Origin of the sequence: Parabacteroides sp. AF21-43, from assembly GCF_003635435.1 — a bacterium.
In the GTDB taxonomy this organism is placed as follows: Bacteria; Bacteroidota; Bacteroidia; order Bacteroidales; family Tannerellaceae; genus Parabacteroides; species Parabacteroides distasonis.
On sequence record NZ_QTMG01000017.1, the window covers coordinates 1 to 57,671 of the forward strand.

Here is a 57,671-nt window from a genome sequence, read left to right on the forward strand (position 1 = left end):
TATTTTATAATAGTGTTGCGGAATTAAGGTTTATATGAAGTTTGCGCTGCACACATCTACTGCCATAAGCTCGGTTCTAAAGGAGCCGGAGCATTTCTATGTAGATATTTATTATCTGATCATTTTAATCATCGTTACTTTTGCCCTACTTTTATTATCTTTTTTGCGTTATCACCTTTATAAGACAAAAAAGGAGAAAGAACTGAGAGAAATAGCGAGTCTTGTGGATAAAAATGAAATCTTGATACAACGTTATAGTCGTGAGATGTCGCACATCAAGGAGCAATTGGAAGCGAAGGAGAAATGCTTGATGGAATACCAGCATGCGGCTCAGTGGAAAGCGCATCGTGACGTGGAATCCTTGATCAAGGAAAAGGAACGTTTGGCGAAGTGTTTGCTGGAACAGTTGGATACGTTCAAGAAGTTGAAGATACTTTCTAAATCGGAAACGATATTGCCGGATTCGGATTGGAGAAACTTGATCGAGATCGTAAATACTCTTTATGATGATTTTATAAGTCGTTTACGTGTCGCTTATCCGGATTTGACGGAGGATGCCATTCGTTTTTGTTGCTTGATCAAATTGCGGCTAACCTCGGCGGAGCTGATGTCAGTCTTGAATGTGACGAAGGATGCTATCTATAAACGCAAATTTCGTTTGAAAAAAGAATTGATGCCAGATGATGATACTCGTTCCCTCGACGATTTCTTGGGAAGCTATTAGATCTGAACGAATAGTTTTCTTGTTAATAACTATGTTTTAGGGCATGATTTCGTTAAATCGAGTTAAGCGAATGAATTTTGCAAATAATTCAGTATGCTACATAACATAAAACCACCTATATTTGTACTGTGTTTTTCATGGTATTAGATTTAAGGTTAACAATTGAGATTGGCTGTCCGTGACGGATAGCCTTTTTTTGTATAGAGGCATGAATACACGAATTTTTGAGAACACTGCTTAAGCGCCCCTTTCCGAGGGTAACATCCATACTTTCAAAGTAAGCTAATTTCATCGGCAAAGTAAGTTAACTTGCTTTGGTATTTCAGCTAACTTACTTTGTCAATGAAGCTAATTGTATTTTTATGATCTTTTTCGGTTATTCTTTGTCTGTTTCGATTTTGTATACAATTGATGTGTTTTTGTACGCTTTTAGTTTAGTTATGCATTTAATAGTCAATTTTTTATTATATAATTTTGTCTTGTGTTTTTTTATGATTTCCTTGGTTAGCTGTTAGCACCAATTGATATATAAGGTTTGATGGCTAATAGAAGAGGGGGTAAGGAAAGAAAAATATCAAACGAATATACTTGGGACCTTAACGGACAGAACAAAATATAATATTATTCTGTTGATTGTTGTTGGAGGTAAGATTTCGTATTCCCTTAATTTATAAGAGTATATGCAAGAGAATAGGTATAATACATGTGATCGTTTTTTAGGCGGATTAGAAAAAGACTTTATTATTACGGAACAGATTGAAGATAGTCCATTGACTTCAGAGCCTTCTTTTTTGGATTACGGGATAATAGCAGTATGTAATAGAGGTAGTGCGATCATTCATTTGCTTGAAAATAAGCATGTATGGAATAAGAATGAATTGATTTTCTTATTTCCGAGACAGTTATGCTCAATGCGGAACGTGAGTGAGGACTTCTCGGCGAAGTTTATCATCATACCACATGTACTACATGGGGATGTATTAAGTTCCTTACGTCATTTTGATCCGGGATTTCATTTTTTCGTGAAGGATCATTTTTACTATAATATAGAGGATAATAATGGTATTGAGCGTTTTCAATCATTTTGCAAATTGATAGAGAATGAGCTTGAGCGGTATCGGGGTAATGGGCTTCTGAGGGAGCGGATTATATGTTACTTGGGGATTTTTTACATGGATGTTTACGACTATTATGTGAAAGTGCGTAAGAAAATCCCTTTCAGGACTAGTTTGAGAAAAGAGCAATTGATCTATGATTTCTGTAGTCTCGTGGCAGAGAATTTCAAGAATCACAAGAATGTCGGATTTTATGCGGATAAATTGAATATAACGACAACTTATTTAAGTGCGATCATGAATGAAAGGTGTGGCATTTCAGCCAAGGAGTTTTTATCTATCTATATAGTGTTAGAGGTAAAGTCGTTGCTACGTGACTCTCGATTAAATATACAGGAGATCGCTATATTGACTAATTTTCCGTCTCAATCGACATTGAATCGCTTTTTTCGTCAACGGACGGGAATGACTCTTTCTCAATATCGAAAACATATATTTTCAACATGATTATGTTTGATTTTCATATTATTTCTATAACTTTAAACTTCTGCTGCAATCGTTATTATCGTTCATTTGTTGTATAAATAACAGAGGAGATTGCTTGATTGATTTAAAGTTGGGAATTAGTGGTTATAATTTAATATGACGATGGGAAAATGTAATAAAATGCTAGAGGAAATGAGCTTTAATGCCCTATTCCAGAAATTACCTGTTGGAATTGAAGTTTATGACGGGAGGGGGCAGCTAGTGGATCTCAATAGGACGGACGAGAATTTGTTCGCTATAAGCCGGAAGGATATTATGGGAATAAATCTTTTCGAGAATCCTAATTTTCCAGAGGACAAGATCGCTCGTCTGAAACAGGGAGAAATGGTTGTGTTCGATTGTAATTATGAATTTGATAATATACAAACGAATGAGTACTATAACATAGACCCAAAAAAGGAAGGTACAAATTTACGTCTGTCTATTAAATGTGTGCCGTTGAAAGGAGAGGCTGAAGATATCTGTGGATATGTACTAATGTTTACGGATGAGACGGAAGAATATCAAAAGTCGGAGAAAGTAGAGGAACTGTTCACGAAGTTGAAAACGGTTATGCGTTGCAGTGATTCCTTGCTGTGGGAATATGATGTTAAAACCGATAAGATGCATATCGATCTGGACTTACGTGTTTTAGGTAATAAATCCAGATTGAGAGCAAGTAACTTGACAACGAAAAAAGATTTTTGTGAGATCGTACATCCGGAAGATCGGGAAAGGGTACTTGTACAAGGCTTTGAAAAGATTGTTACGGGTGAGATCGGTGAATATAGTATTCAATACCGACAGCTTTTTGAGGGGCAATATGTTTGGGTGAGAGCGTATGCGTACCCTTATAAATATGATGAGGCGGGAAGACCAGCGAAAATCCTTTATTACTTGATGGACATAACGGATGAGATCGCCATGCAAGATAAATTGCGCTGGGTGGAACGAGAGCGTCAACGGAAAGAATATGAGTTAGCTAAGGCTAAAGAGGCGAATCGGCTTAAGTCTATGTTCTTGGCGAATATGAGTCATGAGATCCGTACGCCTTTAAATGCTATTGTTGGTTTCGCGAATATACTGGCAGAGACCAAGGAGATAGAGGAGGAGGAACGAGAGTTTTATGTGGATATCATTGACAAGAATAGTGAATTGCTTCTGCAATTGATTGAGGATATCCTTGATTTCTCAAAGATTGAGGCGGGAACCTTTGACATTACGAAGAGAAATTTTGATTTTAAGGAGATCTGTGAGGAAACCTATGCGGTACATGCCTTGAAGATTCCGAAAAACGTTCGATTTGTTTTCGACCAGGGCTCACAACCCGTGACTGTTTTCTCAGATCCGAAACGAGTCGTACAGGTTATTTCTAATTTCTTGACAAATGCGATTAAGTTTACTTCGGAAGGTGAGATCAAATTAGCCTATAAGGTATCGAATGATGAAATACGAGTTTCGGTCTCGGATACGGGAATGGGAATCTCGGAGGAAGATTGTAGAACTATATTCGATCGTTTTGTTAAGTTGAACGCTTGCAAACAAGGTACCGGATTAGGATTGGCGATTTGCAAAAATATTATCGAGAACCTAGGGGGACGAATCGGGGTAGAATCTACATTGGGAGTAGGTTCCACTTTTTGGTTTACCTTGCCTTTGAAGGAGATTAAAGAGAATGAACCTAAGTTCTAAGGGGATATATATTATTTTACGGATATGTTTTAAAGCATGGTTTTGTTAAATCTGGTTAAGGAAATGAGATTTGCAAATAAAACATTATGCTACATAACATAAAACCTCTATATTTGCACTGTGTTTTTCATGGTATTAGATTTAAGGTTAACAATTGAGATTGGCTGTCCGTGATGGATAGCCTTTTTTGTTTCAAAAAATCATAACCATGAGATTTTAGGAGTGTAGCTGAAGGTTTTTTCGTAAATTTGCGCTCCGTTTGTAATACTAGATCCTGTATTTAAGTGTATGAAAAGAGTATTCTGTCCAAAATGTGATAATCAGTTGTCTTTTGATGAGACCAAATATCCGGAAGGGAAGGTATTAGCCTTCGTCTGTCCGCAGTGTGGAGCGCAATTTAAGATTAAATTGGGCCGAAAGGTGGTGAAGACGGCTACCGGTGAGGAAAAAGAGGTGAAGGAACCGGATTTCTCTTGCGGTTATATTACCATTATCGAGAATGGTTTTGCTTTTAAGCAAGATCTACCATTAGTGATGGGAGATAATGTGATTGGTCGCCGTAATAAGGATACGGAAGGTGTAGATGTCCCTATTATCACGAGCGATCCAAGTATGGGGCGTAAGCATTGTGTGATTAATGTAAAGAAAGACACTAATGGCAAGTTCGTTTATATGGTGCGTGACTTTCCTAGCTTGACCGGGACTTTTGTGAAAAATGTATTGGTCGGTAAAAAAGAACAAGTACGTATCGGGGAAGGTACGATCGTAACGATTGGCGCTACTACTTTTATCTTACATTCGGCGAACGAGGGAGAAGAAGAGGAATAAATATAAAAAACTTCAGAGGCTGTTCCCGTTTATGATCTCGATCTTTAACTTCGGGTCGGAATGATGGCAGATAAGGGATTTTGGCGTTTGTTTTGGGAGTGAGTTATAAGATATATGCTCATTCCGGGATACAGCTCTGAAGTATCACTGAGAAAACAAGGCTCATAGGTATTAAGATTAAGCCGATTAACATAAAGAAATGAAAAGAACCGAAAGAATAGTTGTATTAACTATGGTTAAAATAGGCTCTTAGGGTTTGTTTTTCTAGAAATTAGCTAACTTTTTGTGTGGTTTTTGAAATGTTAATGAGCACGAGGTTAAATAGAAATATGGACAGTCATGGAGCAGGTTTCTAAACAACAGCCGGTAAATAAAACAGCATTCCGGGTATTGGTGGCGTTAAGCGTTACGCATTGTTTGAATGATTCGTTGCAATCCGTTATCTCGGCGGTTTATCCACTTTTCAAGGATGATTTAGCGTTGAGCTTCGCCCAAATCGGGTTGATTACGCTTGTTTATCAATTATCCGCTTCTGTTTTCCAGCCTATAACCGGTTTGGTTTTTGATAAGCGTCCCGTGGCTTGGTCGTTACCTATTGGTATGAGTTTTACGTTGGTCGGCTTGTTGAATCTCGCTTTTTCCTCTACGCTCCATTGGGTCTTGATCTCCGTATTTTTGATAGGTATCGGGTCTTCGGTTTTGCATCCGGAAGCGTCCCGGATTACCTCGCTAGCGTCGGGAGGGCGTAGGGGATTGGCACAATCGCTTTTTCAAGTGGGTGGTAATTTGGGCGGATCGTTAGGTCCGCTACTGGTTGCTTTATTGGTGGCGCCTTATGGACGGACTCATATCGCTTTGTTTTCTATACTGGCATTCGTCGCTATTTTGGTGATGATTCCTATCTGCCGTTGGTATAAGGCGTATTTGAGTCGGGTGAAATGGCAGAAGAAGTCGGGTGAGACGCATGTGGAGATGCCTCTTTCTTTGGGAAAAACAGTCTTTTCGATCTCGATATTGCTGACCTTGATTTTCTCTAAATATATCTATATGGCTAGTTTGAATAGCTACTATACCTTTTACTTGATCCATAAATTCGGGGTGAGTGTACAGACTTCGCAGATCTGTTTGTTCGTCTTCCTGATCGCTACGGCCATAGGAACCTTGGCGGGTGGTCCTATCGGTGATAAGATAGGACGGAAATATGTGATTTGGGGATCGATTCTAGGGGCAGCCCCATTTAGCTTGTTGATGCCGCATGTGGGATTCGTTTGGACGATCGTGCTTAGTTTTTGCGTGGGGTTGGTCTTATCATCGGCGTTCCCGGCTATTTTGTTGTATGCGCAAGAGTTGCTTCCTTATAAATTAGGTCTTATCTCGGGACTTTTCTTTGGATTTGCTTTCGGTGTGGCGGGTATAGCCTCGGCCGTATTAGGAAATATGGCGGATCATTATGGAATAGAGGCTGTCTACAACGTATGTGGCTTCATGCCTCTTTTAGGACTGGTTACTTGGTTCCTTCCCAACTTGAAAAAGAAGTAAAAACAATCCTCCCTTTTTCGCTGTTATTACTCCAACTGAACGTCAATTACTAAATGAGTTTATGGTGAGTAATATAGTATCTTACAGTATTCTTTTGCTGTATCTTCTTCCATGCGCTTCATGGAGCCAAGGGAACGATGTGGATTTAAGCTTGGAACAATCTCTCGACCTGCTTCATAAGGAAAATAAAAGCTTGAAAATAGCCGGGAAAGAAGTGGAATGGGCTCGGAATGAGCATCAAAAGCTAAACGCTTTTTGGTATCCGTCGGTGAACGCCGCGGGTGCTTTCGTACATATGTCGAATCCGATAGAGGTACGGCAGTCGCTGAGTAAATATACGGAACCGGCGAAGGAGTTTGTCCATAATTATATCCCGGATAATGAGTTGATCATGTCGGTATTGGATAAGATCGGGCAAGGTACTTTCTCGCTTCCGCTGATCTCCCAAAACATCACTTCTATAGACGCTACGGTGACGTGGCCTGTTTTCACGGGAGGAAAACGTATCTATGCGAACAAGATCGGAAAGACAATGGTCTCTATAGCGGAGGTGAATAGGAGCCAAGTGGATGCTAACCAACAATCCTTATTGATCGAGGCTTATTTCGGGCTTCGTTTGGGACAAAGCGTGGTGGACGTAAAAACAGAAGTGTACAATTCTTTGAAAACCCATTATGACCAAGCCCTTAAATTAGAGCAAAACGGGATGATCAATCGGGCCGAGCGTCTGTTCGCTCAGGTGAGTATGGACGAGGCGAAACGAGAACTGGAATCGGCCCGTAAGGATTTAGCGGTCGCCCAACAGGCGTTTAAAAGCTTGATTAATATGGAGGAGGGGAGCGACGTACGTACCACGACTCCTTTATTTATTAATGAGGCGCTTCCTCCGGCCCAATACTTCAAGGATCTGGTTCCGATGAATAATTATATAGTCAATCAATTGAAATTGCAGCAGGTTGTAGCCGATAATCAACTAAAGATCGGCCGGTCCGCTTATGTCCCGAATATCGCTTTATTCGGCAAACAGACTTTGTACGCTGATGGACTGGATAAATATTTGTTGCCTCGTACGATGGTAGGAGTTGGTTTTACGTGGAATATTTTTGATGGCTTGAACCGGGAGAAAACCATCCGGCAGGCAAAGATCGCTAGTCAGTCGCTTCGTTTGGGTAAGGAGAAGGCGATTACGGATCTGGAGGTCGGTATCGATAAATTCTACAGCCAGCTACAAAATGCCTTGGACAATGTAAAAGCTTTGGATACGACGATCGAGATGAGCCGGGAACTGGTCCGGGTGCGGAAGAAATCTTTCCAAGAGGGAATGGCTACTTCTACGGAGGTAGTCGATGCTGAGGTTATGCTGGCGAAGGTGAAGACCGCTTTTCTTTTGGCTTATTATCAGTATGATGTAGCCTTGATTAATCTGCTGTCTGTCTGCGGTACGCCGGAGCAGTTCCACCAATACAAGATGGAGGGAAAGACCGAGGAGCTTTTGGGGAATTGAAAATTGAGAATTGAAAATTGAAAATTTAGGGGTTATGGATAAAACTAAGAGATATTTGAGTGTGGCCTTCGTCGCAGTCTTGGCGATTGTTATAGTTGTCTCGTTGATCGGGATGATCTTGTTGAAAAAGAAGCCGGTGATCTTGCAAGGGCAGATCGAGGCAACGGAAATACGTATCTCCGGTAAGTTACCGGGGCGTATCGATACCTTTCTGGTAAAAGAGGGACAGAATGTACGCCAAGGCGATACCTTGGTAGTCATCAATAGTCCGGAGGCGTTGGCTAAATATCAACAGGTGAACGCCATGGAGAACATCGCGAAGTATCAGCACCAGAAAGTGGATGAGGGTACACGAAAGCAAATCATCGCTTCCTTGCAACAATTGTGGAATAAATCCAAATCGGATTTACAATTGGCGAAGATTACCTATGATCGGGTGAATGCCTTGTATAAAGATAGCGTGGTAACCTCACAGCGTAAAGATGAGGTGGAGGCCATGTATAAAGCGGCCGAAGCCGCCGAACGTGCCACTTATAGCCAATATCAAATGGCGGTAGACGGGGCGCAGATACAAGATAAGGAGAGCGCCCGCTCGTTGGTGACGGCGGCACAAGGAACCGTGGAGGAGGTGGCGGCTCTCTTACAGGACGCTCGGTTGACGGCTCCGGAATCGGGACAAATCTCCGCTATCTTCCCGAAACGGGGAGAGTTGGTTGGGGCCGGGATGCCAATCATGAACTTAGTCGTATTAGATGACGTGCATGTGGTATTGAACGTACGTGAGGATCGTTTGCCTTTATTTAAGATGGGAGGAACGTTTGTCGCCGATGTACCGGCGATCGATAAGAAGGATATTGAGTTCAAGATCAATTATATCAGTCCGTTGGGCAGTTTCGCTACTTGGAAATCTACCAAGCAGACTGGTAGCTATGACTTGCGGACCTTCGAGATACATGCCTTACCGGTGGAGAAGGTGGAGGGATTGCGTCCCGGTATGTCCGTACTCTATCAACTCCCTTAATACTATCCATTTGTAGAGACGGGGCACGCCCCCGTCTCTACAACTAAATAATTTATTGTCGCTATGCTAAAGAAGAGTCCTTTCTATATGGTTTTACGTCGGGAACTGGATCGCATGGTTTCCCGGAGGTTATACTTCGGGGTGTGTATCGTGCTGCCTCTGTTCTGTATATTCTTCATGTCTACGATTTTCGGAAGCGGGCAGATGGAGAATATACCGATAGCGGTAGTGGACCAAGACAACACCTCCATGTCCCGGGAGATCATCCGGCAGGTAGAGGCGGTACCGACTTTCCGGGTAACCCGGCATTATACGGACCAAGAGACCGCTCGCCATGCTACCCAAGCAAAAGAAATCTACGGTTATCTAGTGATCCCCAATCAGTTTGAGGCGGATGCCACGGCGGGGCGTGACGCTACTTTATCGTATTATTACCACTATGCCTTGTTGAGCGTGGGCGGTGAGGTACGTGGGGCCTTCGAGACCCTGCTGCGTACGCTTTCCCTCGCCCCGGTGGTTGTGCAAGCTACGGCGATGGGGCTGGGGGAGAATCAGATAACCACCTTCCTATTACCGGTACGATCCAGTAGCCACCCGCTGTTCAACCCGGATCTGGATTATTCCGTTTATCTGAGCAATCCTTTTTTCTTTGTCTTTTTCCAAGTGATCATTTTGCTGGTTACGGTGTACGCTATCGGTAGCGAGATCAAGTTCCGGACAGGCGATGAGTGGCTGGAGGCGGCACGGATGAACATGTTCGTGGCGGTGGTGGGCAAACTGCTCCCTTATACGATTATCTTTTGTATCATGAGCGTCTTCGCTAACTATATCATGTTCGGGGTCATGCATATTCCTTTCGCTTGCGGTTTCTGGCCATTGAACTTGACGGCGATCTTATTCGTGGTCGCTACGCAAGCGTTGGCGGTATTCCTGTTCTCGTTGTTTCCCGCTATAGCGATCGTGATTAGTGTGGTGTCGATGGTCGGTTCGCTGGGGGCTACTTTATGCGGCGTTACTTTCCCGGTCGATTCCATGTACGCTCCCGTACATTACGCCTCGTACCTGTTTCCAGTACGGCATTTCGTGGAGATCAACCAGAACTTATTGTATGGCGATTACGGATTCCCTTATACATGGGTAAACGTAAGTTCGTTGTTTGCGTTTATGTTATTGGCATTGGTGCTGTTGCCACATTTGAAAACCGCTATTTTAAGTCATAAATATGAGAACATCCGATAATATGAAAGGAACCTTGGCGGATATCGCTTCCTTGGTCAAGGACGAGTTTAAGACGATCTCCACGAGCTACGCTATCTTGCTCGTCTTGGTAGGAGGTATATTTCTCTATGGCCTGCTGTATAATTATATGTATGCCCCGGATCTGGTGCGTAACGCCCCGGTGGTAGTCGTCGATGACTCAAAGACCGACTTGAGCCGGGAGTACATCCGTTTGCTGAACGCCACTCCGCAAGTCTCGGTAATCGCCGATGGTTTGGATTACGCCGAGGCGCAGGAGTGGATGAAGGAGGGGGATGCCGTAGGTATCTTGTATCTTCCCTCTGATTTCGAGACCCGGGTGGCACGAGGGAATGAGTCCCTGTTTATCATGTACCAGACGACAAGCGCTTTCCTATATTATATGGCGATGCAGGAGGCTTCCAGCGGTGCCATGTTGGCGTTGAACGATCGGTATCGTCCGGAGATGTTGGTGTTCTTGCCCCAGCAAGACGCTTCCAAGATCGTTTCGGCGCAACCCATATCAGTGGTCGGGACGGCGTTGTATAATTTTACGGAAGGATATGGAACCTATTTGATCCCGGCGGTATTGATCGTCATTATGTTCCAGACCTTGTTGATGGTGATCGGTATGATAAGCGGGGAAGAGCGGGATTCGGGTACCATCGTTCGTTTCGCCTCCGAGGGATTATCCTTTGGCCGGATCGCTAGGGTGATAATCAGCAAGACCTTTGTGTATTGCGTATTGTATACGATTTTCGCTTTGTTCTTGTTGGGCTTGATACCGCTATTGTTTGGCCTGCCGGATATCGGTAATTATCTGAACACCTTGATCCTGCTGATACCCTTCCTGCTGGCTACCAGCTTCTTTGGGCTGGCCGCCTCTTATTTCTTTACGGACTCGGAGGCTCCGTTATTGATGATCGCCTTCTTCTCGGTAGGCTTGATCTTCCTTTCCGGAGTCTCTTATCCCTTGGAATTGATGCCTTGGTATTGGCAAATGGCCCATTATATCATTCCGGCGGCTCCCGCTACGCTGGCCTATGTACAGCTCAACTCGATGGGAGCGTCGATTGAGCAAGTCGGTGTGGAGTACGTGACGTTGTGGGTGCAATGTGTCGTTTATTTCCTCTTGGCTTGCTGGGTGTACCGGCGGAATATCTTAAAGGCGAGCCGTGCCTTGTCGTCATTGTAGCTCCCGTATCCTGACGTCGATGCCGCTACCTTTCAAGGCGTCTTTCAACTTGCCGATCTTCGTATCCCCGTAATGGTAAGGGTATAGGATTTTAGGCGAGAACATCTTGGCCGCTTTCGCCGCTTGCGGGACGGTCATGGTATAAGGCTGGTTGACGGGAAGGAAAGCGATATCGATGTCTTTCAGGTCTTTCATCTCCGGGATGTCTTCCGTATCGCCGGCTATATAGACTCTTAGTCCGTCGAACGTGAGGATATAGCCATTATCCCGGTGGCGGGGGTGATATTTATCCCGGCCGGGCGTGGTGTTATAGGCGGGGACGGCCTCTATCTTCATATAGCTGATGGAGGTATCCGTATCGCCGTTTTTTAGGACCTTCCCTTTTCCCAGTTTCTTTTGGCTGTTCTCGTTGGCGATGATTTCCGTACCGCTTTTCTCGACGGCTTGTATCGCTTTCGGGTCCAGATGGTCGCCATGCTCGTGGGTAATCAAGATGATATCGGCTTTCGGGAAAGTCGTATAATCGGCGTATTCGGAGACAGGATCTACCTGTATCGAATGATTGTCGTACGTAAGCATCAGGCTGCCGTGCTTGATGAACGTGATGATCAGTTCTTTTCCGCTCTTGGTCTTGAAAGAATCCGAGGCGAAGTTACTAGCGGAGGCTAAGCTCGCCATGAATAAACTACACATAAGCATACATGATTTTAGTCTCATAATCTCGCGGTTTTTTATAAGTGTTTCCGCGAATATACTCATAATAGATTAATTCCCTAATTTGTTCGCCTATCCGGTATAAATATTTACATTTGCGACGTATATTCTGATAACATGAAAACGAAATGAGAAGAATTGTTCTGTTGATTACGATTTGTTGCCAAGTATTTTGGGTGGCGGCGCAAAAGAAAGCGCCCAAATGGATGGATAAGCAACGAAAGGCGGTGGTTACCGTCACTACTTATGGAAAAGATAACCAGAAGAAAGCGTCTGGTACGGGATTTTTCATTACCGAGACCGGTGAGGCGTTGTCCGGCTATTCCTTGTTTAAGGACGCGGCGAGGGCGACCGTGACCGACGCCGACGGTAAAGAATATCCGGTAAGCCGCATCTTGGGGGCTGATGAATTATATGACGTGATCAAGTTCAAGGTAGAGGTTCCGAAGAAAGCTGTGTTCTTGCCGATCGCCCGTGAGCCGATCTCGCAAGGAGTTATCGCTTATCTGATGCCTTACTCGACCGGTAAGATCACGAAGTTCGGGGAAGGACCGGTCTCGGAGGTCAGTAAGTTGAAGGAGCCGTTCAGCTATTATAAATTGTCGATGGCGCTGGAGAGCGGGCAGGTAAACGCTCCTGTATTGACGGCGGACGGCGAGGTGTTCGGCTTGGCGCAGGAAGACGCGTCGGGGAAGAAGGAAGATTCCTACGCGGTCTCGGCGGGATACGCGAATAGCTTGACGATTCAGTCGGCGGACGCTTTTAATTCCACCTATAGCCGGATTGGTATCCGGAAGGCGTGGCCGTCGGACGCAAGCCAAGCGCAGGTCTCCTTATACTTGATGGCAAACTCGCAAGACCCGAAGACGTATCTGGCTACCTTGAATGATTTTATCGCCACTTTCCCGGATTCTCCCGACGGGTATTTGAACCGTGCCAATCATTACGCTTACCACCGTGCGGATCTGGCTCCTACGGAGGCCGAGCAGGGGGCTTATCTGGATAAGGCGTTGGAAGATATAAACACGGCTTCCCGCTTCAGCGAGCGGAAAGGGGATATCTGGTTCAACCGAGCCAAGCTGATCTACGGCGTGGCCGCCGCGGATACGACCTTGAATAAGGAGCAGTGGACCGTCGATGCCGCTACCGAGGCGATACAAAAAGCGATCGGGGAGGAGGACTTGCCGGTCTATCGCCAATTGGAAGGGGACATCCATTTTTATAAAGGAGATTTCGAGCAGGCGTTCGATGATTATATGAAGGTGAACGATAGCGATATGGCATCTTCTACCTCTTGGTATTGGGCGGCGAAGGCGAAGGCGAATATCCGGGGCGCTAACTTCGGGGATATCATCGCCTTGCTGGATAGCGCCATCGCCAAATGCGGGAACCCGCCAACGAACGAGGCCGCTCCCTATATCTTGGAACGGGTGGATCTCCGCTTGAAACTGATGCAATACAAGGAGGCCGTGGACGATTATGATTTATACTACAATCTCTTGAAAGGACAGGTCGGCGACCGCTTCTTCTATTACCGCGAGCAAGCGAAGTTCCGCATGAACGATTTCCCCGGCGCCTTGGCCGATATCCAATCCGCGATCCGCTTGAATCCGGGCGACCCGACTTATCCGGCGGAGGAAGCGTCCGTATATATCCGTATGGAAAACTATGATCAGGCGTTGAGGAGCTTAGAGAATGCCTTGCGGATCGCTCCGGATTTCGCCTCTTGCTATCGTTTGCGAGGCATCTGCTACGTCCGTCAGGGTAAGAAGGCGGAAGCGTGCGAGGCTTTCAACAAGGCGAAGGAGTTGGGTGATCCTGTCGTGGACAAATTAATAAAGGAACATTGTAAGTAAAGGTGCAACTGGGCGGGTACGCACGTGTATCTGCCCGGATGTGTCCTCGTACTTGCCCGGACGCACGTCCGTACCCGTCCGGGTGCGTTCCCGTACCTGCCCGGCTACATCTTTGTACCTGCCCGGCTGCATCTTTGTATCCGCCCGGCTACAGGAATGTACCTGCCCGGATGTAAGGCACCGCTTATCTCCCTATGAACCTCTTGAACGCCTCTACCTTGTCGTTCAATATCAATTCCTCCGGAAATCGTGTCTCTTGCAATAACTCGTAGATATGATCGTACCGGGCTATATCGAAAGATATATGCGCGTCGCTACCTAAAATCACAGGAACCTCGTATTTCTTGCATAGGCGCAAGATCGTGAGGTTATTATCCCGGGCGGTGAGTTTCTTGCGGACCGGGTTGAGAGAGCTGTTGTTGATCTCCAGCAACGTGTGATGCTCTTTGAACGCTAATACGATAGGCTCGAAATCCACCTCGGCCGTACCGTCTCCCGGGTGACTGATGATGTGGACATGCGGGTTGCGGATCGCCCCGATCATCGCCTCCGTGTTCTGCTCGACCGTTCCCGGTTTGTAGCAAAGCGAGTGGATGCCCGCTATCCGGATATCCAGCATAGGGAAGTACTCCTCGCCCAGATCGATCGTACCCTTATAATCGATGATGTTCAATTCCGCCCCGAGCAATAACTCGACACCGTATATCCGGCGGGGAACCACGTGCAGGTTGCGGAAGTAAATCGGGGAGCACGTCCCCGGTATGCCGGGGGCATGCTCTGTTATACCTAGTAACTTCAATCCTTTCTCGGAGGCGGCCGCTGCCATTTCTTGCAGGGTGCTAAAGGCATGCCCACTGGCTACCGTATGGGTATGCACGTCAAGTAACGTCTTCATAAATTCGTCTTTAACCTACCCGCGAAGGTAGTTATTATTTGGTGGATACCCAATTCCCGGATAAAATAAGCGTCGTGCGAGATCAGCAAGATCGTGCCCCTGTACGCACGGACCATGGAGGTGATAATCTCGATGCTTTGGATGTCGAGATTATTGGTCGGCTCATCTAGGATAAACAGGTCCGGAGTCTGGTTACTGATCATCAAGCAACAGAATGCCAACCTCATTTTCTCGCCTCCGCTCAGCTTCCCGCAGCTCTTCTCCCACGTGTCGTGCGGGAAGAGGAAACGGTTTAGCAATGTCTTGATCTCGTGCTCTTGGAAATGACGCTCGTTGAAGGCTTGCGCTTGCTCGTACACCGTCCGGTCGTTCCGGACGATCGAGTATTCTTGGTCGATATAGATAGAGGAGAAATCCGCACGGATCAAGGAACCGCTACGAGGCGGTAACTGGCCGGTAATCAACTTCAGCAAAGTCGTCTTGCCGGAACCGTTATCGCCTTGTATCAGCCACCGTTCCCCACTCTTGATCTGGAAGCTCATCGGGGAGGGCCATAGATCGCCGGCCTCGGCGTAACCGAAATTGATCTCCTTGGCGGTAACCAATATCTTGCCTTCGTGTAAGCCGGATGCGCTGAAATCCAGTTTCATGCCTTGAAGGTCGGGTAGGGAGGAGCGCATTTGCTTTAGCTCGTTGGCAAGGTTCTCCATCTTGTCCTCGTGAACCTCTTTTAGTTTGGAGGCGCTTTTCTCGGCGTTCTCCTTCAATCCGCCCATCATGATCCGGGGGATTCCTTTCCGGACGCTTTGCTTCTCTCCCCGGGATTCATGCTTTTGTTTTCGCTCGGCTACCTCACGGGCGGTTTTCCTGACCCTGCGAAGCTCTTTCTCCTTCGCTTCCAGTTTCTCTTGCATGGAAGCCTGTTCCTGTTCTTTTTGTCCCTTGTAGAAATCATAATTACCCCCGTAAAGGGTGATCCCCCCGACGGATAATTCCGCTATGGAAGCTAATAGGTTCAATAAGGTACGATCGTGGCTGACGACCAACAAGGTGATACGGCAAGACGTGATGAAATCGTATAACTTCTCCCGGCTACGCTTATCCAGATGGTTAGTCGGCTCATCCAATAGTAGGATCGAGGGTTGGTGGATCTCGATTCCGGAGAGGAAAACCTTGGTTTTCTCGCCGCCACTTAATGTGCGCATCGGTTGGGAGAGGAGGATATGCTCCAAACCCCAAGCGTGCAGGGCGGCGAGGCTCCGTTCCTCGATCGTCCAGTCATCCGCCAGCGTATTGAAATTAGAGAGGGAGGCGTCGCCCTCGGTAATCGCCCGCAAGGCTTCTAGTTTCCCGTCGATACGTAGGGCCTGGGCCACCGTCAGGTTATCATATTGCCCGAAATGCTGGGGTACGTAATAGGGTGGGGTCGGATAGATAATCTCCCCTTCCTGCGCTTGCAAGGTTCCAGCCAAGATACGGAGGAAGGTGGATTTTCCCGATCCGTTGTTCCCGACTAAGGCTACCTTTTGCCCCTTGTTGATCGTCAAGTCGATCCCCTTGAATAAGACTTGATTGTCCGGATGTATATACGTGATTTTTTGCGCTACGATACTCATAGTGTGAACTGATTTAAAATGTGAGATACTAAAATGGATAAGAAATACCGATGATGATCGGTTTCACTATAGCCTCGAATCTGTCGTCACGAAATCAGCCCTATACGGATAGAGGGCTTTCCGGATGGAAAGAACGACATCTTGAGATAAATTAAGCGGCTATTCTCATTGGAGTAATTATATAGTTATATAGGGACGCAAAGGTAGGAATAGTTTTGGGTTTAGGCAAATGAGTATATACTTTCATGTACAAAAGGGTATGCTTTTGCCCTTGAAAGTATATACTTATGGGGATAAATCCTAGAATTTCTTTGTTTGCTTAAGGATATAGAACTTGGCTAAGTCGCCCGTGACGGGTTGCTTCTGCTGGTCCAGCATTTTCAGTTGGCCTTCCTCTACCTTATAATACGTGATGTCTCCCCCTTCTTGTTTCGCCGTCAAGATGTTACCGTCCAGCGTGTAAGTTCCCTTATCATTAAAAATACCGTCTTTCTCGTCAATATATTCGGAGCGGAGGGTAAAGGTTTTATCCTTGTTCAATGTCAAGGTCGTTTTAATACCCGGCGAGCTGGCGGCCGGTAATGTCCCTTCGTAAACACCCCAGTAATCCAAGGAAGTCTCTGCGTTGTGCATATCCGGTACTTGGGCGGTTTCCTGCTTGTTCTTGTCTGTTTGCGTGGCGTCTGCCTTTGGGTTGCCGCTACAGCTGAATAGGGCTGCGGCTACCGCTACTACTAATACATATTTTTTCATGTCATTCAATTGAATTATAAGTTCTCGTTATTTAAAACCAGTTTGTAGGTTGTTTTGTTGCGTACCGATATTCAAATAATAAGGATCGTGTCTGGGTTCCATCTGGCGAAAAAGCATTATCTTTGTGTTGTAAAACATAGATAACATTTTTATTCGTAAGATTATGTCATTACCAAACGATCCGATGATGCTATTCAGCTTCGTCAATATGAAACTTCGTGACAATTATTCTTCCCTCGACGATTTATGCGAGGATTTGCAAGTGAACAAGAAATCCCTTCTTACAAAGCTTAAAGACGCTGGTTTTGAATACAGCCCGGAGCATAATAAGTTCTGGTGATCGGGAGTGATCCTAGCCCGGTAAACCTATGAGATCCGAACCATAAGTCAATGACTTACGTATCGTAATCCATTGACTTACGATGCGTAATCCAATGGATCGCATACCCCGGTCGACAAGGTTGTCCCCATCAAGTCTCATTCGATATAGTTCTTGACGATCTCTTTCCGGTCCGTATACTTCGGATACTTAAAAGCCGGTATGCCGAGCGCCATGATCGCTTGTATCTTGCCGTCGATCCCTAGAGTCTTGGCGAGCGTATCTTTTCCTTCCTGCCGGATGGCGGTGAGCACAAAGCCCATATAGATCTGGCTTACCCCAAGCGATTGCGCCATCAAGGAGGCGTTTTGATAAGCGAGGTTAGCGTCCTCACTTCCGAATCGGTTGGACTTCGGTGTATGGATCAGTAGCAGGGCGGTGGCTTTCCGGAGAATCGGATCTTTACCCGCCTTGTGTTCCTCTTTCAACCGATTGAATACCGGTACGTATTTATAGACATCCTTCATAAACGGCTTGACCACACATTTCACGACGGGATTCAATAATAGCTTCGCCAAGGAGTCGAACACGCCTATCGTATAATCGCTCACCTGCCGTAGCTTTTGCGGATCGGTGACGACGGTGAACGAGAGGCTTTGGGAGTTTGTAGCCGTCGGCGCGGAATGAGCGGCCTCCACGATCTTGTCCAGCATCTCCTTGGGGACGGGCCTCGAGGTCAATGTCCGGTTGGAACGGCGTGACTTGATCAGCAACATCACCTGCTCCGGCGTAGGCATTTGGCTGTAATCGATCGTATGCGTTTTCTCCGGCGGGAATTCGCTGTGTAGCACGGAACCGGTCGGACATACGTCCACGCAATGCCCGCAAACGATGCAGCTTTCCACACGTACCAGCCCGATCGTCTCTCCGGCTCTTTCTTGCGTGAATATATCCGAAGGGCATACCCGTACGCATTTCCCGCATTTGATGCAACTCTCTTGGTCTATGTTTAGTGTCATCCTTTTCCTCCTTTTGATAAGTAAAATAAAAACTCCTGCAACCATCAAGATTACAGGAGTCTATATATAAACAATTATTTTATTGTTTAGTTGATTACTTCTTCATAGCTTCCTCGATAGCAACCGCTACAGCAACCGTAGCACCTACCATCGGGTTGTTACCCATACCCAAGAAGCCCATCATTTCTACGTGAGCAGGAACGGATGAAGAACCAGCGAACTGAGCGTCACCGTGCATACGGCCCATTGTGTCTGTCATACCATAAGAAGCAGGACCAGCGGCCATGTTGTCCGGGTGCAAAGTACGGCCCGTACCACCACCAGAAGCAACAGAGAAATACGGGTGACCGTTCTCCATACATTCTTTCTTATAAGTACCGGCTACCGGATGTTGGAAACGAGTCGGGTTCGTAGAGTTACCCGTGATGGATACGTCAACACCTTCCTTACGCATGATAGCCACACCCTCACGAACGTCGTCAGCGCCGTAGCACTTAACTTTCGCACGAAGACCGTTAGAATAAGCTTTCTCCTCGATAACGTTCACCTCACCTGTCATGTAGTCGAACTGAGTCTGTACATACGTGAAACCGTTGATACGAGAGATGATCTTAGCGGCATCCTTACCTAAACCGTTCAAGATAACACGCAACGGCTCTTTACGAACCTTGTTTGCCATCTCGGCGATCTTGATAGCGCCCTCAGCTGCGGCGAAAGACTCGTGTCCAGCCAAGAAAGCGAAACACTTCGTCTCCTCACGAAGCAAACGAGCGGCCAAGTTACCGTGGCCGATACCCACCTTACGGTCATCCGCAACAGAACCAGCGATACAGAATGCCTGCAAACCGATACCGATAGCCTCGGCAGCCTCGGCAGCGTTCGTACAACCTTTCTTGATAGCGATAGCGGCACCTACTACGTAAGCCCAGCAAGCGTTCTCGAAACAGATCGGTTGAGTTTCCTTACACATTGTATAAGGGTCGATACCCTTAGCATCGCAGATAGCCTTTGCGTCTTCGATACCGTTGATACCATATTCGTTTAATACCGCGTTGATATGATCAATACGACGGTCATAACTTTCAAATAAAGCCATATTATTTTTTTACTTTTTAAAATTCTTATTTACTAGGAATAAAGATATCAGAAAGTTGAAAACCAATACACCGCCACAACAAGCCACGTAAAACGCCAACCACGGTTTCTCCGGCTTCATCACGAAATACGTGATAAGCGTAGCCACAGCCGTGATAACACTCAGCCCGATGAGGACACGTGTAAATGTTTTCTTATTCATTACGAGGATCGATATATTTTACAGCTTCTTTGAAACGACCGTAAGAGCCTTTCGCCTTTTCCAGTGCCTCGTTAGCGTCCATACCCTTCTTAACCATATCCATGAATTTACCCAAGTGGATGAATTCATAACCGATTACTTCGTCATCAGCGTCTAATGCCATGCGCGTGCAATATCCCTCGGCCATCTCCAAGTAGCGGGGACCTTTAGCCAATGTACCGAACATCGTACCCACTTGGCTACGCAAACCTTTACCAAGGTCTTCCAAGCCAGCGCCTACAGGCAGACCTCCCTCTGAGAAAGCGGACTGTGTACGACCGTAGACGATCTGCAAGAACAACTCGCGCATAGCGGTGTTGATAGCGTCACAAACAAGGTCTGTGTTCAATGCTTCCAAAAGAGTTTTACCCGGAAGGATCTCAGAAGCCATAGCAGCTGAGTGAGTCATACCGGAACAACCGATTGTCTCTACAAGAGCCTCTTGGATGATTCCTTCTTTAACGTTTAATGTCAGCTTACATCCACCTTGTTTCGGCGCGCACCAACCGATACCGTGAGTCAAACCAGAGATATCAGTGATCTGAGTTGCTCTAACCCACTTTCCTTCTTCAGGAATCGGAGCGCACTGGTGGTTAGCTCCCTTCTTTACAACACACATGTGTTGAACTTCATGTGAATAAATCATAATCGCTAATTTATTATATTAAAGTGTAATAAAACCTTATGCTAATTTTATAGTAATATCGCTTTCTCTAAAGATCGCACAAAGATAAATTTTTTAATCCAGCCATGCAAGAGGCGGGAAAGGTTTAAGGCTCGATGATATTAAAATAAGCGTCCGGAGCCTCAAAAGTGGAGAATAGCTCTTTTAGGCTTTCAAGTTTCCCGGTTACCGATAACTTATGGTTTTGCAGATTTGCCGCTATACTCTCCGGCTGCATGAGGCTTGCGTAGATGACTTGTTTGTCTCCTTCCAAAGTTACGGTAGGGGCCGGATGGAGCCGGCCGATGCGGTTCGATAAAGCGCCGTTCTTTAAGATCAAGGTGGCCTGTTCGTTTGTGTCGGTTAAGATAATATTTATTATTAAGTCTTTATCGGCCGCTTTTTCTCCATTTATTTGGATAGCGAGCAAATCGAATAGCATTTCGGGACTTAGGTTCTGGGACATACGTGCCCGGTTTGAGTTGGCCTTGCCTTTACCAGCGATGCCTTCGGTCAGTTCCATAGCTCCGGTCAGGTAGAAATTACGCCACGGGCCGCTTTCCGCTTGGTAGCCCAATTGGGCATACGTGTCCGCAAGTAATTGGCGGGCGGGTTTATGCTTTGGATTAGCGAAAACGAGATGGTTCAGCAAAGTAGCCGTCCAACGGTATTCTCCTTGATTGTATGCCTCTCGCGCCTTTTTCATTACCTCGTCCTCTCCTCCGATAGCCTCTACGTATTTTTTACCTTCTTCTACCGGCGGGAGTGGGTTCAGATGGGCGGGGATGCCGTCGAACCAGCCGAAATACATTTGATATTGGGCTTTTACGTTATGGCTAACGGTTCCATAATATCCCCGGTTGGCGAACTCGTTGGCGATAGAGCTTGGTAATTTAATCATCTCCGCTATTTCTCGAGGCGTATATCCTTGGTTGGCGAGGTGAAGTGTCTGATCGTGTAGGTAGCGATACAAATCCCGCTGCTTTTCCCAGTAAGCGACGATGTTCTTATTGTCCCAAGTCGGCCAATGGTGGGTAGAGAAGGATACCTCTACCTGATCGCCGCACTCCGTGATCGCCCGGTCGATATATTTGCTCCATAATTGGCCGTTCCGGACCTTCGCCCCTCGTAAGGTCAGCAGGTTGTGCAGGGTACGGTTGATTTCCTCGGCTACGCAGAAAGCTTTCATCCCAGGGAAGTACATCATGATTTCCGAGGGAGCCTCGGCGCCGGGTACGGACATGAATACGATCTCGACACCATCAATTCGTAAAGTCTCGCCCTCCTCGGATATCTCACGGGTAGGAGGGACCAAGCCCGTAGTTCCTGCCGCGGTAGTTTGTCCTAAACCAGTACCTATATTTCCTTTCTCATTTTTAGGTAGACTGCGGCCATACATATAGGTCGCTCTTCGCCCCATGGCTACACCCGCCATCAGGTTCTCGCTGACGGCATCTTCAAAGAAACCCTTGGGGCCAATGATCTCGATCGTTTCGGGCTTATTGGGGGCGTTCTCCAATATAGCGTCTATTCCCGCGAAATGGTCCACATGAGGATGCGTATAGATAACCGCCTTGACCGGAAGATCTTCTACATGTTTCTTCAGAAGATTATAACCTGCTAGGGCCGTCTCTTTCGAGAGCAATACATCTATGACGATCCAACCGTTATCACTACGGATAAACGTCATATTTGCGAGGTCGAATCCTCGTATCTGGTATATTTTACCGGGTAATACCTCAAATAAGCCGTGTATGCGGTTGAGTTGCCCTTGTCGCCAAAGACTAGGGTTGGCGGATGCCGGAGTCTCTTGACGCAGGAAATCCCAGACAGTTAATCCATACACCTCTTTTCCTGTCTCGTCGGTAATGGAAGGTTCGTCTATCGTGGCGATAAAGCCACGGGTAGCGTCTTCAAAATCTTGTTTGTTATCAAACGGGAGTGATTTCACCACTTGTTCGTTAGCCTCTTTCGTAAACATTGAAGGTTCCGTGTTTTGCGCATATACGAACAAGTGACTGGTAGAGATAAATAAAAGTAAGAACTGTTTTCTAATCTTCATGTTTTTGTGGTTTAAGCGGTTCGCCGTTCAGTAAGATATCGTAGGTAATCGGGCCTATCTTTTTCATCATAAGTCCTACGCCACAGTATTTTTCCTGTGAAAGGCGAATCGCTTTCTCTATTTTGGCGGCGTCCCCGATGTTCCCGTCGATATGGTATGTAGCGTGGAATGCGGTATATACCATCGGGATCGTATCCGAAGTCTCTGCGGTTACGTCGATAGAGATTTTGTCGAAACGTACTCTCATTTTAAGGAAAAGGGAGATTACGTCCATTGCGCTGCATCCGGCCAAGGCGACCAGCATTAAAGCCTTAGGACGGGGGCCTTCATTATTACCCCCGTTCTCGGCTGTTGTGTCGATCGTAACCTTATGGCCGTCCAGCAAGGTCTCGAAAGTCGAGTCCTTCGTCCAGTTTAACGTGATTTGGGCGGACATATCGTGTTATTGTTATTATTATTTCAATATTTCTTGAAGTTTAGCGTCGATCTCCTCGCCATGTAGGTTCTTGGCGATGATCGTTCCGTCCTTATCCACCAATACGGTGTGAGGGATGCTGTTTACCCCGTATAGTTGAGCACCGGAGTTTTTCCAGCCTTGCAAGTCGGAGAGTTGGGTCCATGTGATATTCAGGTCCTTTACGCCTTTCGCCCATGCGTCAGCCTTGCTATCCAAGGAGATGCCAACTATCTCGAAACCTTTGTTCTTGTATTTCTTGTAAGCGGCTACCAAATTTGGCATATCCCGGCGGCAAGGAGGACACCAGCTTGCCCAAAAGTCGATCAACACGATGTTCTTGCCATTGCCTACGAACTCGGATAGCTTGTGCGTCTTACCGTTCGGGTCGGCCATCTCGAAGTCCACGAACTTCTTGCCTACGGCTACGGTTTTCAGTACATCTAGGTGAGCCATGAGCTTATCGATGTTTGGAACGGCCTTGAAAGCGGAGTCCGCCTTGGCGATAATCTCGTTCTGGGCCGCCTCGTCCAAGCTGTAACGGAAATCGTATAATAACTTGGCGGCGGATTGCTTGGTCGTATTATTCAATATGTAAGTCTTGACGGCATCGGTTACCTTTTGGTCGATCTCGTCATATTTCTTCTCGGCGGCGCTTACGACTTCCTTATCCTCTGATTTCATGTCGGCGGAAAGCTTCTCCAGATCCGCACGCAAAGTCTTCATTTGTGCTTGCAGGGCTTTCAATCCGTCATTCTCCGGTGTTCCAGAAACGGCGGAAGCTGCCTCATCAAGAATAGCCTGTAATTTACCATTTTCCAATACGAATATGCTTGTGAAAGGGGCGTTCTCGCCGGAAGCGGCACGTTTGGGTTCCACGACATCCTCGGCGAAGGCGAGTTTGCGTAGGGCAGGGGCATCCTGTGTTCCTTTGAACGTGAACGTACCGTTTTGCACCAATGCGCTATCCATTGGGGCGGCGTCTTGTACGCCATATTCATACAGGTAAACGTATTTGCCGTTTAGATCGGCGTTCGCTACTGTACCGGAGATCTCATAACCCGGTTTTTCACTACAAGCAACCAAGAGTAAAGCCGCTGCGGCAAGAGTAAGATACTTTTTCATTTTGTATTTGTGTTATGTAAGTAATGTATTAAAATATGGAATATTGACTTCGCAAATATACGAAGTCTTTTGTGAAAACCGGACGCAAACCGATGAATAGTTTGCGCCCGGTATGGATATATAGAGAGTGTATTAAAGAGGGCGTATTTTATGGGGCATATTTTGCGAACTGGAAATAACATTTTCCTGAATGCAAGTAGGGTAGCATTTTATTCTCCGAGCTATATGTGCCACCCAGAACCCAGACCGGTTGCCGGTTTGGATCACGATCTCCCGTGAAGTCGAATCCTTGGTAAATATTTTTATCTTCTCTGATTGGTAGAGGGATAGACGTTGCCCCAAAGTCTTTGCCTGTACCGGGCGAGATATAGATATGTGTCAGGTTCTTCTTGTTGCCGTATCCGACACCTGCGTTTCCAAAGCGGACATAACCCCCGTTCACGGCCCGGTAACATCTCCCGTGGCTTCCGAGGTTTCCTACGATCCCTCCCCGGTAGTCGGTACCAAGCGTGCTGGTCGCTTTTTGCTGTCCGTTGATTTCTCCCATATTGTAGCAATCCAGTACGTAACTGTCGTCGTTATCGTTAGCCTTTTCTATGCTACCCACGATACCTCCAATGCCATGGCTGTCTTCTTTATCTTTCGGATAGTCTATATTTGCCCGGTTACAGCAGTAACGGACATGTGCTCCCCCTTGCTTCACATACCCCAAGATACCTCCTGCTCCATAATACTTGGCATTCCTGTTTATGGTGATATTTCCGTGGTTAACGGATTTATAAATTGTAATGGCATCCTCGGCGGCACCGGCTATACCGCCCACTCCGCATTCTTTATCTCCTGCGATACCTTGGATTACGCCGAAATTAGCTGCGTCATAAACCTCTATGTCTTTTCCTGAAGTTTTCCCTATGATACCGCCTACGTTATTTGTGGCTGATATCTTACCTAAATTCACGACTTTATTGATCTTTACGCTAGTTCCCGCTACCATACTCCCGAAAATGCCTCCGATATAATTGGATCCAGAGGTGATATCACTGTAATTTACTAGATTGGAAAACTCACAGTGGGATGAGCACGATGCTTGTCCGATAATTCCCCCTATCATAATGGCGCTATTATTCCCATTATTAAATGTTTCTGTTTTCACGCCGCAATCTGATACTTGAGTATCGCTCGCATATCCGATGATTCCTCCGACTGTACTTCTGCCGTAAATGGAAGGTTGCGTGAAGAGTCTTCTGAGGGTAGATTTATCGGCATATCCGACAATTCCTCCAACTGAAGTAGCATTTTCGCGATAGGGTTTTTCCGAATTTATGTTACCCGGGAAAATAGGTCGTGGAATCTTGCTCACGATTACGTTCGTGGCACTGAATTCGGGGGTATAGGTTCCTGTCAACGTCCCATTATATAACGTTCCGATGATTCCTCCTACGTTATTTCCTCCTTTTATTTTGATGTTGGGATTAATCACCAATATTTCCGGATTCAAAAGAATTTCTTTCCCCGGTTCTTGGTAAGATAAGGCTCCGGCTAAAGTGCCACAAATCCCTGAAGAAGCTTCAAGGGATTCATTATCCATATACAATTGTGAGGCCGGGGTAAATTGTATTTGGGTATCATCTAAAGAACCGAAAATACCTCCTATAACAGACTGCCCGGTTATCGAGGCATGAAACAAGGATTCCCCTTTAAGTTCTATCGTAAATGCGTTTGCGTGTGTTTTGTGGGAATATCCGATCATTCCACCCACATAACTTCCCCCTTGGATTTGAGACCGATTTGCCGGATTGGACAACTGGAAGTTCTCGATGGCGATGAGGATATTGGTAGGGGTTTCCGACCGGATCTGACCGATCAATCCGCCGACATAGGAGCTACCTTTGATCGGCATGTCGATGGTTATGTCTTTGAAACTGGATGCCGCCTGTAAGAATGCCTCACCGATCAATCCGCCTACGTTCTGGTTTCCGGATATCGGGAAATTGTTTAAGGTGGTATGTTGCAGCTTAATTTTTCTGGCATCGATTTGACCATATAATTTCCCGATCAGACCGGCCACATGATTATTCCCTCTCAAGTTTTTGAAAATCCCGTCGCTACTGATATCCTCCACTTGAATGGAAGCGTTCTCGGCCCAGCCGATCAACGCTCCGATATAAGAGCTGCCGGATTCCGAGAATGAGACGCCTAATCGCACATTCCGGATACTGATTTGCGCCAACGACTGGGCGTTGCCCTCGATATAGCCTATTAAACCGCCAACCTTATCCTTCGTGGACTTGATATTCCCGTTTAAGGTTATATTCTCGATTCGTATATTTCCGTTAGCTACTCCCGCAAGCAATCCGCAACAATTCCCCGGATACTCTATATCCGCTCCTTCTATATCAAGATTCCGGATCACTGCCCCGTCGTGTAAAATGGAGAAAAGCCCGATTGCGTCGCTTTGCTCTCCGCCGTTCGTCCCGAGATAGGTTAGGTTTAGTATCTTATGGGAATCACCGTCGTAGTTTCCCGCGAACGGGGCGCTTTTATAAGCGTTGCCTTGATACAGGCAATTGGGGATAGGAGCTTTGATGTCGGCTATTTGCTTGAAGAATTGCCCGTATCCGTAATTACTGTCGTACGTGGCTAATTGAGACACGAGATAGGCGAAATCGTTGGTGGAAGTAATCAGATAAGGATTTTCTTCCGTACCTTCGCCATTCAGCATCTCGTAAATATATTTAGTATCACGTACCATACTGACCATCTTGTCACGGAATGTCAGATGATAGCTTAGTGGATAGACGCTGCCTTCTTCATCGAATTTTAACCAAAGTATATAGTCTCCATCTTCTAATACCAGATTATTGGGGATAAACATTTCACAGGAAAGAATCCCCGCGTTTTTCCGGATCTTACCTTCCATGAGCTGTATGGAGTTATCGCTCAGCGATCTCAACTGGAAAAAGATCTGTTCTCTCGTATCTTGTATGGGAGTTTTGCCTTCCGGCAAGGAGAACGTGCTTATTAGATGAGATTCTGTCTCTTGCAAGGTCGATCCGCAGTCGTTTCGTATGATGTCATCGTCTGCGCATCCGCCGAGCAAGATGATAAGCATGCATGCGCATATATTCCATATTGTTTTAGTGTATGTTTTCATGTTTGTTCGTTTATTTATAAATTAGGTTTATCAAATTGCATCTCGGATTTCTTAGGGATCGGAAAGCTACCTGTTTCGTTGGATGGTATTTCCCATTTTACATCAAAGTCCCATCCAGTAAAGGTCTTTTCCGACTTTAAGTCTTGTAAGCTGAATATGTTCATAATCACAGGATTCGGTTGCTCTACAGTGCCCAGCATGCAATAATTCCCAAAATAAGAAACGGATGCGGGAGGTGCGAAAAGATACCAATTCTCCCCGACATTCAAGTTCCTGCCTACCCTTACGTTTGGATTGACAACTCCAATTAGGGCATTGGCTCTTTTATTTGAGCGTCCCATATTTATACAATCGGAGATAAGGCAGCTTTGCTGAAGTTGGCCTACCAAGCCTCCGCTGCTATATTGGCCAATCTCTCCGGCGTTCAAGCATTGTGTGATAACGACGGAGTTTTCCACGAAATCATCAAGAGTGGCCGAAACCGAATTGCCGAAACTGACTAACGCTAGCGCACCTCCCATCAAGGCTACAGCGGGAACACCTTCGGGGAAAGTGATAACTGTAACAAAAAGCAAGGCTGAATTGACCGCGCAACAAACACCACTGACAACCGTATGTAGAACTTCTTCGTTTTTTTTGCTTTTAAGGATCTGTTTGGAGAGCAATCCTCTCTTATAATTCATTGCGTCACTATAAATCTGGTGGTTTGCCCCACTTTCAAACCATTCTGTTAATGCCTTTCGATTAGACATGAACCTATTTGTCATATCTTTGCTCCTCAGTTTGATGCTTGCGAACGATAGGTTATCTATTTTATTGGCCAGTTTCGTGTCCATGTCTGATTCCAACATGGCGATATCATGGGTAATGACACCTTTCAGCCTCTCTGTTTCTATAATCTCCGGATGACCGTGTGAAATAAGCCCGAATACGCTAAAACCTTCTGATAAAATATCGATATCATTTAAGACGAGGCTAAGTACTGTAAGGGCGCAGTTAACAAGGATTTCTCCGCTTTCTCCCACGATTTTAGCGAAAGGGACAAATCCGACAAGAGTAGACGCCAGCTCGAATGTGGCAAACCCCAAGGATACGCCATCCATGATCGTCCATTTCTTTGCGTCGCCTACCTCGCCGATCATACCACCGAGGTATGAGGAGCCTGATATCGGCGCGAAATTGGAACAATAGTTCATGGCAAGCGTATTCCCTGCCCTTCCTATCATACCACCGGCATATTCATGGTAGGAGGCTACTTCCCCTAGATTCGTGTTAATACCCAACGAGCCGGCAAGGATGGAACCGGCTATTCCTCCGCTATAAGAGGAGGCGATTACTTTATTGAAATTCGCCGTGTTGGTGATGGAGGCCAAGGGAGCGAATCCTAAAATTCCACCAGCGAAGGATGAATTAGCCTCGATCATACCCTCATTATACGATTTATAAGCGCCAAGTTGCGCCTCACCGCATAATCCTCCTATATAACTGTCGCCGTTTATATTCCCCGAGTTCGAGCAAAAACCGATAAACGTGTTATTATAATAAGTTTTCGGCTGGGTAGTTACCAGTGTGCTTCCGATAATTCCCCCTACGCCCCTGCTTCCTTGCACCGTCCCGCTGTTTCGGCTGGAAATGATGGTGCTCAATCCACTTCCTCCGGCGATCCCGCCCGCTCCTACATTATATATAGAATTGGCAGGAAGGTTTCCGGGAGGAGCGGTTGTGGATGCGGCACCTTTGATAGTGCCATTATTGCTGCATGAATATACATAGAGCGTATCGGCGTACCCAACGATTCCTCCGGCACAATTGTAAGATGCGGTTACCTTGGTATTCCGGTTGTGGGAGTTCGTGATTTGTGTCATTGAGTACACTGTTCCTCCGCCAAGGATTCCTCCTACGGCGATCGCCCCGTTTATAGTGCAATCCTCTACCGAGCAGGAATCTATCCAGAGATTTACGTTCGGGTCTACCATGCCGGCGATCCCGCCTATGGCCATGCCGTCCGTGACTACGCCATCGCTACGGCTTTCGATGGTGGATTTTTTTACTACGCACCCTTTTATAAATGTCTTATTGATGCTTCCCCCCTTGGTGGTAACGGCTCCTACGATAGCCGATAGCGCTCCATAGCCGGTTATGGTGGCTTTCTCGATGGTGAGATTCGAGATGATGGCTTGATTTACGAAGCCGAACAAACTAGCGCCCACGGCGTTTTTATCTAACATTTTCAAATCCCGGATCGTATAGCCGTTGCCGTCATAATAGCCCGTGAAAGGATAACTGGCTGATAATCCGATCTGGTACCAGTTGCCCTCCCAGCCGCATTGGTCATTATAGTTGGCCATGCTAATGTCATTTTGTTGTTCGAAGCAGGTGGAGGAATTAACAAGGTTACCATTGTTGTGGAAGTTGAGGATCGCTTCTTGTATCTTCGCCAAATCATCGGCAGAGGTTATCCGGTACGGATCTTCCGGCGTACCGTTCCCATACAGGCCGATTCGCTCGTCACGGTTGGTTTCGGTGGAGATCCCATTCTCACTGACGGTAATGTAGCACCCCATGCCGAACTCCCCATTCCGCCCGTCAATGTCCGGGCAATCCGATTGGATGGTATATTCCATATATAGTAGCTGGTATTTACCCTCCTTCAGCCCTTTTTCCATAGTGAATAGGGAAGTCCCGGATAATCGCCGGTGCTTGGCTTTCCGTTGGATAATGTTCCCGTCGGGAGTCTTGATGTGGAAAGTCAGGTCTCCATACGTGAAATCTTCGGTTTCTTTCGTGAAACTGATCAGATCGTGTACTCCTTCATAGGTGTCCTCTGTGGAGGCCGGGATATCCGGAATGTTTTTGTCATCCGAACATCCCATCAGAATCAAAAGAAAGAAAAGGAGAAAAAAATAATTTGTCTTCATATATAGCTTGCTTTTAGGATTAACAGATATCGTTTCAATATGCGAATAGTAATCCTAAAAGCTGTCCGTGTGGCGCAAAACATTTGTCCGTGTGGCGCAAGTTTTTGAAATATAGTATTTTAATTTTCTTTTTCTTTCTCCGCAAGTTTTCGATATTCGTTAGGAGACAGACCATAGCTCTGTCGGAAAAGGCGGTAAAATACCGAGCGGGAAGCGAACCCGGAGTCATAGCAGATTTGATCGATCGAGAGGGCGGAGGGAGAGGAGAGCAGTTCGGCGGCATGCTTTAGACGAAAGTCATAAATATATTCGCGGACGGTCATATTCCCGCTGTAAGTACGTACGGCTTCCATCAAGTAGGTACGGTTGGTCCCCAAACGTTGTGCCAGATCATCCCGGTTCAAGGTGGGATCGGTGTATAGCTTTTCTTTTTCCAATAACTCGTTCAAGTTTATGAATAAACGTAATTCCCGGGAAAGATCGTTCTCGGGTATTTGCTTAATGGTTTCCACTGCCTTATTCTCCTGCCGGATCTGTTCCTGTATACGTCTGTAAAGCGCTTGATTCTTTGCTTTTAGACATTGGGAATAAATGATATATCCCGCTAGCAAAAGGACAAGGAGCAAGCAACCGGTAAAGGCGGCGAACATCCAGTTCCTTGCGTATTGCCTCTCTTGGTTGAGCCGGTCTACCTCATAAATAGTCCGTAGTTGATCCATCCGAGAGGCGATATCCAACCGGTTTACCGAGTCTTTCGCCTGTATATACGTATGATAGAGCGATATACAGGACCGGGGATCTCCGGAATGAGCCAGAAGTTCCGCTTTCTTCAACAAATCGTCCATATAGAAAGATAGGTCGCCCTCATGAGCAGCTAACAGGATATCCATATCCTTGATAGCCCCTTGGTAATTTCCTGTCATTTCCCGTAATTCTCGGCGGGCTTCGTAAAAATGCTCATAGGCGTTGGCCGGGATTTGGGGATGAATAAACCGGACTGCCTCATCCAGCAATCGTCTCGCCTCTTTTATTTGCCCTTTTTTCAGGAAAGACAAGGCTTGGAGAGAGCGGGAGGTGACGGGATAATGTCCGGTCGGGTCCACTTTCCCATGCTCGTCCCTCCAGTTGACGAGGGCGGCATAGCTGTTGGCGTAACGGGATATGCGTTCCGTGTCGTTCACCTTCAGGGCGGTCATGAAGAGCCATTCGTAAAGAACGGCCGAGATGTAGAGTACTTGGTTCTCGCCATTCTCGTAAGTGGGGCATATAGCGATCCCTTTTTCCAGCGAGGTGAGGGCTTGGTCGTATAAGCCGAGTTTATAATACATGCTGCCTTGTACCTGCAAGGCCATCGTCATGCCTACCGGTTGTTTAACCTGTTGCGCCGTCTCGAACATGGCTGTGGCTTCCTCACGGGCCTCGTCGAACCGTCTTTGCTTGAACAATCCGGATATATAAGTATTATAGGTGGAGAAGTAGAAACTGTATTGCTTGGCATCCAATATAAAAGGAAGGCTCTCTCGTGCCTCGATGATAGCCGAATCCACGGAGTAGAAATTAAAGAGGCATTGTATGCGATTCAGCCTTGATCGGCAGATGGCCGGGGTGTCGCACCGGTCGATAGCGTCGTTGAGCGTAGCGTCCCAGTCGGCGATATCGTTGGTGGACATGGCTATACGCATCAGTAGATCATGCTTTTCCTTACCCACGCTCGCTGCGGCCCGTTGTCGCAATGAATCTGTCGGGGGATGTCCTTGCGCTTGTATCTCGTTATGAGACGAGAACAGGCAGATAAGCGATAATAGGAGTGCAAGAGGGCTTTTTCGCATCGAATTTTGTGATTAACTAACGTTAATAGAAGGTGTAAATATACGAAGTCTTTTGTGATAATTAGGTGCAAGTTGATGAATAGTTTACTCTATTGTGCCATTGAAGTAGCCTACAGAGTAAACGGATTAAAAAAATACAATAAAGCATTTGTTTGAAATGGTTTATAACTGGCTTATAATTAGATGGATATAAATTATGATGGAGATTTGAGTAAAACACGTACATGTTTTCGAAAAAACACGACCGTGTTTCTTGAAAATTACGTACGTGTTTTTGGAAAAACACGACCGTGTAAAAAATAGTCAAGTAAAATATACAGTAAGCTACCTGTTTTCTCGTGTTCACTTCATGGTGACACACCCTCTTCTTGTTGAAGGTTGATCGGTTATAATGATGAGGGCAAGTTTACCAGTGATTTCCCGGAAGTTTTTTTCGATGCTATTTTGAATGAACATATCCCCCTTCTCTTTTATTAATACGGATTTTTTTCCTTATATTCGCGTCACTTTTGAACACGTATCAAATAATTTCTAAATAAATCAATTAAGAAATGACAAAGAGTGCATTACAAATCGCAAGAGCAGCTTACCAACCGAAGGTACCCGCTGCGTTGAAAGGTGCAGTGAAAGCCGTTGACGGCGAGTATACTCAATCAGTAGCCGATCAGGAAGAAATCAAGAAATTGTTCCCGAACACTTACGGAATGCCGATCGTTACATTCGAGAAGAGTAACGAGGAGAAGGCTATGCCTGTCATGAACGTTGGTGTGATCCTTTCCGGTGGTCAGGCTCCCGGTGGTCACAACGTGATCGCTGGTTTGTTCGATGGTATCAAGGCTCACAACGCAGATTCTCGTCTGTATGGTTTCATCTTGGGCCCGGGCGGTTTGATCGATCATAAATATATGGAATTGACGGCTGATATTATCGACGAGTACCGTAACACGGGTGGTTTCGATATGATCGGTTCCGGACGTACGAAATTAGAGACGAAAGAGCAATTCGATAAAGGTCTTCAGATCTTGAAAGAGCTTGATATCAAGGCTTTGGTTATTATCGGCGGTGACGATTCTAACACGAACGCTTGCGTATTGGCTGAGTATTACAAGGCTATCGGTGCCGGCGTACAGGTAATCGGTTGCCCGAAGACGATCGACGGTGACTTGAAGAACGCCCAGATCGAGACCTCTTTCGGTTTCGACACGGCTTGCAAGGTTTACTCCGAGGTAATCGGTAACATCCAACGTGACTGTAACTCCGCCCAGAAATACTGGCACTTCATCAAATTGATGGGTCGCTCCGCTTCTCATATCGCTTTGGAGTGCGCTTTGCAGACTCAACCGAACGTTTGTATCATCTCCGAGGAGGTTGAGGAGAAGAATATGTCTTTGGACGATATCGTTACTTACGTGGCTGGTATCGTGGCTAAACGTGCCGCCGAGGGTAATAACTTCGGTACGGTATTGATCCCTGAGGGCTTGATCGAGTTCGTTCCGGCTATGAAACGCTTGATCGCCGAGTTGAACGACTTCTTGGCTAAGCACGACGCTGAGTTCAAGATGATCAAGAAGAGCGAGCAACGTGCTTATATCATCAGCAAGTTGACGAAGGAGAACTCTGATCTGTACGCTTCTCTTCCGGAGGGCGTAGCTCGTCAGTTGTCTTTGGACCGTGACCCGCACGGAAACGTACAGGTTTCTTTGATCGAGACTGAGAAGTTATTGTCTGAGATGGTTGGCAAGAAATTGGCTGAGTGGAAGGCCGAGGGCAAGTACGTAGGCAAGTTCGCCGCACAACACCACTTCTTTGGTTACGAGGGTCGTTGCGCCGCTCCGTCTAACTACGATGCGGACTACTGCTACTCTTTGGGTTACACGGCATCTTGCTTGATCGCCGCCGGTAAGACAGGTTATATGTCTTCCGTACGTAACACGACCGCTCCCGCTGATCAATGGATCGCCGGTGGTATCCCTGTTACTATGATGATGAACATGGAAAAACGTCATGGCGAGATGAAGCCGGTTATCCAGAAGGCTTTGGTTAAGCTTGACGGCGCTCCTTTCAAGGCGTTCGCCGCAAACCGTGACGAGTGGGCTTTGACTACTAGCTACGTATACCCGGGTCCGATCCAGTACTTCGGTCCGACGGAGGTTTGCGACCAGCCGACTAAGACTTTGCAGTTGGAGCAAGCTTAATACAGACTTATACATTATATAATATATAAGCTAGGGAGGATGTCATTTATTTGGCATCCTCTTTTTATTTACATACATTTGCCACGAGATCTTAAACCTAAAAATAAATCTTTATAACACATAGATTCCATGAAAAAGAAAATCGCCTATCTATTGCTCCTTTTGATGCTGATACCTGTCGGCTCGTTCGCCAAGGAGAAAAAGAATCGTTTGATGGAAAAAGCGGTAAGCCCGTTTAGCGTGGATGAGACGATGCGGCGGATCGAGGAGATCATCAAGTCTCAAGGAGGTTCCGTGTTCGCCCTGTTCGATCATGGGCGAAACGCTAGCGAGGTAGGGATGGAGCTGCCTCCGAATAAGGTGATCGTCTTCGGCTCGCCGAAGGTCGGGACTTTATTGATGCGGCAAGATCCGTCCATTTCCTTGGAGCTGCCGCTACGTATCTCCGTTTGGGAAGATGCGGACGGCAAGGTTTGGGTCGGTTCCCCGAATCTGGAGACGATCGCCTCCGAATACGGGATGGAAAACAGCGGTGTCATCGAGAAGATGCAAGAGGCCGTAACGAATATCGTGAGTAAATCGATAGCCGGCAGCCGGTAAAACGGCGTCCTCTTTTGTTTTATAGGGGGCTATCGGCTCATTATTCGGGGTAGATATTGATGATTCGGTAAAAAAAGTTTGTGGAATTTAAGAATAGATGATATATTTTAAACATGCGTTTTAACATATCGCCACTTTCTGTGGCATTGTCTTTTTGTTTACAAAGATGCCCCTTTTTCGATATTCAATGCTTGTTTGCGTGCGCGTATGTTCAGGAAAAATAAAGGAATGTGGAAAAAATAGGCATAATATTGTTTTTTATGAAATAATAAATTATATTTGCGCCAGTATCCGAAGAGTGGATACGAATATTAATGTTAACCTATTTTTGTGTTATGATGAACAAACAGTTGGCTTTTGTTAAAGGTGGGCTGGGTTTGGCACTTTGTTTCTTGATGGTCGGTGCGGGCGTGACCCCTCCAATCCACGCGTCCAACGCGAATGTGTCCATTTCCCAACAAGCTAAGAAAGTTACCGGTACGGTAACTGACGCAAAGGGTGAACCCCTTTTGGGTGTGAATGTTGTAGTAAAAGGTACTACAAACGGTACGATTACCGACCTTGACGGTAAGTATTCCTTGGAAGTTGAGCCCAACTCCATTTTAGTCGTTTCCTACATCGGTTATGTATCTCAGCAAATTCCTGCTTCGGGCAGTGTGGTAAATGTTACCTTGAAAGAAGATACCCAGAACCTTGACGAGGTTATCGTGGTAGGTTACGGTACGCAGCAGAAGAAGGACATCACTGGTTCTGTGGCGGTAGTCGATACGAAAGAGTTGCTGGCCTCTTCGGGATCTTCTGCGGCTCAGCAGTTGCAAGGTAAAGCTGCAGGTGTGTATGTGGGACAATCTGGTTCACCGGGTTCGGCCACGATGGTTCGTATTCGTGGTATTAACTCAGTTAATGACAATGGCCCGTTGTATGTAATTGATGGTGTTTCTACTCGTAACCAAAACATGAGTAGCTTGAACCCGAACGATATTGAAAGCATGCAGGTGTTAAAAGATGCCTCTGCTGCGGCTATTTATGGTGCGCAGGCAGCGAATGGAGTTATCTTGATCACTACGAAGAAGGGTACTAAATCAGGACAGCCGAAAGTTACCTATGACGGTTATATCGGTATGCAAAAAACGACAAAGAGGTATGAGGTGCTGAACTCTGCGGATCGTTTGGCATTGGAATGGGAGTCACAGCAGAACTCTTATACGATTCGTGGCGTAGATGAAGTCCCGGAACATCCTCAGTTCGGAAAGGGGCCAAAGCCAATCATTCCGAATTATCTGACAACAAATGGAGCACAAGGAAGTCAGAATATTAATATGGATGATTATAGTTATCCCGATAACCAAATCGTACCTTTCTCAGATACGGATTGGTGGGACGCTGTTGATCGTACGGCTTTGATGCAAAACCATCAGATAGGCTTATCCGGAGGTACAGAGAAGGGAACATACAATGTAAGTGCGAACTACTTTAAGCAAGATGGTACGGTTATTGATTCTTATTACCAGAGATATCAAGTACGTGCGAATACATCGTTTAATATTCGCCCATGGTTACGTGCGGGGGAGAATATGACCTATGCGTTTTCTAAAGATAATGGTTTGCAGGCTGCTGCCGCAGAATCTAGCGCATATTCTTGGACTTATAGAGCCTCTCCTTGGGTTCCTGTACGTGATACACATGGTAATTATGCGGGTTCAAAGATAACAGGTACTGGTAATTTCCAGAATCCTGTGGCGATTCAAGAAAGAAACAAAGATAATTATTGGACGAACAGTCGTATCTTCGGTAACTTGTGGGCTGAGGCGGATTTGTTTAAAGGCTTGACATTCCGTACGAACTTTGGTCTAGATTATACGAATAATTATTCTTATCGTATGGATAAGAAAAATCTAGAGTTCTCTGAAAGCCCTGGTACCAATAATCTAGAGGAGATATCTGGCTTCAATTTTCGTTGGGTTTGGACGAATACTTTGACTTATAGCACTGTCTTTAAGGATGTTCATAAGTTGAACGTTTTGTTGGGTACAGAGGCTATTCGTGACGGTATAGGACGTAAGATGACGGGACAGCGTTTCGGTTATCTAATGGAAGACAACATGAATACATGGGTATTGAATATGGGAGAGAACGATGCGCGTCGTAGGGCTGAATCTGAATATAAGGGAGAGTTTGCTCTATTCGGAATGTTTGCACGTGTGGATTATTCTTTTGCAGACAAATACTTAATTACGGGTATCGTGCGTCGTGATGGTGTATCTCGTTTCGCTAAAGCGAATCGTTATGGTGTGTTCCCCTCCGTATCTTTAGGATGGCGTATTTCTGAGGAGTCATTTATGGAAAACACAAAGGATTGGTTGGATGACTTGAAGTTGCGTGTAGGGTATGGACAAACAGGTAACTCCGAGATGAGTCGTAAGACTAACTATGCGTTTGAGTACGCAACAAAATCGACAAACACGAATTATGACCTGGGTGCTTCTAACTCTGGATCAATGGTTGGATTCCGTTTGGATAAATATGGTAATGAGGATACGAAATGGGAAGCTACAGAGATGACAAATGTTGGTCTTGATGCCAGTTTTTTGAATGGGAAGTTTGGATTAGGTTTTGAGTGGTACTACAAGAAGACTTCGGATATGTTAATCGAGGCGGCTTATTCTGGATTGGCAGGTAGCGAGATAGGCAAGCCATATTTAAATTATGGTGATATGAAGAATACCGGTTGGGATCTGACATTTAATTATAGAGATTCTAAAGGTGATTGGGGCTGGGATATCGGCGTAAATGCTTCCGCTTATAAGAATGAGGTTTTAAAGCTGTCTAATACGGACGATTTCTTTATCGGCAAAGCCGGTGCTCGTTTTGAGGGTGAACATGTTACTCGTACAACGAAAGGACAACCTATATCTTCTTTCTTTGGCTATAATATAATTGGTTTCTATGAGTCTGCTGATGATGTTAAGAACTCACCACTGCCTTATGGTATAAGCAGTAAAGAAGAGTTGAAACCAGAGCAGATGGTTGGTAAGTTCAAGTTCGAGGATCGCAATGGCGATGGTAAAGTTAATGGTGAAGATCGTACGTTCATCGGTAGTCCTCATCCAGACTTGATCTTGAGTTTAAATGCTTCCGCTACATGGAAGAACTGGGATTTCACGATGTTTTGGTATTCTACGATTGGAAATGACATATTTAATAACACAAAGTACTTTACGGATTTCCCATTGTTTGGGGGAAACCGTTCTACTCGTATGAGAGATTTGTCGTGGAGGCCAGGTGCGGATAACTCAAAGGCGATATTACCAATCCTTGACTCAAAGGACTCTTGGAGTGGTGCAGTTCCTAGTTCATATTACGTAGAGGATGGCTCGTTCTTGAGATTGAAGAATGTGGTATTGGGCTATACCTTCCCGAAATCTTTGTTGCAAAAAGCCACTATCTCTAATTTACGTGTATATATACAAGCAGAGAACTTGTTGACGATTAGTGGATATAGCGGTTTGGATCCAGAGTTTACGAATGCTGATGTAGGCGAAGGCAATGGAGCAGATTTGAGACGTGGTATTGATATGGGTGGTTGGCCGACTACTTTGAGATTGTTGTTTGGGGTGAATTTCGCTTTCTGATAAAAAGTGAAACATATGAAAACTAGAATAAAATATAGAATTATGAAACAAAAATATATAGCTTTATTAGCTTGTGCATCTTTGTTGACTTTAGGGGCTTGTGGAGAAGACTTCCTATATAAAGCTCCGCAAGGTGCGATTGATAAAGAGGCGTTGACGAATGCTAATGGTGTGGACTTGCTGGTAACGAATGCTTACGCTAACTTGACGGAGAATGGTTGGGGAGCTTCCGTTTTCAACTGGACATTTGGTGGAATGTACGGTGGCGATGCTAACAAAGGATCTGACGGTAATGACCAGTCTATCTTGAATACGATGGAAATGTACAATATGCTTCCTTCCAATGGATACCTAAATGAGAAATGGGAATGGGTGTATAAAGGAGCGAAACGTGTGAATAATACATTGCAGATCATTCCGGCGGTTACAGATATGCCCGAGAACGTTAAAAATACTCGTGTTGGTGAGTTGAAATTTCTTCGTGCCTTATTTTATTTTGAAGGTATCAAGGTGTTTGGTCCTATGATTCCGTGGGTGGATGAGACAATTGAAGAAAACAATCCTTTGGTGCATAATGACAAGGACATTTATCAAAATGTGCTTACAGATATAGATGATGCGATCTCTAAACTCCCGGAAACCCAAGATATGGTGGGACGTGTAAATATCTGGGCGGCTAAGGCTTTGAAAGCGAAGATTTTAATGCAGAAAGGGGATATGGCTTCTGCTAAACCTATTTTGAAAGAGGTTATTGAGAGTGGTAAGACTTCTAATGGATTAGCCTATGGCCTAGAGAATGATATGAACGCAAATTTTGATTCTTTTAGAGATAATGGTAAAGAATCTATCTTTGCTATTCAATTCTCTGTGGATGCTAATGATAATGGTAATTCAGGGATGTCTTTGTGCTATCCTCATGGTGGCTCTGGTAATCCCGGAGGCTGTTGTGGATTTTATCAGCCGTCTAGTGAGTTGGCTAACTCTTTCAAGGTTGATGCGAATGGCCTGCCATTATTGGATAATTCGTATCGTGCGGGTAAGCCTGTTTCTTATCGTAACAGTAGTACAAATCCAGAGGATCCTATTGCTTTGAATAATGATGAGATTGCGGTGGATCCTCGTTTGGATTTCGCTATCGGACGTTTTGGTATTCCTTATAAGGATTGGGGTACCCCTAAGAATGGATGGGTACGTGATGCTGCAAACGGTGGTATTTATTTGCCGAAGAAACATGTATATTCAAAGGCGGAAGAAGATGCGGGCTTGGCCAGTGGAGGGTTCAGCGGAGGTTGGGCTCCGGGTTCTGCGATGAATTTGCAATATTTGAGCTTGCGTGATTGTATTTTGATGTATGCAGAGTGTTTGGCTAACGATGGTCAGTTGGCAGAAGCTATGTCTCAAGTGAACAAAATCCGTGTTCGTGCAGGTTTGGACGTGAATATTATCAAGAAAGATGGTAAACCAGCCGCTAATTATAAAATCGCTGAGTATCCCTCGTCTCACGCTGCTTTCTCTGATAAGAATACCTGTATCAAGGCTGTTCGTATGGAACGTAAGCTTGAGTTAGCGATGGAGGGACAACGTTGGTTTGACTTGCAACGTTGGGGTGGTGATTATATGGCTAAGACTCTTAAGGAATATGTAGACTTTGAGAAGGGTTATTTGGCTAAATTCTCTACGGCTTCTTATTTGCCAGCGGCTAAGGTAATGTTCCCTATTCCTGATCAGCAAATTTCGACCATGGGTAACGACGAGAGCGGTCAGCCGTACTTGGTACAGCCAGCTCCTTGGAAATAATTTTGCTTGGTTCAAAGAGCATAATGATTAGGTTATGTTCTTTGAAGGATGTTATTTTATGTTTAATATTTTAATTGTTAAGTTATGAGAAAAATATTATTGGTTATTTTTGCTTGTGCGTCAATGCAATTAGGGTTCGCTGAGGTAGAGAATGATAAGGATGTCATAATTGAAGACGTGACCGAGATGTCTGTGAATGCAGTTAATGTAGTGTATGAGGTTGACGGACCTACATCGTACGCCTTAAATGGCTCCACTTCAGGAGTGGGGAGTAGTTACAGTATAGCCCCTCTTCCTCCTGCTAATGCTACTTTCTCTTGGAAACTTCAAGGGGGTGGTAGAGGATACATCTATCCAAATCAGTATAACTGCGGTATTAATTTGTATGATGCCGGATCTTATCGTTTATCTTGTATAATAACGATTAATGGCGTTAAAACAGAATCTGCTACTTATATTACAGTGACACCGTGATGATTTTTTAGTGTCTGAATTTAAAGGGGGTGTGTCATTTTTGACACACCCCCTTTCTGTTGTTCAGCTCCAGTACTTCAAGAGGTACCCTGCGCACCCCGCTATAAGGAGGGTGTAGCCGGAGATACCCAGCCAGTCCGCCCCGGGGGGCGGTGGGGAGGAGGGGTGCCGTCGTGGCGGAAGAGCGTCAGCGAGGCGCCGATCGCCGCTAGCGTCACCTCCGTCTCCCGCATGAGGAGGGAGAGGAGGGCTAGCAGGAGAAGGAGCAGCGCCGGTAGCGTCTGTCGTTTCGGGAACAGGGGGATGCTGCGGGAAGATGACCCGGAGGAGCGCCGTGAGGCAACGGAGGATGAGTTCAAGGTATTTCATTTTAGTTGACAGTTGATGATAGGGGCGGCATCTGCCCGCCCTTTGGATTAACGATTGATAGTTGCGAGCTGATTTTTCGGCAAAGCTGGACGATCAGCTTACGATAGGCTTCCCGGTTGTCGCCGTTCACCTCGCTGATGTAGGGGCTGTAGGCGATCTCCTTGGCGAAGGCCGTAGGGTTGGCGCTCATGTCGGCCGCCCGGGGATAGGCCGAGCGAAGCAGGCGGCAGTAATCCATGAACGAGCACTTATCGTCCGGGTAGATCCGGAAACGTAGCGAGCGGGGCGACAGCTCCGTCCACCGGCCGGTCCACCATACGTTGGGCAACCCGTAGGCCGTGATGCCGAAAAAGTTATGATACTCCCGGCAGAGCGTACTCTCGCCCCAACCCGTCTCGATGGCCGCCTGTGCCAAGATCACCACCGGATCGATCCGGAACGCCCGCCCGGCCTCCCCGGCCAGCGGAGCGTATTCACGTATAAAAACAGAAATCTCCATACCACTTAATTTTCAATTTTCAATTCTCAATTTTCAATTCCCTAAATCTCGTCCGGGCTCTCGGAATCGCTCCCGCCACCTCCCGGGGTCACCTCCCCGTTCGAGTACTCGGTGTACTCGCGGAGCTTGGCCGTCAGCTTGAGCGAGGCGCTGGAGAGGTTGCCCGTGGCACGGGCACGGAGGCGTACGCCGGTGATATTGCCTTGCGTGGAGAAATCCTCCGGCGTGACGGCCCCCTTCGAGCGGATGCCCACGCTGAAGATGCCGAGGTCGTCTATCTTCACGTTCTTGCCGTCCATCAGCAGCTCCTTGATACAATTCACCATGTCCTTCAGCATGCCGTGGATGGCGCCGGTGGAGAAGGGGGTGTTGTGGGTGGACATGTGCTCGGCCAAGGCGGCGATGTCTACCGTCTCCTCGCATACGGCACGGGCATACCACTTGTTGAAGGTTGTCACGTTCTTCTCGTTCTTGTTTTGATACTTCTTGTAGCGGATCATAATGTGTTGTTTTTTAATGTTGATACAAAGATACGGCAGGGCGTGGGGGCTTTGTCGCTTTGGGTGACTTAGGGTGATTTCGGGTGAATTATTTCTCCGGAAAATGATGGATATATGCCGGAGATTCACTATCTTTAGGATATGGAAACAACATTCAAGATACGAGCGTACGGGCGGATGGAGCTGGCCGAGGTCTACCTGCCCGACCTGCATCCCCGCTCGGCCCACCGCAAGCTGCAACATTGGATAACGATCTATCCCGGCCTGCCCGGTCGCCTCCTCTCGCTGGGTTATCACGAGGGCGAGCGGGTCTATTCGCCCGCCATGGTGCGGGCCATCATCGAGTCGCTCGGCGAGCCGTGAGAGCCGGATGGTATCCGGGTGGAATAGGGGCGCTAAGTCAATGGAACGCAAGACGGATTCCATTGACTTAGCGACCGTATCTCATTGGTTTCCGAGCCGTGTCTCAATAAAAAGCGCATGGAAATTGTATACCCCAGTAAAATACAGTAGATTTGTATATTATAAAAAGGATGGAAAATGACTATATTTGATGAATATAAGACATATACAGGAGACTCTTCAATCTCTCCCTCCTTGCTTTGGGAGTATGACCTGTCACATTTTGACTGGTGGAAATCCCGGAAGATTGTGGTACAGCGTGTCATTGAAAGAGGATGGTTGAAGGATTTTTATGCCGCATTCAATTTATATGGAGGTATAGAGGGATTCCGGGAAATAATAAAAGAACTCCCAAGCTTATCTCCACGAGACATGAATTTTGTTTGTATTGTCTTTAATCTTGAAAAGGAGGAACTAAAATGTTACACACGGAAGTTGTCTCGGGAAAAACACTTGAACTCCTGAAAAAGCTGGAAGCGGAAAATGCGATGACCCGTTTTAATCTGGCGGGAGGAACTTCTTTAGCCCTGTATTTAGGACATAGGAGAAGTGTGGATTTAGATCTTTTCACTCCGAAACCGTTTGATGCGGCGGAATTGGAGAGATTTCTTATGGATAAATATGGATTCCGTACCGGCTTTATGGAGAGGAACACCTTGAAAGGTTCCATAGACGGAATAAAGATTGACTGCATTACCCACTCTTATGAGTATCTTGAAAAGCCATATATCGAGTACGGTATAAGATTGTACAGCATGCAGGATATTATTGCCATGAAGCTCTCTGCCATCGCCGACGATGGGTCACGGCTAAAGGATTTCATCGACATCGCTTTCCTCTCCACCCGTTTCCCTTTCAATTCCATGTTGGGAATGTATGAGCGTAAATTTCCGGGGGCAAATGTCATCAGGCCCTTCAAGGCCATTACTTATTTTGAGGATATAGATTTCGATGAGGATATCGTTATGCTGAATGGCAAATACGATTGGAGAGCAATTGAGAGGAGATTGGTTGATATGACTAGAAATCAAGATAAGGTCTTTGATTCGTTCCCATTTCCTCTGAAGGGAAAAAGGTCTTGATTTGTAATAGAAAGGATATCCATAACTCTTTTTGAGGAGCTTTATGAGCTTCGCTGAAACATAGCGGGGTGCGCAAGGGTGCGCATCTTTACGTGTTTTCCTAAAACTTTTCTGGTAAATGTAAATTTGTGTCACACTGCTGTGTGTGATACAAATTTATTTATTTCTAAAATGTTTTTCCAACCACTCTTTTTTGCGCACCCCTGCGCACCCCCTGCTTTAAAATGGAAGTTTAGGATTCGCTGTATTGTTTTGGTTATCAGTATGATTCTTTTCATCTTCCTTCTTCGTTCCCTTTTCTTCCGGGGTGCTCAAAAAATTGTCTTTTACCTGTTCCGGAGTGATCTCTACGACCTCAAATAGGCGTTTTCCACGTATTGTCGTGAGCTTAAAACCGTGTTTTTTCAGCACCTTGCTCAACGTAACTATATTGGAACGTGTCGGCGTGATACGTGTAAATACACTTAGTTTCGTCATAATATCGCTCGCCGTAAGATACTGTGGCGTGTCAAAACGCTCCGGTTTGCGGAAATAGGTGAAGAACAATTCCTCCTCGGGGCTTCGCTGGCGGAAGGTCTCGTTGTTCTCGTTGATCTTTCGGATGTCTTCGCCGGAGAACCAGTATTTCTCGCCCCGGCGGAAGAGGGCGAGGGCTTGGGCGTAGATGTCGGCGTGTCGCACGGGCGACTGGTAATCGATCCGTGTGGCCTCGAAGCAGAGGAAGCGGCGAGACTCGTTATCGTCCGGCAGCGATTGCAAGTCGTTCACCGTGGCGGCGAAGGAGGCGTGGCGTATCTGCGTCTCGGCATAGTGTCCGTACGGGCGGCGCAGGTAGATGACCCCTGTGGAGGTGAGCGCCTTGAGGCGGTTCAGATCGGCGTAGCTCTGGCCGGACATCTCGTCGATGACGATCAAGAGGCAGTCCACCATCATCTGCGGGAAACCCTTGCTATAGGGATTGACATTGCCCGTGAAAAGATAGTCCCGCAACTCGGGCGGCACGAGGTTCCGCAGCCACGAGGTCTTGCCCAGCCCCTGCCCGCCGGCCAGCAGCAAGATGGTATGGTTTTCCACGCCTAGCTCCATGGAGCCGGCCACCCCGGCGATAAGCCAGCGCTTGAGGCAACCCCGCCAGAAGGCGGGCCGGGTGGTGTCCACGGTATCGGCCAGCTGCCCGATCCAGTCCGTCACCCCGTCCCACGGGGCCAGCCCCTCGAAATACGAGCGGAAAGGGTGGAACGTCTCGCTGAAGTCCGACATCAGTATGGCCCGGATGTCGTTATGCGAGCAGTAGTGGCCGTCCTTCAGGAGACTCCGCCAGAGCGAGTTCACCCAGTAGTCGGTCACCGGCTTGAAGACCGGCTTTTGGCCGTTCCGCTTTTTCTTCGAGGCCACCTCCACGTACCCCCTCACGCCGTTCTTGCGGGTGAGGAAACGCTCGGATATATAGGCCTCCACGGCGACCACGTCCAGCGGGCCCCCGCCCTTTTTCCGGGAGGTGGCGGCGCTCGTCTCGGCGGCGTGCTCCTCCACGTGGCTGTAGGCGCTCTCGATGGCGGCGAGGCGCTCCTCCGCCGGCAAGTCGGCGAAGGCGGTAGCGGCGTAAGCCTCCATCTCGGCCCGCTTCACGCCCAGCCGGTTCGCCCGTGCGGCCATGACGAAGATGAAGTTATTGCGGTTGCCCTCAGCGTAGGCGCCTTTCCGCTCGGCGGTCCGGCGTGCCTTCTCCAGTGGCGAGGCCACCTTCCTTTCCTTCGCCCCGGGAGCCGTCTCGCTAACCTCCTCCTTCCAAGTAAGGGGTAGCGGGGCGAGGCCCTCCGGTAGCTCGCCGGTACCCTCCAGCCAAGGGCGGTAGGCAGGCGAGAGGTATAGGGCGGGATCGTCCGATACGAAGCAAAGCCGCCCGATGTCGCTGCCCGAGGTATCCAGCTCCACGCCGAGCCGGGCGGCGTACCAACGGCTCATGGCCTCGTAGACCCTCCGGTGATTACCCGGCGTGGCGGTCTCGTCCGTGGCGGCGTAGGCGATGAGTTTCGCCCCGTCGCCGCTGGGACTGCGGAAATACGCCACGGTGTAGGGCGCTTCCGTGGCGAGCGGGGTGATACGCTCCAACTCCCGTTCCCCTACGTGGTCGATGTCGAGTACCACCAATTGGTTATAGCGGGTGATGTGAGGGTCGAGGCGTTTCCCGGAGTAGGTGGCCTGTGGGGTGAAAGCGGGCAGTTTTTTCTTTAGTTTGGCGGCCAGTTCCTTATCGCCCGACGCTAGCGCCTCCCGCGTCTCGTCGATGAACTGCTTGTACGTTCCTCTTTGGATGTTTTCCAGTACGCCCGCTAGTGAGGCGTCTCCCTTGTATCGTCCGAAAAGGGCGAATAATGACGTGTTTATCATACTATATTTTTAAGTGATAAAAAAAGAGCCAGTGTCTCTGGCTTGATGCCGCTAAGGTAGGGAGGCGCTTTGGGACGCCTCCCAAGTTTTAACTTTTGTTGTGAAAAACGGGAAGCTTGTTATTCATGCGCTTTCCCGTATTCCTCCTGCGCCGTCGAGAGGATGCTCCGGAAGCTCCTTGGCTCCGGGCAGCCGTTGGGGTGTATCTCGAACACCTCGTCCAGCGCCCGTATCATGGCTTCCCGGTTCGTCTGCCCGTTCACCCGGAAACGTTGGTCATCGAGGATGGGCAGCGTCAGCCGCACGAAGTCTTTCACGGAGCCCGTGTAGATGATCTTCTCCCGTTTAACCAGATCCTCCTCCGGCTGGTAGTCTTTAAACAACTTATGCGCCCCTTTCGCGTCTTTTTTCAAGTCCACCCATGCCTTTTGGGCATTTTCCAGACTATCCAGCAGCTTTCTCACGCTTGTTTCCGCTTCCCGGAAACTGATTTTTTTTCATATATGATTAATTGTTAAAGTTAAAAACATCGCAAAGGTACATTATCCGCGTGATAATTCCTCGGAAGTTGTTGCTTTGCCGGATATATATGCTTATATTTGTAATTACTCATAAAAACAAAGATCGCTATGATAATAAAGAAGATTCCTTACGGACTGACGGATTTTGAGAGGATTAGGAAAGAGCCGTATTATTATGTGGATAAGACTCATTATATCGAGTGGTTGGAGGAATCTGCCAATTTCTTCTTCTTGATCCGCCCGAGGCGTTTCGGAAAATCTTTGTTTATCAACATGCTTAGATGGTATTATGATATCTATAGGCGGGATCGTTTCAAGGAAATCTTCGAGGGGCTGTATATCGGTTCGCATCCTACGGCGGAGCAAGGGAAATACCTTGTGCTCGATTTTAATTTCGCCGGCGTGAATCCGGACCCGGACCGGTTGCTGGCCTCGTTCAATGATAATTGCTCGATGCGTTTCGATCTTTTCGCCGGGCTTTACGGACATATGTTCAATCCCGGTTTCGCCAGTGAATTGAAAAGACTCAAGAACGCGGACGAGAAATTGAACTACCTGATCGGGCAGGCTACGTTGCTGGATCTTCCGATCTACCTGTTCATCGATGAGTATGATAATTTCACGAACGCCATACTCGCCAATGTGGGGAATGAGCATTACCGTAAATTGACACATGGCACGGGGTTCTTCCGCTATTTCTTTAATAAGCTGAAAGAAGGTGCCACGGGAAACGGACCGATCAAGCGTATGTTCATCACGGGAGTCTCTCCGGTCACCATGGATGACGTGACAAGTGGATTCAATATCGGTGCCAATATGAGCACCGATCCCCGGTTTAACGGGATTATCGGGTTTAGCGAGCGGGAGGTACGTGATATGTTGTCTTATTATAAAGACGTGGATATGCTGGCCGGAGAGGTAGATGAGGTGATCGGCGTGATGAAGCCATGGTACGATAATTACTGTTTCTCGAGAGATTCGCTCCACGAGCCGATGTATAACTCGGATATGGTGCTGTATTTCCTGAATCATTATCTTCCGTTGAAAAAAGTTCCGGAGAACATGATCGATAACAACATCCGTACGGATTATAATAAGCTCCGTCATTTGATTCGCTTGGACAAGAAAATGGGCATGAACGCCTCTATCATCCAAGACATCGTGACGAATGGCGAGACCGTAGGTACCATCAAGACGGCTTTCCCCGCCGAGGATCTGGCAAAACCGGATAATTTTAAGAGCCTGCTCTATTATTTCGGGCTGCTTACCATACGGGGTACTAAATGGGGGAGTACCCTATTGGCGATCCCTAACTTGACGGTTCGTGAGCAGTTGTACTCCTATTTGGTGGAGGCTTACCGGAGCGCCGATTTATTTTCCCTCGAGATGGATCGGCTGGGGATGCTCGTGGCTAGCATGGCCTACGAGGGAAACTGGAAACCTGTCTTTGAGTACTTCGCCTCTGAATTGAAGCGACAAAGCTCTATCCGTGAGTTTATCGAGGGTGAGGCGCACGTAAAGGGCTTTTTGTTGGCTTACTTGGGCTTGACCCGTACTTATATAATTCATCCGGAGTATGAGGCGAATAAGGGATATGCGGACTTCTACATGATGCCCGATTTGTTGCATCAACCGGAGATCGTCTATAGTTATATCGTAGAGGTGAAATATGCCCGTCGTGACGCCTCCACCCCGGAGATAGAATCGCTGAGGACTGAGGCTGCCGGGCAATTGAAACGTTATGCCGAAGATCCTAAAGTGAGAGAGACGAAGGGAAATACGAAACTTCGCCTGATAACACTGATATTTAAAGGCTGGGATTTGGTGGCTTGTGATTGAATGCCTATATTTGGCATGAAACTTTAAATCTGTATCTTATGAGAAAGCTTCTGGGGTTTTTATGCGTATGCGCGTTGGCTATCGCTACGGCTAGGGCACAAGATGCGGTGGATGACTATGTCTCTTCCGCCGCCGGCCAAGCCGTGATCTACCATGGGAAGGAGCAATTAAAATATCCCACCTCGATAAGAAATCACCCCTATTTGAAGAGCGAGAAATACGTACCCGGGGATCTTAGCTTCGAAGGCATTCTCTACAAGGACGTGAAAATGCGCTTAGACCTGTACAAGAATGAGTTATTACTGCTCTCTCCGGACAATCGCTATAATATCGTCTTGCCGAGCGATCGGGTAGACTACGCTGAGTTTCATGGGTACGATATCTTCTACAGGTATCCGGACGAGCGGTCGGGCAACCTGCCGGAAGGCTATTACCTACGGTTGTATGAAGGGAAGTGTACCGTACTGGGGAAATGGTCTTGTATATTATCTAAGACGATAAAAGATATGAAGCTCGATGAATCCTTCGATCAGTCCGTAAAATACTACATCCGGAAGGAGGGCGTTTACTATACCGTGAGGAGCAAGGGCTCCGTGTTGAAGGTCTTCAAGTCCAAGAAAAAGGAGTTAGCCCGGTATATCAAGCGGCGAAAGCTGGATTTCAAGCACGCTCCCGAGGAAGCCATCGTAGCCGTGGTGAGACAGTATGAACAGTTAAACGAGATCCCATGAGAAAGAGCCTATATATCGGTATGGTAATGTGCCTGCTGTCCGGCTGGACGGCGAGGGCGCAGCGGACGGTCGATCTGGATTTCCGGCAAGTAACCTTAAATGTCGTGTTCGACGCTATCGAGCGGCAGACCGGACAGCCCGTCTACCGGCAACCCTTGGAGACGGACTCCATGGTCGTTAGCGTACACAGTGAGAAGGAAGAGCCCTTGGTGGCGTTGCGGCGTGCGTTGGAGGGGACTCCCTTCCAAGTATCCTCGTATGGCGGCGCCTTCTTTGTATTGAGAGATAACACCTTGATGACCTCCCTGCCCGAGAACTTCTTCCTGCGGGAGAAGCGGAGAGAGGGCGATGGCGACGAGGAAGGCTCCGGTATCTCCCTGATGGCGGGCCGGAAGCAGCAGAAGGCTACCTCGGAGAACAAGGTCTACGAGATCGGCGACGCCTCGGGCAAGGCGGCGGACCGGGTCACGGTGACCGGTAATATCAGCGATTTCAAGACCGGCGAGCCGATGGTGGGCGTGGCCGTGTTCGTGAAGGACCCGATGATCGGGGCTACTACCGACGCTTACGGCTATTATACGCTGCGCCTCCCTCCCGGACGACACGAGCTGTACATACAAGGCATGGGCATGAAGGACACCCGGCGGCAGATCATGCTCCATTCCGACGGCAAGCTGGATATCGAGCTGGAGGAACAGGTCTACACCTTGAAGGAGGTCACGATCTCCTCCGAGAAGATCGCCAACGTGCGGAATACGACGATGGGCGTGGAACGCCTGAAGGTGAAGGATATAAAGAATATCCCGATGGCGTTCGGCGAGGTGGATATCATGAAGGTAGTCATGTCGCTCCCCGGCGTGAAGGCGGTGGGCGAGGCCTCTAGCGGCTTTAACGTGAGGGGCGGGGCGACGGACCAGAACTTGATTCTCTTCAACGACGGGACGGTCTATAACCCGACCCACCTGTTCGGCTTCTTCTCCGTCTTCAACCCCGACGTGGTGAAGGACATGGAGCTGTACAAGAGCAGCATCCCCGCTAAGTATGGCGGACGTATCTCCTCGGTACTCGACATCAACAGCCGGGAGGGTAACAAAAAGGAGTTCAAGGGATCGGCGAGCATCGGCTTGCTGACCAGCCGCCTTACCTTGGAGGGGCCTCTCTTCTCCGAGAAGACCTCCTTTATCGTGGGTGGACGTACCACTTACTCGGACTGGATCTTGAAGAAACTCCCCGAGAAGAGCGGCTATAAGGATGGCAACGCCGGTTTTTACGACCTGAACGCCACGATTAACCATAAGTTCGACGAGCGGAACAACCTCTATCTGAATGGCTACTACAGCCACGACCGTTTCCGCTTTAACGCGGATGAGCGGTATGCCTACGAGAATGCCAACGCCTCGGTGAAATGGAGGCATATCTTCTCGGATCGTTTCACGGGAGTCCTCACTGCCGGCTACGACCATTATGGCTACAATACCCGTAATACGGATAACCCGGTGAATGCTTATTCCCTCGCTTTCCGTATCGACCAGATGTACGGGAAGATGGACTTCACGCATTACCTGAGCGATAAGCATACGCTGGATTTCGGCGCCAGCTCGCTGTTTTACGACTTGGAGCCGGGGAAATACCTTCCCTATGGAGGGGAGTCGTTGGTGAAGGAGGACCGGATGGAGAAGGAGAAAGCGGTGGAGTCCGCTATCTATGTGGGCGATCGTTGGGATATCACCTCCCAACTCTCCTTGAACGTGGGGGTCCGTTATTCCATGTTTAACGTATTGGGGCCCCGTACCTATAATCTCTATGCCGACGACCAACTGCCTTCCTTGGCTACCGTGACGGGTACGGTGGATAAGACCGGGGCGTTCAAGACTTACCACGGGCCGGAGTTCCGGGTGTCCGCCCGTTATGCCTTTACCGAGGACTTCTCCGTGAAGGCCGGCTTTAATACGATGCGCCAGAATATCCATAAGCTATCCAATACGACGATCATGTCGCCCACGGATACGTGGAAGTTGAGCGACGCTAACATCAAGCCGCAGACGGGTATGCAAGTGGCCGCCGGGCTATACCGGAATTTCTTGAACAATACGATCGAGGTCTCCTTGGAGGGATATTACAAGACGATGAAGGATTACCTAGATTACCGGAACGGCGCCGAGCTGCTGATGAACCACCACATCGAGACGGACGTGCTGAGGACCGAGGGGCGTGCCTATGGCGTGGAGCTGATGGTGAAGAAAACGCAAGGGAAGTTGAACGGCTGGGTAAGCTATACCTACTCTCGCACGCAACTGCGGCAGAACGATCCGATGATCGTGAATCCCGTGAACAATGGGGATTGGTACGCCGCCGATTTCGATAAGCCGCACGACTTGAAGTTCGTGGGTAACTATAAGTTCACGCATCGTTTCAGCTTCTCGCTGAATTGCGACTATAGCACGGGACGGCCGATCACCTTGCCGGTCTCCAAATATCATTACGGGGGCGGGGAGTTTGTCTACTATTCGGACCGTAATCAATACCGTATCCCGGACTTTTTCCGGATGGACGCCTCGTTCAACATCGAGCCGAGCCACCACCTGACGTTGCTCACGCATAGCACGATCTCTTTCGGAGTCTATAACCTGACGGGGCGAAAGAACGCCTACTCGGTGTATTATATATCGGAGAACGGGAAATTAAAGGGATATAAGATGGCGATATTCGGGGTGCCTATCCCGTTTGTCTCTTATAATATTAAATTTTAGGGGGGAGTTGAGATGAGGAAAGAAGCGAAGATAAAAGATTCTATAAAAGGCTTTCATTGGTGGCTGGGGGCTTTGCTGTTGTTATTGTCCGCCTGTGTCACGGATTACGAGCCGAAGGGTTTGGAGCAGGTACGGGATTTGTTGGTCGTGGATGGTATCATCACGAATGGCGAGACTACGATAAAGCTCCGGAGAAGCGTGGGCCTGACCGACGATTTCACGGAGGATGAGTTCGTGAATAACGCCAAGGTGGTGGTGGAGCGTGAGGATGGAGCTGTTTTCACTTGCGCTAATTCTTCCGGGAAGGGAGAGTATAAGGTGGATATGGGAGAGCTGGACCCGGGTAGCCGGTACCGGCTACATATCTCGCTGGATGGGCTGGAGTATGAGTCGGACTATCTGGGACCGGAGATAACGCCTCCGATCGACTCTCTCTCCTTGCTGAAGAAGGGGCCGGGAGAGGAGGTCCGTCTCTGTGTGTCTACGCATAATGCCCCGGATCGATCCTCTTATTTCCGCTGGATGTATAAGGAGAATTGGGAGGTGAAGGCGGAGATCTTCATGGCTGCCGAGAAAATGGGTAATACGGTCGTAATATATGATTTACTTACATCGAATAATTGGTATTATTGCTGGGGGAAGGACAGCTCGAAGGTGATCTCCCTAGGCAGTTCCGATAGGCTGACGCAGAACGTGATCGCTAACAAAAGTATCGCCTCGTATCATCCCAGCGATCGCCGTTTCTCGATGTTGTATCATGCGGAGGTGGAACAATATGCGTTGCACCGGGAGGCTTACGACTACTATTTTAATTTGCAGAAGAACATAGAGGAGTCTGGTAGCTTGTTTGCCCCTATTCCTTCCGAGATGAAAGGGAATATCCGCTGCGTGACGGACCCGGAGGTTCCGGTGATCGGTTTCGTGGAAGTAGCGACAGTGACTCGCCTCAAGCGTTTCTTTCCGGAGATAGAGAAGGTATATGAGGCCGAGGTTACGGGCTGCGCAAGCACGATCGTACAGGGATCGGAATATGATAATAATCCGGATTACGGATATGTTTCCTATAATCCGATGAATGCGGCGAGTAATACGTATGCGCTGAAACGTTGTATGGATTGCGGCCGTTTTGGTTCGAAACAGAAGCCCTCTTGGTGGCCTACCAGTCATTTATAATTTAGTTGCTATGGAGAAGTCTATGATAAAACAATGTATCTTGTCGCTCCTCTGCCTCTTATGGGCGGGGCAAACGGTTCTCGCAGGGGAATTGCGAGAGCGGGTTTATCTGCAAACGGATAAGCAATTTTATCTGTCGGGCGAGCTTGTATGGATGAAATTCATTGCCACGGATTTGGACCAACGGTTGTCCGACGTGAGCAAGGTCGGGTATGTGGAGCTTCTGGATAGCGCCTCGGCGGTCGTGCAAGCCCGACTCGTGCTGGAGAAGGGGGTAGGGAATGGTTGCCTGCAATTGCCGTCTACCTTGCCGACCGGAAACTATCGGCTGGTGGCCTATACCCGTTATATGCGGAACGAGGGGGAGGAGGTCTTCTTTGAGAAGCCGCTGACGGTGGTGAACACCTTCGTGACGAATGAGGCCCTGCTGACGGATACTTTATTGCCCGCTTACTCTTTTACGAGGCGAGAGGGCCCGGTTTCCGTATCGCCGGACCGTATGACCTATGATACCCGTTCAGGGGGGGAGATCCGGATAAACGGCCTGCCCCCGGATCTACAGACCCTATCGGTCTCTATCGCCGGGATTGACTTGTATAAACCTTCCGCCCGGAGCGGTATCGTTGATTGGAAACAAAGCATGCCTACTACGGGATCATCGCCTGCCGATCGTAAATTCTTGGCGGAATACGAGGGGCCGATCCTGACGGGGAAAGTGATCGATCTGTCTACGGGCGAACCTTCGTCTAAGGAGGCGGTGAGGCCTTTATTGGGCTTTTCCGGGGGGGAGATCCGCCTTTTCGGGGGGCAACTGGGCGCTGCCGGGGAGGTGACTTTCTTTACGAAACACATATCCGGGACGCACGAGATCGTGACGGTGGCTTTATCCCCTTCCTCCTCTCGCTACCGGGTGGACATCGAATCTCCTTACGCTACGCATCCGGAGAAGGAACTTCCCGCCTTGAGATTGAATCCCGCTTGGCAAGATGAGTTGGTGAAGCGGAGCGTGGGGCTACAGGTGTTGCATGCTTACCGGTCTGATTCCTTGGTTCGGGAAAAAGCGGAGAAGCCTTGGTTCCAGTGGCAACCGGATTGGAGTTATCTTTTGGATGAGTACACCCGTTTCACGACGATGGAGGAAGTCGTGATCGAGTTTATCCCCGGCCTCCGCTTCCGTAAGATGGATGGGGTTCGCCGGTTGGCGGTCCTGACCGAGGAGCGGATCGGGTATACGATCGGTAACTCATTGGTTTTATTGGATGGTATCCCTATCACCGATCACGAGATCATTTTTAAGTACGATCCCCTAAAAATCCGGAAGATCGATGTGTATAAAGGTAAGTACGTATTCGGTGGGCAGATATTCGACGGTATCGCCTCCTTCTCCTCTTACGAGCATAATTACCCGGGTCTGGTAGTCGATAACTCCACCCAGTTCTTTGATTATGAGGGCACGCAAGCCCAGCGCATCTTCTATATGCCCGCTTACCGGACAGAGGCCGAGAAGCGATCTCCTGTTCCGGATTTCCGCCATACCTTACTTTGGCGACCCGATATCCGGACAAACGGCGAGTCCTCTATATCCATCCCCTTTACCACCTCTGACCTGACCGGTGATTTCACCATCACCATCGAGGGCCTGACCCAAACCGGCGAGGCCCTCTACGCGACGGAACAATTTCAGGTAAAATAGCGTGCGATATGGATTATTCTATTTATCTTTGTAACCTTACTATGGGAAATTAAATCGGATTGAAGATTATGGGAACATTGGAATTGAAATTATCATTGATACAACGGCTCAGTCTCATAAATGATGATGATTTGTTACATCGTATCAAGAGCTTGATTGATAGGATGGAGGAAAGGCAAGCCCTTCGTTTCTCGCCGGAAGTAAAGGTTGCCATAAAGCATGCGCGAGAAGATATCTCGGAGGGGCGTTTTATTGAAGATGAAGGACTGGATAGATATATGGAGCGATGGGTAAACGAAAGTTGATTTGGTCTCAATCAGCTTTGAATGATATGACCGAAATTTTTGACTATTATAATAAACGTAATAAGAGTAAAACGTACAGCACTAAATTATTAGGAGAGTTTAGGGCGATAATGCGTTTAATCCTTTCTTCTCCTCGTATGGGGATCAAGACAGAGGATGAGAATATCCGTTATGTGCTATCTGGTAACTATGCCTTATTTTATGAAATCAAGTCTTGTACAATAGAGGTCTTGATTGTTTGGGATTGCAGACAAAGTCCCGGGCGGTTGGAGATGTGCATCCGTCAACGTCGTTGATATGAAATAAAAACAATTCAAGATATCCTCATTCTCATCTTAAATCCGTACTTTTGGCGAAAAATCAGATTTAAAGATGAGAAGTTTCGCTAGTGACAACAATTCCGGCGTGCATCCCCGGGTAATGGATGCGATCATCAAGGCAAATGATAATCATGCGGTTGGATATGGTGATGATCCTTGGACAGAGGCCGCTACGAGTAAGATACAAGAAGTGTTCGGCAAGGATGCTTCTCCTTTTTTCGTGTTTAACGGGACGGGGGCGAACTCCGTGGCCCTGCAAGCCGTAACCCGTCCGTTTAATAGCATCCTGTGCGCCGAGACCGCCCATATCAACGTAGACGAATGTGGTGCTCCCGCACGGATGACCGGTTGCGCCATCGTCACGATCCCTACGACGGACGGTAAGCTGACACCGGAATTGATCCGTCCCCATCTGAAGAACTTCGGGGTTTGCCACCATTCGCAACCCAAGGCCGTTTATATCTCCCAAGTATCGGAATTAGGTACGATCTATACGATAGAGGAAGTGAAAGCGATCGCCGATCTCTTACATTCGTACGATATGTATCTGCATATGGACGGAGCACGCTTGGCGAACGCCTGCGCTTACCTGAATTGCACGATGCGCCAAGTGACCGTAGACGCAGGCGTGGATATCTTGAGCTTCGGAGGCACGAAAAACGGTATGATGATGGGAGAGGCCGTGGTCTCGTTCCGCCCGGAGATCACGGAGAACCTGCGATTTTACCGAAAGCAATCCGCTCAGCTAGCCTCGAAGCTACGTTATCTCTCCGCCCAGTTCATCCCTTATCTGGAAAATAACCTCTGGCTGGAGAACGCCATGAAAGCGAATATCAGTGCCGCCAAGCTAGCGGACGTGCTACGACAGTACCCGGAGATTCATTTTACGCAGAAGATCGAGTCCAACCAGCTCTTCTTCACGATCCCTGCCGAGGCGTTGAGAAAGTTGCAAGATAAATATTTCTTCTATATGTGGAACGAGGAGATCAACGAGGCCCGTCTCGTTACCTCTTGGGATACTTCCGGCGAGGATATCGCTGAGTTCGAGCAGTCATTGAAAGAGATATTCGGTTAAGGTATAGATATAAAATGAATATAAACATTAGATCGAATCCTATGAGGAAATGGTTTATTTGGGCGATCGTTATGATCGGATGTTTGCCCATAAATAAGGCATTGGCACAGCAAAGCGGCGATGCCGAGCGGAATACGTTGCGTATCATGAGCTATAATATCCGCAACGGAAGGGGCATGGATGAGGTGACGGACCTCGGGCGTATAGCGGACGCTATATGTAAGGTAGCCCCCGATGTCGTCGCCGTACAGGAGGTAGATAGCGTGACCGGAAGAAGCGGCGGGATCGACGTGCTCCGGACACTGGGAGAACGCACCCTGATGTTCCCTACCTACGCCCCGGCCATCGACTTTGATGGCGGTAAATACGGAGTAGGTATGCTGAGCAAGGAGAAGCCGGTGAGCTACCGCTATATCGCCCTTCCCGGACGGGAGGAGGAACGGGTCTTGCTATGGGTCGAGTTTGAGAGATATATCTTCTGCTGCACGCACCTTTCCTTGACGCCGGAAGACCGGATGCTTTCCTTGCCGATCCTTCGGCGGGAAGCCGCTTTCGCGCATAAGCCCCTGTTTATCGCCGGGGATTGGAACGCTACGGCGCATTCCCCCTTTATCACGGAAATCAGCAAGGATTTTCTACTGTTGAGCAATCCTAAACAGGCTACATTCCCGGCTTTCACGCCGGATAGCTGTTTGGACTATATAGCGGGTTATGTAAAGAATGGACAGCCCTTTACCCGTTTGTCCGCATGGGTTCCCGAAGAGGCGGTGGCATCGGATCATCGCCCGGTCGTAACGGAGGTTCGCTTGAAGGCCAGGCCGGAAGAGATCTTTTATGCGGCGCCCTATCTGCAAAATCCTACGGAGGGCGGCATAACGGTGATGTGGCAGACCCATGTCCCTACGTATAGTTGGGTAGAATACGGTACGGACACGCTGAACCTGAAAAAGGCTCGCACCATCGTGGACGGTCAAGTGATATGCAACGGCTTGCATAATAAAATTCGGCTGACGGACCTACGACCGGGGCAAACCTATTACTACCGGGTATGCTCGCAGGAAATCATGCTTTACCAAGCCTATAAGAAAGAGTTTGGCGAGACGGCGGTATCCCCGTTCTACACTTTCAAGGTCCCTTCCGCATCCCAAAAGGATTTCACGGCCTTGATCTTTAACGACCTGCATAAGCATATCCCGACCCTAGACGCCTTATACGGGCAAGTGCGTGATATCCCTTATGATTTCGTGGTATTTAACGGGGATTGTATAGACGATCCCGCCAATGAGAAAG

At 47.5% G+C, this 57,671-nt stretch carries 45 protein-coding genes and 1 pseudogene (1 of these 46 running past the window's edge); 28 read left to right on the forward strand and 18 right to left on the reverse strand.

The genetic code is table 11. The features are described 5' to 3' along the window. Nucleotides 1–34: 34 nt before the first annotated feature. From DWX84_RS12590 to DWX84_RS12630, 9 genes are all read left to right on the forward strand, one after another. Nucleotides 35–724 (forward strand): hypothetical protein, encoded by a 690-nt coding sequence (locus tag DWX84_RS12590; RefSeq protein ID WP_057318863.1) that lies wholly within the window; start codon nucleotides 35–37, stop codon nucleotides 722–724. A 911-nt stretch (nucleotides 725–1,635) separates the two neighbouring features. Continuing rightward, on the forward strand, nucleotides 1,636–2,286 hold the full coding sequence (locus tag DWX84_RS12595) for a helix-turn-helix domain-containing protein (RefSeq protein WP_226769897.1): 651 nt from the start codon (nucleotides 1,636–1,638) through the stop codon (nucleotides 2,284–2,286). Between the two features lie 141 nt (nucleotides 2,287–2,427). Continuing rightward, nucleotides 2,428–3,996 carry a PAS domain-containing sensor histidine kinase gene (locus DWX84_RS12600; RefSeq protein ID WP_121960900.1) on the forward strand — a complete coding sequence of 523 codons (1,569 nt, stop codon included), beginning with the start codon at nucleotides 2,428–2,430 and terminating at the stop codon, nucleotides 3,994–3,996. Nucleotides 3,997–4,284: 288 nt separating this feature from the next. After that, the gene (locus DWX84_RS12605) at nucleotides 4,285–4,824 is read left to right on the forward strand and encodes an FHA domain-containing protein (RefSeq protein WP_008771771.1); all 540 of its coding nucleotides are present in this window, start codon (nucleotides 4,285–4,287) and stop codon (nucleotides 4,822–4,824) included. 339 nt (nucleotides 4,825–5,163) lie between these two features. Continuing rightward, nucleotides 5,164–6,363, forward strand: a complete 1,200-nt coding sequence (locus tag DWX84_RS12610) for an MFS transporter (RefSeq protein WP_008771772.1) — start codon at nucleotides 5,164–5,166, stop codon at nucleotides 6,361–6,363. A gap of 61 nt (nucleotides 6,364–6,424) precedes the next feature. Further along, the gene (locus DWX84_RS12615) at nucleotides 6,425–7,867 is read left to right on the forward strand and encodes a TolC family protein (protein ID WP_034531167.1); all 1,443 of its coding nucleotides are present in this window, start codon (nucleotides 6,425–6,427) and stop codon (nucleotides 7,865–7,867) included. Between the two features lie 34 nt (nucleotides 7,868–7,901). Next, entirely contained in the window at nucleotides 7,902–8,888 is a 987-nt protein-coding gene (locus DWX84_RS12620) for an HlyD family secretion protein (RefSeq protein ID WP_121956716.1), read from the forward strand. A 63-nt stretch (nucleotides 8,889–8,951) separates the two neighbouring features. Further along, nucleotides 8,952–10,127 (forward strand): ABC transporter permease, encoded by a 1,176-nt coding sequence (locus DWX84_RS12625; protein WP_005868023.1) that lies wholly within the window; start codon nucleotides 8,952–8,954, stop codon nucleotides 10,125–10,127. Continuing rightward, entirely contained in the window at nucleotides 10,111–11,319 is a 1,209-nt protein-coding gene (locus DWX84_RS12630; RefSeq protein WP_005855888.1) for an ABC transporter permease, read from the forward strand. Before DWX84_RS12625 ends, DWX84_RS12630 begins: the two co-directional genes overlap by 17 nt. On the opposite strand, the gene DWX84_RS12635 is transcribed toward DWX84_RS12630, so the two are convergent. Then, nucleotides 11,311–12,036 carry an MBL fold metallo-hydrolase gene (locus DWX84_RS12635; protein ID WP_005868024.1) on the reverse strand — a complete coding sequence of 242 codons (726 nt, stop codon included), beginning with the start codon at nucleotides 12,034–12,036 and terminating at the stop codon, nucleotides 11,311–11,313. The genes DWX84_RS12630 and DWX84_RS12635 overlap by 9 nt on opposite strands. 125 nt (nucleotides 12,037–12,161) lie before the next feature. Here DWX84_RS12635 and DWX84_RS12640 point away from each other — a divergent pair, with 125 nt between their 5' ends. Beyond that, nucleotides 12,162–13,889, forward strand: coding sequence for a tetratricopeptide repeat-containing serine protease family protein (locus DWX84_RS12640; protein ID WP_005868025.1), 1,728 nt, complete (start codon nucleotides 12,162–12,164; stop codon nucleotides 13,887–13,889). Between the two features lie 184 nt (nucleotides 13,890–14,073). On the opposite strand, the gene DWX84_RS12645 is transcribed toward DWX84_RS12640, so the two are convergent. From DWX84_RS12645 to DWX84_RS12655, 3 genes are all read right to left on the reverse strand, one after another. Further along, nucleotides 14,074–14,784 carry a phosphatase gene (locus DWX84_RS12645; RefSeq protein ID WP_122377523.1) on the reverse strand — a complete coding sequence of 237 codons (711 nt, stop codon included), beginning with the start codon at nucleotides 14,782–14,784 and terminating at the stop codon, nucleotides 14,074–14,076. After that, nucleotides 14,781–16,400, reverse strand: coding sequence for a ribosomal protection-like ABC-F family protein (gene abc-f / locus DWX84_RS12650; RefSeq protein ID WP_036613701.1), 1,620 nt, complete (start codon nucleotides 16,398–16,400; stop codon nucleotides 14,781–14,783). Before abc-f ends, DWX84_RS12645 begins: the two co-directional genes overlap by 4 nt. A gap of 300 nt (nucleotides 16,401–16,700) precedes the next feature. After that, on the reverse strand, nucleotides 16,701–17,153 hold the full coding sequence (locus DWX84_RS12655) for a copper resistance protein NlpE (protein ID WP_005868028.1): 453 nt from the start codon (nucleotides 17,151–17,153) through the stop codon (nucleotides 16,701–16,703). Nucleotides 17,154–17,316: 163 nt separating this feature from the next. On the opposite strand from DWX84_RS12655, the gene DWX84_RS12660 reads away from it, so the two are divergent. Beyond that, on the forward strand, nucleotides 17,317–17,493 hold the full coding sequence (locus tag DWX84_RS12660; RefSeq protein WP_070103480.1) for a DUF4250 domain-containing protein: 177 nt from the start codon (nucleotides 17,317–17,319) through the stop codon (nucleotides 17,491–17,493). A 137-nt stretch (nucleotides 17,494–17,630) separates the two neighbouring features. Here the strand turns inward: DWX84_RS12660 and DWX84_RS12665 are convergent, their stop codons facing one another. The 10 genes from DWX84_RS12665 to DWX84_RS12710 form a co-directional block, all read right to left on the reverse strand. Beyond that, complete coding sequence (locus tag DWX84_RS12665; protein WP_005868030.1) at nucleotides 17,631–18,491, reverse strand: nitroreductase family protein; 861 nt, start codon at nucleotides 18,489–18,491, stop codon at nucleotides 17,631–17,633. A 94-nt stretch (nucleotides 18,492–18,585) separates the two neighbouring features. Then, the gene (locus DWX84_RS12670; protein WP_005855903.1) at nucleotides 18,586–19,587 is read right to left on the reverse strand and encodes a GGGtGRT protein; all 1,002 of its coding nucleotides are present in this window, start codon (nucleotides 19,585–19,587) and stop codon (nucleotides 18,586–18,588) included. Between the two features lie 9 nt (nucleotides 19,588–19,596). Next, the gene (locus DWX84_RS12675; protein WP_005855905.1) at nucleotides 19,597–19,788 is read right to left on the reverse strand and encodes a hypothetical protein; all 192 of its coding nucleotides are present in this window, start codon (nucleotides 19,786–19,788) and stop codon (nucleotides 19,597–19,599) included. Further along, nucleotides 19,781–20,473: an iron-sulfur cluster assembly scaffold protein gene (locus tag DWX84_RS12680; RefSeq protein ID WP_005855907.1), complete on the reverse strand. Its 693-nt coding sequence runs from the start codon at nucleotides 20,471–20,473 to the stop codon at nucleotides 19,781–19,783. Before DWX84_RS12680 ends, DWX84_RS12675 begins: the two co-directional genes overlap by 8 nt. A gap of 124 nt (nucleotides 20,474–20,597) precedes the next feature. Continuing rightward, nucleotides 20,598–22,553, reverse strand: coding sequence for an alkyl/aryl-sulfatase (locus tag DWX84_RS12685; protein ID WP_122377524.1), 1,956 nt, complete (start codon nucleotides 22,551–22,553; stop codon nucleotides 20,598–20,600). After that, the gene (locus DWX84_RS12690) at nucleotides 22,543–22,989 is read right to left on the reverse strand and encodes an OsmC family protein (RefSeq protein WP_005855911.1); all 447 of its coding nucleotides are present in this window, start codon (nucleotides 22,987–22,989) and stop codon (nucleotides 22,543–22,545) included. Before DWX84_RS12690 ends, DWX84_RS12685 begins: the two co-directional genes overlap by 11 nt. A gap of 18 nt (nucleotides 22,990–23,007) precedes the next feature. Beyond that, on the reverse strand, nucleotides 23,008–24,132 hold the full coding sequence (locus DWX84_RS12695) for a TlpA disulfide reductase family protein (protein ID WP_036613707.1): 1,125 nt from the start codon (nucleotides 24,130–24,132) through the stop codon (nucleotides 23,008–23,010). Between the two features lie 148 nt (nucleotides 24,133–24,280). Beyond that, the gene (locus DWX84_RS12700; RefSeq protein WP_122377525.1) at nucleotides 24,281–27,286 is read right to left on the reverse strand and encodes a hypothetical protein; all 3,006 of its coding nucleotides are present in this window, start codon (nucleotides 27,284–27,286) and stop codon (nucleotides 24,281–24,283) included. A gap of 14 nt (nucleotides 27,287–27,300) precedes the next feature. After that, complete coding sequence (locus DWX84_RS12705) at nucleotides 27,301–30,204, reverse strand: hypothetical protein (protein ID WP_048928272.1); 2,904 nt, start codon at nucleotides 30,202–30,204, stop codon at nucleotides 27,301–27,303. A 119-nt stretch (nucleotides 30,205–30,323) separates the two neighbouring features. Further along, a complete protein-coding gene (locus tag DWX84_RS12710; RefSeq protein WP_122377526.1) occupies nucleotides 30,324–32,033 on the reverse strand; it encodes a helix-turn-helix domain-containing protein in 1,710 nt (569 codons plus the stop codon). 551 nt (nucleotides 32,034–32,584) lie between these two features. Here DWX84_RS12710 and DWX84_RS12715 point away from each other — a divergent pair. From DWX84_RS12715 to DWX84_RS12735, 5 genes and pseudogenes are all read left to right on the forward strand, one after another. Continuing rightward, nucleotides 32,585–34,228: a diphosphate--fructose-6-phosphate 1-phosphotransferase gene (locus DWX84_RS12715; protein ID WP_005855923.1), complete on the forward strand. Its 1,644-nt coding sequence runs from the start codon at nucleotides 32,585–32,587 to the stop codon at nucleotides 34,226–34,228. A 189-nt stretch (nucleotides 34,229–34,417) separates the two neighbouring features. Continuing rightward, a pseudogene (locus tag DWX84_RS12720) lies at nucleotides 34,418–34,828 on the forward strand (DUF302 domain-containing protein); the annotation flags it as partial. Between the two features lie 335 nt (nucleotides 34,829–35,163). After that, nucleotides 35,164–38,460 (forward strand): TonB-dependent receptor, encoded by a 3,297-nt coding sequence (locus DWX84_RS12725; RefSeq protein ID WP_122377530.1) that lies wholly within the window; start codon nucleotides 35,164–35,166, stop codon nucleotides 38,458–38,460. 42 nt (nucleotides 38,461–38,502) lie between these two features. Next, nucleotides 38,503–40,257, forward strand: coding sequence for a RagB/SusD family nutrient uptake outer membrane protein (locus DWX84_RS12730; RefSeq protein ID WP_048928275.1), 1,755 nt, complete (start codon nucleotides 38,503–38,505; stop codon nucleotides 40,255–40,257). A 123-nt stretch (nucleotides 40,258–40,380) separates the two neighbouring features. Then, nucleotides 40,381–40,731 carry a hypothetical protein gene (locus DWX84_RS12735; RefSeq protein WP_048928276.1) on the forward strand — a complete coding sequence of 117 codons (351 nt, stop codon included), beginning with the start codon at nucleotides 40,381–40,383 and terminating at the stop codon, nucleotides 40,729–40,731. A gap of 370 nt (nucleotides 40,732–41,101) precedes the next feature. On the opposite strand, the gene DWX84_RS12745 is transcribed toward DWX84_RS12735, so the two are convergent. Beyond that, complete coding sequence (locus tag DWX84_RS12745; RefSeq protein WP_008771789.1) at nucleotides 41,102–41,599, reverse strand: glucosaminidase domain-containing protein; 498 nt, start codon at nucleotides 41,597–41,599, stop codon at nucleotides 41,102–41,104. Nucleotides 41,600–41,640: 41 nt separating this feature from the next. Next, nucleotides 41,641–42,099 (reverse strand): hypothetical protein, encoded by a 459-nt coding sequence (locus tag DWX84_RS12750; protein WP_005868064.1) that lies wholly within the window; start codon nucleotides 42,097–42,099, stop codon nucleotides 41,641–41,643. A gap of 141 nt (nucleotides 42,100–42,240) precedes the next feature. Here DWX84_RS12750 and DWX84_RS12755 point away from each other — a divergent pair, with 141 nt between their 5' ends. The 3 genes from DWX84_RS12755 (at nucleotide 42,241) to DWX84_RS12765 (ending at nucleotide 43,583) form a co-directional block, all read left to right on the forward strand. Then, nucleotides 42,241–42,462, forward strand: coding sequence for a DUF4248 domain-containing protein (locus tag DWX84_RS12755; protein WP_005868065.1), 222 nt, complete (start codon nucleotides 42,241–42,243; stop codon nucleotides 42,460–42,462). Nucleotides 42,463–42,639: 177 nt separating this feature from the next. After that, on the forward strand, nucleotides 42,640–42,966 hold the full coding sequence (locus tag DWX84_RS12760) for a hypothetical protein (protein WP_005868066.1): 327 nt from the start codon (nucleotides 42,640–42,642) through the stop codon (nucleotides 42,964–42,966). Beyond that, a complete protein-coding gene (locus DWX84_RS12765; protein ID WP_005868067.1) occupies nucleotides 42,921–43,583 on the forward strand; it encodes a nucleotidyl transferase AbiEii/AbiGii toxin family protein in 663 nt (220 codons plus the stop codon). Before DWX84_RS12760 ends, DWX84_RS12765 begins: the two co-directional genes overlap by 46 nt. A 219-nt stretch (nucleotides 43,584–43,802) precedes the next feature. Here the strand turns inward: DWX84_RS12765 and DWX84_RS12770 are convergent, their stop codons facing one another. Beyond that, on the reverse strand, nucleotides 43,803–45,974 hold the full coding sequence (locus DWX84_RS12770) for a BT4734/BF3469 family protein (RefSeq protein WP_121960879.1): 2,172 nt from the start codon (nucleotides 45,972–45,974) through the stop codon (nucleotides 43,803–43,805). A gap of 119 nt (nucleotides 45,975–46,093) precedes the next feature. Then, on the reverse strand, nucleotides 46,094–46,438 hold the full coding sequence (locus DWX84_RS12775; RefSeq protein ID WP_005855952.1) for a hypothetical protein: 345 nt from the start codon (nucleotides 46,436–46,438) through the stop codon (nucleotides 46,094–46,096). Nucleotides 46,439–46,603: 165 nt separating this feature from the next. Between DWX84_RS12775 and DWX84_RS12780 the strand changes: the two genes are divergently transcribed. The 9 genes from DWX84_RS12780 to DWX84_RS12820 all read left to right on the forward strand — a co-directional run. Beyond that, nucleotides 46,604–48,334 (forward strand): ATP-binding protein, encoded by a 1,731-nt coding sequence (locus DWX84_RS12780; protein ID WP_121960878.1) that lies wholly within the window; start codon nucleotides 46,604–46,606, stop codon nucleotides 48,332–48,334. A gap of 38 nt (nucleotides 48,335–48,372) precedes the next feature. Beyond that, on the forward strand, nucleotides 48,373–49,065 hold the full coding sequence (locus DWX84_RS12785) for a hypothetical protein (protein WP_121960877.1): 693 nt from the start codon (nucleotides 48,373–48,375) through the stop codon (nucleotides 49,063–49,065). Next, a complete protein-coding gene (locus tag DWX84_RS12790; protein ID WP_122377527.1) occupies nucleotides 49,062–51,815 on the forward strand; it encodes a TonB-dependent receptor in 2,754 nt (917 codons plus the stop codon). The genes DWX84_RS12785 and DWX84_RS12790 overlap by 4 nt, the downstream gene beginning before the upstream one ends. Before the next feature lie 12 nt (nucleotides 51,816–51,827). Next, nucleotides 51,828–52,988, forward strand: a complete 1,161-nt coding sequence (locus tag DWX84_RS12795) for a DUF4249 domain-containing protein (RefSeq protein ID WP_008780321.1) — start codon at nucleotides 51,828–51,830, stop codon at nucleotides 52,986–52,988. Between the two features lie 10 nt (nucleotides 52,989–52,998). Further along, entirely contained in the window at nucleotides 52,999–54,681 is a 1,683-nt protein-coding gene (locus DWX84_RS12800; protein WP_044545586.1) for a hypothetical protein, read from the forward strand. A gap of 68 nt (nucleotides 54,682–54,749) precedes the next feature. Then, the gene (locus DWX84_RS12805; RefSeq protein ID WP_005868073.1) at nucleotides 54,750–54,986 is read left to right on the forward strand and encodes a hypothetical protein; all 237 of its coding nucleotides are present in this window, start codon (nucleotides 54,750–54,752) and stop codon (nucleotides 54,984–54,986) included. Next, complete coding sequence (locus tag DWX84_RS12810) at nucleotides 54,968–55,282, forward strand: type II toxin-antitoxin system RelE/ParE family toxin (protein ID WP_008778261.1); 315 nt, start codon at nucleotides 54,968–54,970, stop codon at nucleotides 55,280–55,282. Before DWX84_RS12805 ends, DWX84_RS12810 begins: the two co-directional genes overlap by 19 nt. A gap of 76 nt (nucleotides 55,283–55,358) precedes the next feature. Then, entirely contained in the window at nucleotides 55,359–56,381 is a 1,023-nt protein-coding gene (locus DWX84_RS12815) for a low specificity L-threonine aldolase (RefSeq protein WP_005868076.1), read from the forward strand. 14 nt (nucleotides 56,382–56,395) lie between these two features. Further along, nucleotides 56,396–57,671 carry the 5' portion of an endonuclease/exonuclease/phosphatase family protein gene (locus tag DWX84_RS12820; RefSeq protein ID WP_122297601.1) on the forward strand. Its footprint extends 611 nt past the window's final position, so the window shows 1,276 of its 1,887 coding nt (coding positions 1–1,276); its start codon is at nucleotides 56,396–56,398; its stop codon lies off the right edge, out of view.

Excerpts from the sequence above, each read along its gene's own strand:
- DWX84_RS12590 (WP_057318863.1), top strand. The coding sequence starts at position 35 with ATGAAGTTTGCGCTGCACACATCTACTGCCATAAGCTCGGTTCTAAAG.
- DWX84_RS12595 (WP_226769897.1), top strand. The coding sequence starts at position 1,636 with ATGCGGAACGTGAGTGAGGACTTCTCGGCGAAGTTTATCATCATACCA.
- DWX84_RS12600 (WP_121960900.1), top strand. The coding sequence starts at position 2,428 with ATGGGAAAATGTAATAAAATGCTAGAGGAAATGAGCTTTAATGCCCTA.
- DWX84_RS12605 (WP_008771771.1), top strand. The coding sequence starts at position 4,285 with ATGAAAAGAGTATTCTGTCCAAAATGTGATAATCAGTTGTCTTTTGAT.
- DWX84_RS12610 (WP_008771772.1), top strand. The coding sequence starts at position 5,164 with ATGGAGCAGGTTTCTAAACAACAGCCGGTAAATAAAACAGCATTCCGG.
- DWX84_RS12615 (WP_034531167.1), top strand. The coding sequence starts at position 6,425 with ATGGTGAGTAATATAGTATCTTACAGTATTCTTTTGCTGTATCTTCTT.
- DWX84_RS12620 (WP_121956716.1), top strand. The coding sequence starts at position 7,902 with ATGGATAAAACTAAGAGATATTTGAGTGTGGCCTTCGTCGCAGTCTTG.
- DWX84_RS12625 (WP_005868023.1), top strand. The coding sequence starts at position 8,952 with ATGCTAAAGAAGAGTCCTTTCTATATGGTTTTACGTCGGGAACTGGAT.
- DWX84_RS12630 (WP_005855888.1), top strand. The coding sequence starts at position 10,111 with ATGAGAACATCCGATAATATGAAAGGAACCTTGGCGGATATCGCTTCC.
- DWX84_RS12635 (WP_005868024.1), bottom strand. The coding sequence starts at position 12,036 with ATGAGACTAAAATCATGTATGCTTATGTGTAGTTTATTCATGGCGAGC.
- DWX84_RS12640 (WP_005868025.1), top strand. The coding sequence starts at position 12,162 with ATGAGAAGAATTGTTCTGTTGATTACGATTTGTTGCCAAGTATTTTGG.
- DWX84_RS12645 (WP_122377523.1), bottom strand. The coding sequence starts at position 14,784 with ATGAAGACGTTACTTGACGTGCATACCCATACGGTAGCCAGTGGGCAT.
- abc-f (WP_036613701.1), bottom strand. The coding sequence starts at position 16,400 with ATGAGTATCGTAGCGCAAAAAATCACGTATATACATCCGGACAATCAA.
- DWX84_RS12655 (WP_005868028.1), bottom strand. The coding sequence starts at position 17,153 with ATGAAAAAATATGTATTAGTAGTAGCGGTAGCCGCAGCCCTATTCAGC.
- DWX84_RS12660 (WP_070103480.1), top strand. The coding sequence starts at position 17,317 with ATGTCATTACCAAACGATCCGATGATGCTATTCAGCTTCGTCAATATG.
- DWX84_RS12665 (WP_005868030.1), bottom strand. The coding sequence starts at position 18,491 with ATGACACTAAACATAGACCAAGAGAGTTGCATCAAATGCGGGAAATGC.
- DWX84_RS12670 (WP_005855903.1), bottom strand. The coding sequence starts at position 19,587 with ATGGCTTTATTTGAAAGTTATGACCGTCGTATTGATCATATCAACGCG.
- DWX84_RS12675 (WP_005855905.1), bottom strand. The coding sequence starts at position 19,788 with ATGAATAAGAAAACATTTACACGTGTCCTCATCGGGCTGAGTGTTATC.
- DWX84_RS12680 (WP_005855907.1), bottom strand. The coding sequence starts at position 20,473 with ATGATTTATTCACATGAAGTTCAACACATGTGTGTTGTAAAGAAGGGA.
- DWX84_RS12685 (WP_122377524.1), bottom strand. The coding sequence starts at position 22,553 with ATGAAGATTAGAAAACAGTTCTTACTTTTATTTATCTCTACCAGTCAC.
- DWX84_RS12690 (WP_005855911.1), bottom strand. The coding sequence starts at position 22,989 with ATGTCCGCCCAAATCACGTTAAACTGGACGAAGGACTCGACTTTCGAG.
- DWX84_RS12695 (WP_036613707.1), bottom strand. The coding sequence starts at position 24,132 with ATGAAAAAGTATCTTACTCTTGCCGCAGCGGCTTTACTCTTGGTTGCT.
- DWX84_RS12700 (WP_122377525.1), bottom strand. The coding sequence starts at position 27,286 with ATGAAAACATACACTAAAACAATATGGAATATATGCGCATGCATGCTT.
- DWX84_RS12705 (WP_048928272.1), bottom strand. The coding sequence starts at position 30,204 with ATGAAGACAAATTATTTTTTTCTCCTTTTCTTTCTTTTGATTCTGATG.
- DWX84_RS12710 (WP_122377526.1), bottom strand. The coding sequence starts at position 32,033 with ATGCGAAAAAGCCCTCTTGCACTCCTATTATCGCTTATCTGCCTGTTC.
- DWX84_RS12715 (WP_005855923.1), top strand. The coding sequence starts at position 32,585 with ATGACAAAGAGTGCATTACAAATCGCAAGAGCAGCTTACCAACCGAAG.
- DWX84_RS12725 (WP_122377530.1), top strand. The coding sequence starts at position 35,164 with ATGATGAACAAACAGTTGGCTTTTGTTAAAGGTGGGCTGGGTTTGGCA.
- DWX84_RS12730 (WP_048928275.1), top strand. The coding sequence starts at position 38,503 with ATGAAACAAAAATATATAGCTTTATTAGCTTGTGCATCTTTGTTGACT.
- DWX84_RS12735 (WP_048928276.1), top strand. The coding sequence starts at position 40,381 with ATGCAATTAGGGTTCGCTGAGGTAGAGAATGATAAGGATGTCATAATT.
- DWX84_RS12745 (WP_008771789.1), bottom strand. The coding sequence starts at position 41,599 with ATGGAGATTTCTGTTTTTATACGTGAATACGCTCCGCTGGCCGGGGAG.
- DWX84_RS12750 (WP_005868064.1), bottom strand. The coding sequence starts at position 42,099 with ATGATCCGCTACAAGAAGTATCAAAACAAGAACGAGAAGAACGTGACA.
- DWX84_RS12755 (WP_005868065.1), top strand. The coding sequence starts at position 42,241 with ATGGAAACAACATTCAAGATACGAGCGTACGGGCGGATGGAGCTGGCC.
- DWX84_RS12760 (WP_005868066.1), top strand. The coding sequence starts at position 42,640 with ATGACTATATTTGATGAATATAAGACATATACAGGAGACTCTTCAATC.
- DWX84_RS12765 (WP_005868067.1), top strand. The coding sequence starts at position 42,921 with ATGTTACACACGGAAGTTGTCTCGGGAAAAACACTTGAACTCCTGAAA.
- DWX84_RS12770 (WP_121960879.1), bottom strand. The coding sequence starts at position 45,974 with ATGATAAACACGTCATTATTCGCCCTTTTCGGACGATACAAGGGAGAC.
- DWX84_RS12780 (WP_121960878.1), top strand. The coding sequence starts at position 46,604 with ATGATAATAAAGAAGATTCCTTACGGACTGACGGATTTTGAGAGGATT.
- DWX84_RS12785 (WP_121960877.1), top strand. The coding sequence starts at position 48,373 with ATGAGAAAGCTTCTGGGGTTTTTATGCGTATGCGCGTTGGCTATCGCT.
- DWX84_RS12790 (WP_122377527.1), top strand. The coding sequence starts at position 49,062 with ATGAGAAAGAGCCTATATATCGGTATGGTAATGTGCCTGCTGTCCGGC.
- DWX84_RS12795 (WP_008780321.1), top strand. The coding sequence starts at position 51,828 with ATGAGGAAAGAAGCGAAGATAAAAGATTCTATAAAAGGCTTTCATTGG.
- DWX84_RS12800 (WP_044545586.1), top strand. The coding sequence starts at position 52,999 with ATGGAGAAGTCTATGATAAAACAATGTATCTTGTCGCTCCTCTGCCTC.
- DWX84_RS12805 (WP_005868073.1), top strand. The coding sequence starts at position 54,750 with ATGGGAACATTGGAATTGAAATTATCATTGATACAACGGCTCAGTCTC.
- DWX84_RS12810 (WP_008778261.1), top strand. The coding sequence starts at position 54,968 with ATGGGTAAACGAAAGTTGATTTGGTCTCAATCAGCTTTGAATGATATG.
- DWX84_RS12815 (WP_005868076.1), top strand. The coding sequence starts at position 55,359 with ATGAGAAGTTTCGCTAGTGACAACAATTCCGGCGTGCATCCCCGGGTA.